Source organism: Myxococcales bacterium, from assembly GCA_016706225.1.
GTDB lineage: Bacteria > Myxococcota_A > Polyangia > Polyangiales > Polyangiaceae > JADJKB01.
On record JADJKB010000008.1, the window covers coordinates 460,777 to 516,541 of the forward strand.

57 protein-coding genes, 1 tRNA gene and 1 pseudogene (2 of these 59 running past the window's edge) are annotated in these 55,765 nt (G+C 68.4%); 39 read left to right on the forward strand and 20 right to left on the reverse strand.

Translation table 11 applies throughout. The annotated features are described in order from the left end of the window. The 4 genes from IPI67_16040 to IPI67_16055 form a co-directional block, all read left to right on the forward strand. On the forward strand, positions 1-396 hold the end of the coding sequence (locus IPI67_16040; protein ID MBK7581706.1) for an alpha-ketoacid dehydrogenase subunit beta. The gene continues 582 nt to the left of window position 1, outside the view; only the last 396 of its 978 coding nucleotides appear in the window; its start codon lies off the left edge, out of view; its stop codon occupies positions 394-396. A 17-nt stretch (positions 397-413) separates the two neighbouring features. After that, entirely contained in the window at positions 414-1,811 is a 1,398-nt protein-coding gene (locus tag IPI67_16045; protein MBK7581707.1) for a 2-oxo acid dehydrogenase subunit E2, read from the forward strand. 223 nt (positions 1,812-2,034) lie between these two features. Continuing rightward, on the forward strand, positions 2,035-3,033 hold the full coding sequence (locus tag IPI67_16050; protein MBK7581708.1) for a hypothetical protein: 999 nt from the start codon (positions 2,035-2,037) through the stop codon (positions 3,031-3,033). 2 nt (positions 3,034-3,035) lie between these two features. Then, positions 3,036-4,517, forward strand: a complete 1,482-nt coding sequence (locus tag IPI67_16055) for a protein kinase (protein MBK7581709.1) — start codon at positions 3,036-3,038, stop codon at positions 4,515-4,517. Positions 4,518-4,536: 19 nt separating this feature from the next. Here IPI67_16055 and IPI67_16060 read toward each other — a convergent pair whose 3' ends face one another. Continuing rightward, on the reverse strand, positions 4,537-4,740 hold the full coding sequence (locus IPI67_16060) for a hypothetical protein (GenBank protein ID MBK7581710.1): 204 nt from the start codon (positions 4,738-4,740) through the stop codon (positions 4,537-4,539). A gap of 216 nt (positions 4,741-4,956) precedes the next feature. On the opposite strand from IPI67_16060, the gene IPI67_16065 reads away from it, so the two are divergent. The 8 genes from IPI67_16065 to IPI67_16100 all read left to right on the forward strand — a co-directional run bounded on the left by IPI67_16065 (position 4,957) and on the right by IPI67_16100 (position 11,441). Beyond that, on the forward strand, positions 4,957-5,904 hold the full coding sequence (locus IPI67_16065; GenBank protein ID MBK7581711.1) for a ribose-phosphate pyrophosphokinase: 948 nt from the start codon (positions 4,957-4,959) through the stop codon (positions 5,902-5,904). 26 nt (positions 5,905-5,930) lie between these two features. Further along, positions 5,931-6,614, forward strand: a complete 684-nt coding sequence (locus tag IPI67_16070; protein MBK7581712.1) for a 50S ribosomal protein L25 — start codon at positions 5,931-5,933, stop codon at positions 6,612-6,614. A 73-nt stretch (positions 6,615-6,687) separates the two neighbouring features. Continuing rightward, the gene (locus tag IPI67_16075) at positions 6,688-7,266 is read left to right on the forward strand and encodes an aminoacyl-tRNA hydrolase (GenBank protein MBK7581713.1); all 579 of its coding nucleotides are present in this window, start codon (positions 6,688-6,690) and stop codon (positions 7,264-7,266) included. A 51-nt stretch (positions 7,267-7,317) separates the two neighbouring features. Further along, positions 7,318-7,842: a 30S ribosomal protein S6 gene (rpsF, locus tag IPI67_16080; protein MBK7581714.1), complete on the forward strand. Its 525-nt coding sequence runs from the start codon at positions 7,318-7,320 to the stop codon at positions 7,840-7,842. Beyond that, positions 7,839-8,114 (forward strand): 30S ribosomal protein S18, encoded by a 276-nt coding sequence (locus IPI67_16085; protein MBK7581715.1) that lies wholly within the window; start codon positions 7,839-7,841, stop codon positions 8,112-8,114. Before rpsF ends, IPI67_16085 begins: the two co-directional genes overlap by 4 nt. 28 nt (positions 8,115-8,142) lie before the next feature. After that, positions 8,143-8,589 carry a 50S ribosomal protein L9 gene (locus tag IPI67_16090; GenBank protein MBK7581716.1) on the forward strand — a complete coding sequence of 149 codons (447 nt, stop codon included), beginning with the start codon at positions 8,143-8,145 and terminating at the stop codon, positions 8,587-8,589. Between the two features lie 211 nt (positions 8,590-8,800). Next, positions 8,801-10,309 (forward strand): replicative DNA helicase, encoded by a 1,509-nt coding sequence (gene dnaB / locus IPI67_16095; protein ID MBK7581717.1) that lies wholly within the window; start codon positions 8,801-8,803, stop codon positions 10,307-10,309. Between the two features lie 154 nt (positions 10,310-10,463). Further along, positions 10,464-11,441 (forward strand): hypothetical protein, encoded by a 978-nt coding sequence (locus tag IPI67_16100; protein MBK7581718.1) that lies wholly within the window; start codon positions 10,464-10,466, stop codon positions 11,439-11,441. An 8-nt stretch (positions 11,442-11,449) separates the two neighbouring features. On the opposite strand, the gene obgE is transcribed toward IPI67_16100, so the two are convergent. Next, entirely contained in the window at positions 11,450-12,463 is a 1,014-nt protein-coding gene (gene obgE, locus IPI67_16105; GenBank protein MBK7581719.1) for a GTPase ObgE, read from the reverse strand. Between the two features lie 39 nt (positions 12,464-12,502). After that, on the reverse strand, positions 12,503-13,183 hold the full coding sequence (locus IPI67_16110; GenBank protein MBK7581720.1) for a hypothetical protein: 681 nt from the start codon (positions 13,181-13,183) through the stop codon (positions 12,503-12,505). A gap of 252 nt (positions 13,184-13,435) precedes the next feature. Between IPI67_16110 and IPI67_16115 the strand changes: the two genes are divergently transcribed. The 4 genes and pseudogenes from IPI67_16115 (at position 13,436) to IPI67_16130 (ending at position 17,140) form a co-directional block, all read left to right on the forward strand. Then, positions 13,436-14,434: a hypothetical protein gene (locus tag IPI67_16115; protein ID MBK7581721.1), complete on the forward strand. Its 999-nt coding sequence runs from the start codon at positions 13,436-13,438 to the stop codon at positions 14,432-14,434. Between the two features lie 70 nt (positions 14,435-14,504). Next, a complete protein-coding gene (locus IPI67_16120; protein ID MBK7581722.1) occupies positions 14,505-14,936 on the forward strand; it encodes a hypothetical protein in 432 nt (143 codons plus the stop codon). A 14-nt stretch (positions 14,937-14,950) separates the two neighbouring features. Beyond that, positions 14,951-15,160: pseudogene (locus IPI67_16125) on the forward strand (MerR family transcriptional regulator). A gap of 1,248 nt (positions 15,161-16,408) precedes the next feature. Then, positions 16,409-17,140, forward strand: coding sequence for a J domain-containing protein (locus IPI67_16130; GenBank protein MBK7581723.1), 732 nt, complete (start codon positions 16,409-16,411; stop codon positions 17,138-17,140). A gap of 16 nt (positions 17,141-17,156) precedes the next feature. Here the strand turns inward: IPI67_16130 and IPI67_16135 are convergent, their stop codons facing one another. After that, entirely contained in the window at positions 17,157-17,816 is a 660-nt protein-coding gene (locus IPI67_16135; protein MBK7581724.1) for an HAD-IA family hydrolase, read from the reverse strand. Positions 17,817-17,840: 24 nt separating this feature from the next. Continuing rightward, complete coding sequence (locus IPI67_16140; GenBank protein MBK7581725.1) at positions 17,841-18,587, reverse strand: chlorite dismutase family protein; 747 nt, start codon at positions 18,585-18,587, stop codon at positions 17,841-17,843. 137 nt (positions 18,588-18,724) lie between these two features. On the opposite strand from IPI67_16140, the gene hisZ reads away from it, so the two are divergent. The 4 genes from hisZ to IPI67_16160 all read left to right on the forward strand — a co-directional run bounded on the left by hisZ (position 18,725) and on the right by IPI67_16160 (position 23,374). Next, complete coding sequence (gene hisZ / locus IPI67_16145) at positions 18,725-20,017, forward strand: ATP phosphoribosyltransferase regulatory subunit (GenBank protein ID MBK7581726.1); 1,293 nt, start codon at positions 18,725-18,727, stop codon at positions 20,015-20,017. Beyond that, positions 20,014-21,330, forward strand: a complete 1,317-nt coding sequence (locus IPI67_16150; protein ID MBK7581727.1) for an adenylosuccinate synthase — start codon at positions 20,014-20,016, stop codon at positions 21,328-21,330. The genes hisZ and IPI67_16150 overlap by 4 nt, the downstream gene beginning before the upstream one ends. Before the next feature lie 48 nt (positions 21,331-21,378). Beyond that, positions 21,379-22,383, forward strand: coding sequence for a hypothetical protein (locus tag IPI67_16155; GenBank protein MBK7581728.1), 1,005 nt, complete (start codon positions 21,379-21,381; stop codon positions 22,381-22,383). 283 nt (positions 22,384-22,666) lie between these two features. Next, positions 22,667-23,374: a tetratricopeptide repeat protein gene (locus IPI67_16160; protein MBK7581729.1), complete on the forward strand. Its 708-nt coding sequence runs from the start codon at positions 22,667-22,669 to the stop codon at positions 23,372-23,374. Here IPI67_16160 and IPI67_16165 read toward each other — a convergent pair. The 3 genes from IPI67_16165 to IPI67_16175 form a co-directional block, all read right to left on the reverse strand. Beyond that, positions 23,337-24,455, reverse strand: coding sequence for a hypothetical protein (locus IPI67_16165; protein ID MBK7581730.1), 1,119 nt, complete (start codon positions 24,453-24,455; stop codon positions 23,337-23,339). The two genes, IPI67_16160 and IPI67_16165, sit on opposite strands and share 38 nt — an antisense overlap. Positions 24,456-24,589: 134 nt before the next feature. After that, positions 24,590-25,669, reverse strand: a complete 1,080-nt coding sequence (locus tag IPI67_16170; protein ID MBK7581731.1) for a hypothetical protein — start codon at positions 25,667-25,669, stop codon at positions 24,590-24,592. After that, a complete protein-coding gene (locus tag IPI67_16175) occupies positions 25,669-26,253 on the reverse strand; it encodes a DUF4398 domain-containing protein (GenBank protein ID MBK7581732.1) in 585 nt (194 codons plus the stop codon). The genes IPI67_16170 and IPI67_16175 overlap by 1 nt, the downstream gene beginning before the upstream one ends. A gap of 121 nt (positions 26,254-26,374) precedes the next feature. Between IPI67_16175 and IPI67_16180 the strand changes: the two genes are divergently transcribed. Further along, entirely contained in the window at positions 26,375-26,812 is a 438-nt protein-coding gene (locus tag IPI67_16180; protein MBK7581733.1) for a dCMP deaminase family protein, read from the forward strand. Further along, a complete protein-coding gene (locus IPI67_16185) occupies positions 26,809-27,795 on the forward strand; it encodes a D-alanine--D-alanine ligase (GenBank protein MBK7581734.1) in 987 nt (328 codons plus the stop codon). The genes IPI67_16180 and IPI67_16185 overlap by 4 nt, the downstream gene beginning before the upstream one ends. Before the next feature lie 62 nt (positions 27,796-27,857). Here the strand turns inward: IPI67_16185 and IPI67_16190 are convergent, their stop codons facing one another. Further along, a complete protein-coding gene (locus IPI67_16190; protein ID MBK7581735.1) occupies positions 27,858-28,562 on the reverse strand; it encodes a hypothetical protein in 705 nt (234 codons plus the stop codon). Positions 28,563-28,669: 107 nt separating this feature from the next. Here IPI67_16190 and purD point away from each other — a divergent pair, with 107 nt between their 5' ends. From purD to serC, 4 genes are all read left to right on the forward strand, one after another. Next, on the forward strand, positions 28,670-29,980 hold the full coding sequence (gene purD, locus IPI67_16195) for a phosphoribosylamine--glycine ligase (GenBank protein MBK7581736.1): 1,311 nt from the start codon (positions 28,670-28,672) through the stop codon (positions 29,978-29,980). Next, positions 29,977-30,603 carry a Sua5/YciO/YrdC/YwlC family protein gene (locus tag IPI67_16200; GenBank protein ID MBK7581737.1) on the forward strand — a complete coding sequence of 209 codons (627 nt, stop codon included), beginning with the start codon at positions 29,977-29,979 and terminating at the stop codon, positions 30,601-30,603. Before purD ends, IPI67_16200 begins: the two co-directional genes overlap by 4 nt. 13 nt (positions 30,604-30,616) lie before the next feature. Further along, on the forward strand, positions 30,617-31,921 hold the full coding sequence (locus tag IPI67_16205) for a DUF1015 domain-containing protein (GenBank protein MBK7581738.1): 1,305 nt from the start codon (positions 30,617-30,619) through the stop codon (positions 31,919-31,921). Between the two features lie 104 nt (positions 31,922-32,025). Next, the gene (gene serC / locus IPI67_16210) at positions 32,026-33,108 is read left to right on the forward strand and encodes a 3-phosphoserine/phosphohydroxythreonine transaminase (protein MBK7581739.1); all 1,083 of its coding nucleotides are present in this window, start codon (positions 32,026-32,028) and stop codon (positions 33,106-33,108) included. 6 nt (positions 33,109-33,114) lie between these two features. Here the strand turns inward: serC and IPI67_16215 are convergent, their stop codons facing one another. Beyond that, positions 33,115-33,843, reverse strand: coding sequence for a hypothetical protein (locus tag IPI67_16215; GenBank protein ID MBK7581740.1), 729 nt, complete (start codon positions 33,841-33,843; stop codon positions 33,115-33,117). Positions 33,844-33,923: 80 nt separating this feature from the next. On the opposite strand from IPI67_16215, the gene IPI67_16220 reads away from it, so the two are divergent. The 4 genes from IPI67_16220 (at position 33,924) to IPI67_16235 (ending at position 37,045) form a co-directional block, all read left to right on the forward strand. After that, the gene (locus IPI67_16220; protein MBK7581741.1) at positions 33,924-34,355 is read left to right on the forward strand and encodes a hypothetical protein; all 432 of its coding nucleotides are present in this window, start codon (positions 33,924-33,926) and stop codon (positions 34,353-34,355) included. 106 nt (positions 34,356-34,461) lie between these two features. After that, on the forward strand, positions 34,462-35,337 hold the full coding sequence (locus tag IPI67_16225) for an FHA domain-containing protein (GenBank protein MBK7581742.1): 876 nt from the start codon (positions 34,462-34,464) through the stop codon (positions 35,335-35,337). Continuing rightward, positions 35,337-36,083 (forward strand): FHA domain-containing protein, encoded by a 747-nt coding sequence (locus IPI67_16230; protein MBK7581743.1) that lies wholly within the window; start codon positions 35,337-35,339, stop codon positions 36,081-36,083. The genes IPI67_16225 and IPI67_16230 overlap by 1 nt, the downstream gene beginning before the upstream one ends. A gap of 89 nt (positions 36,084-36,172) precedes the next feature. Then, positions 36,173-37,045 carry an FHA domain-containing protein gene (locus IPI67_16235; GenBank protein ID MBK7581744.1) on the forward strand — a complete coding sequence of 291 codons (873 nt, stop codon included), beginning with the start codon at positions 36,173-36,175 and terminating at the stop codon, positions 37,043-37,045. Here the strand turns inward: IPI67_16235 and IPI67_16240 are convergent. Then, positions 36,930-37,541, reverse strand: a complete 612-nt coding sequence (locus IPI67_16240) for a DUF721 domain-containing protein (GenBank protein ID MBK7581745.1) — start codon at positions 37,539-37,541, stop codon at positions 36,930-36,932. The two genes, IPI67_16235 and IPI67_16240, sit on opposite strands and share 116 nt — an antisense overlap. 61 nt (positions 37,542-37,602) lie before the next feature. Between IPI67_16240 and IPI67_16245 the strand changes: the two genes are divergently transcribed. From IPI67_16245 to IPI67_16260, 4 genes are all read left to right on the forward strand, one after another. Continuing rightward, positions 37,603-37,968, forward strand: a complete 366-nt coding sequence (locus IPI67_16245) for a hypothetical protein (GenBank protein ID MBK7581746.1) — start codon at positions 37,603-37,605, stop codon at positions 37,966-37,968. A 48-nt stretch (positions 37,969-38,016) separates the two neighbouring features. Beyond that, positions 38,017-38,610, forward strand: a complete 594-nt coding sequence (locus IPI67_16250) for a TetR/AcrR family transcriptional regulator (protein MBK7581747.1) — start codon at positions 38,017-38,019, stop codon at positions 38,608-38,610. Positions 38,611-38,711: 101 nt separating this feature from the next. Next, positions 38,712-39,626 (forward strand): SDR family oxidoreductase, encoded by a 915-nt coding sequence (locus IPI67_16255; protein ID MBK7581748.1) that lies wholly within the window; start codon positions 38,712-38,714, stop codon positions 39,624-39,626. A 135-nt stretch (positions 39,627-39,761) separates the two neighbouring features. Further along, entirely contained in the window at positions 39,762-41,216 is a 1,455-nt protein-coding gene (locus tag IPI67_16260) for a hypothetical protein (GenBank protein MBK7581749.1), read from the forward strand. 32 nt (positions 41,217-41,248) lie between these two features. Here IPI67_16260 and ada read toward each other — a convergent pair whose 3' ends face one another. Further along, on the reverse strand, positions 41,249-42,325 hold the full coding sequence (gene ada, locus IPI67_16265; protein ID MBK7581750.1) for a bifunctional DNA-binding transcriptional regulator/O6-methylguanine-DNA methyltransferase Ada: 1,077 nt from the start codon (positions 42,323-42,325) through the stop codon (positions 41,249-41,251). A gap of 269 nt (positions 42,326-42,594) precedes the next feature. Between ada and IPI67_16270 the strand changes: the two genes are divergently transcribed. Continuing rightward, positions 42,595-42,678, forward strand: a tRNA-Leu gene (locus IPI67_16270). Here IPI67_16270 and IPI67_16275 read toward each other — a convergent pair. Then, positions 42,660-44,537, reverse strand: coding sequence for a hypothetical protein (locus tag IPI67_16275; GenBank protein ID MBK7581751.1), 1,878 nt, complete (start codon positions 44,535-44,537; stop codon positions 42,660-42,662). The two genes, IPI67_16270 and IPI67_16275, sit on opposite strands and share 19 nt — an antisense overlap. Positions 44,538-44,584: 47 nt before the next feature. Between IPI67_16275 and IPI67_16280 the strand changes: the two genes are divergently transcribed. After that, positions 44,585-45,376, forward strand: coding sequence for a hypothetical protein (locus IPI67_16280; protein MBK7581752.1), 792 nt, complete (start codon positions 44,585-44,587; stop codon positions 45,374-45,376). A 27-nt stretch (positions 45,377-45,403) separates the two neighbouring features. Here IPI67_16280 and IPI67_16285 read toward each other — a convergent pair whose 3' ends face one another. The 3 genes from IPI67_16285 to IPI67_16295 form a co-directional block, all read right to left on the reverse strand. Further along, positions 45,404-46,921, reverse strand: a complete 1,518-nt coding sequence (locus IPI67_16285; protein ID MBK7581753.1) for a hypothetical protein — start codon at positions 46,919-46,921, stop codon at positions 45,404-45,406. A gap of 79 nt (positions 46,922-47,000) precedes the next feature. Then, positions 47,001-48,041: a DUF2891 domain-containing protein gene (locus tag IPI67_16290; protein MBK7581754.1), complete on the reverse strand. Its 1,041-nt coding sequence runs from the start codon at positions 48,039-48,041 to the stop codon at positions 47,001-47,003. Positions 48,042-48,056: 15 nt separating this feature from the next. After that, positions 48,057-48,902, reverse strand: a complete 846-nt coding sequence (locus IPI67_16295; GenBank protein ID MBK7581755.1) for a methyltransferase domain-containing protein — start codon at positions 48,900-48,902, stop codon at positions 48,057-48,059. Between IPI67_16295 and IPI67_16300 the strand changes: the two genes are divergently transcribed. Then, positions 48,901-49,464, forward strand: a complete 564-nt coding sequence (locus IPI67_16300; protein ID MBK7581756.1) for a hypothetical protein — start codon at positions 48,901-48,903, stop codon at positions 49,462-49,464. The genes IPI67_16295 and IPI67_16300 overlap by 2 nt on opposite strands. A 1-nt stretch (position 49,465) precedes the next feature. Here IPI67_16300 and IPI67_16305 read toward each other — a convergent pair whose 3' ends face one another. From IPI67_16305 to IPI67_16315, 3 genes are read right to left on the reverse strand one after another with little or no spacing between them, the layout of a single operon-like run. Further along, the gene (locus IPI67_16305) at positions 49,466-50,755 is read right to left on the reverse strand and encodes a DUF839 domain-containing protein (GenBank protein ID MBK7581757.1); all 1,290 of its coding nucleotides are present in this window, start codon (positions 50,753-50,755) and stop codon (positions 49,466-49,468) included. Continuing rightward, positions 50,752-52,284, reverse strand: coding sequence for a GMC family oxidoreductase (locus IPI67_16310; GenBank protein MBK7581758.1), 1,533 nt, complete (start codon positions 52,282-52,284; stop codon positions 50,752-50,754). Before IPI67_16310 ends, IPI67_16305 begins: the two co-directional genes overlap by 4 nt. After that, the gene (locus tag IPI67_16315) at positions 52,281-52,787 is read right to left on the reverse strand and encodes a hypothetical protein (protein ID MBK7581759.1); all 507 of its coding nucleotides are present in this window, start codon (positions 52,785-52,787) and stop codon (positions 52,281-52,283) included. The genes IPI67_16310 and IPI67_16315 overlap by 4 nt, the downstream gene beginning before the upstream one ends. Positions 52,788-53,044: 257 nt before the next feature. On the opposite strand from IPI67_16315, the gene IPI67_16320 reads away from it, so the two are divergent. After that, complete coding sequence (locus IPI67_16320; protein ID MBK7581760.1) at positions 53,045-53,632, forward strand: superoxide dismutase; 588 nt, start codon at positions 53,045-53,047, stop codon at positions 53,630-53,632. A gap of 36 nt (positions 53,633-53,668) precedes the next feature. Beyond that, positions 53,669-54,199, forward strand: a complete 531-nt coding sequence (locus IPI67_16325) for a gamma-glutamylcyclotransferase (protein MBK7581761.1) — start codon at positions 53,669-53,671, stop codon at positions 54,197-54,199. A gap of 163 nt (positions 54,200-54,362) precedes the next feature. Here IPI67_16325 and IPI67_16330 read toward each other — a convergent pair whose 3' ends face one another. Continuing rightward, positions 54,363-55,765, reverse strand: the 3' portion of a protein-coding gene (locus tag IPI67_16330; protein MBK7581762.1) for a hypothetical protein. The gene runs 40 nt beyond the window's last position; the window shows 1,403 of its 1,443 coding nt (coding positions 41-1,443); its start codon lies beyond the right edge, outside the window; it ends in the stop codon at positions 54,363-54,365.

Sequence of the window (55,765 nt, forward strand, 5' to 3'; positions counted from 1 at the left end):
AGCGCCGCCATCGTGCGCGAGGGCAGCCAGGTCACGGTCATCGCCTACGGCGCCATGCTGTACGAAGCGCTCGACGCGGCGCAGAAGGCCGCCGAACAGGGCGTCGACGCCGAGGTCTTGGATCTCCGCACGCTGTGGCCGGTCGACATCGAGACCATCATCACGAGCGTCAAGAAGACCGGCCGCCTGGTGATCGTTCACGAGGCGCCGCGCACCTGCGGCTTCGGTTCGGAGCTCTTGAGCTTGGTGATCGAAAAGGCGTTTTACCACCTGGAAGCGCCGCCCGCGCGCGTGACCGGCTACGACACTCCGTTCCCGTACACCCTCGAGATGGAGTACCTGCCGCTCTCCCACCGCATCCTGCCCGCCCTCTTGGAGACGGCACGCGCCGCCTGAAATCGGAGCTGAAGCGTATGAGTAACTTCGAGTTCAAGCTCCCCGACATCGGCGAAGGCGTCACCGAGGGAGAGATCGTCAACTGGCTCGTCAACGAGGGCGACGCGGTCCGCGAGGATCAAGAGATGGTCGAGGTGATGACCGACAAGGCCACGGTCACCATCGGTGCTCCCAAGGCCGGACGCATCCTCCGCCTCGGCGGCAAGGTCGGCGATATCGTGCCCGTCGGGCAGGTGCTGGTCGTGATCGAGATGGGCGCGGGTGCCGTCGCGAGCGCTGCCGCGCCGAGCGCGGTTGCTGCTGCGCCGGCGCCAGCGCAAAAGAAGGACGACGGTCCGGCGGCGACCGCGGTGGGTGACATCCGGGAGGACCTGCCCGGCATGAACCAGATGGCGCAACGCAAGCCCGCGGCGGCGGCGGTGAGCCCGAAGAACGGCGGTTACTTCAACGACAAACCGCTGGCCGCGCCGGCCACGCGCAAGCTCGCGCGGGAGATGGGCGTCGACCTCAAGCGAGTCCCGCCGAGCGGTCCCGTGGGGCGGGTGCTCCGGGAGGACGTCGAGCGCTTCGCGGTGAGCATCAAGGCGCCGACCCCGCTGATTCACATGCCCGCCGCCGAGGTATCGGTGCACCAGGCGGTGACACTGGTGCCTCGGGCCGAGCCCGCGCAACCGGTGAAGCGCCCCGAGATTGTGGGGCCCAGCCGCCAGGCCGGAGACCAGCGTGTCCCGATCCGCGGCATGCGCAAGCGCATCTACGACAACATGGCTCGCAGCAAACACACTGCGGCCCACTTCACCTACGTCGACGAGTGCGACGTGACGGGGTTGAAGGCGTTGCGGGAACGCACGCGGGCGTACGCCGAGCGGGACGGGGTGAAGCTGACGTTCTTGCCGTTCATCGTGAAGGCCGTGGTCGCAGCGCTGAAGCGGCACCCGGCTCTGAACTGCCTGGTCGACGACGTCGCCGGAGAGATGGTGCTGAAGGGCAGCTACGACATCGGGATCGCGGCGGCGACGGAGGCCGGGCTGATCGTTCCCGTCCTGCGCAACGCCGACCGGCTCAGCATCGTCGAGATCGGAAGCGAGCTCGAGCGGATGGGCGCGGACGCTCGCGCGGGCAAGATCCGCAAGGAAGATCTCGGCGGCTCGTCCTTCACCATCACCTCGCTCGGGAAGCTCGGAGGCCTGTTCGCCACGCCCATCGTCAACTACCCGGAGGTCGCCATCCTCGGTGTTCACGAGATGAAGCGCCGACCCGTGGTGAAGGACGATCAGATCGTGATCGGTGACGTCATGTTGCTCAGCTTGAGCTTCGATCACCGGATCGTCGACGGCCACGTCGGAGCGGCTTTTGCCCGGGAGATCGTCGATCTTCTGGAGCAGCCCGAGCGACTGCTGATCGCAATGAGCTGAACCGTCGGCGCGGGCAGCCTGGCACGTCTGGGAGCCGGTTTTCCCCTGACCACGCCGGGACGCGCGGGCGGTCATCAGGCTGGGTTGCCAGCGTTTGATGTGGTCCAGTGTGCGCACGGGGCAACATCCGGCCGGGCTTTGTCGCAGGGTTGCGGGTTTGGGTGTAGCCTTTCAACGTCGAGTGATGGGGCGCACGCCGAGAAAAACATGCAGCGCTTTCCTGGTGGCCGCTGGGCTGTGCCTGCTGGTCGCCCGCTCAGGTCACGCCGAGACCGGTCCCTCCGCCGAGGACATCAAGGTTGCAGGGACGGAGTACGACCTCGGCAGACAGTCCTACAAAAAGAAGAAGTGGGTCGAGGCGTCCGAACACTTCGAAATGGCGGACAGCCGTGCGCCGAGCGCGGTCACGCTCGAGCTCGCGCTCCGCTCGCGTGACAAGGCCAGTCAGCTCGATCGCGCCGCGATGCTCGCTGCCCTCGCGCTCCGGCGCCACCCCAAGGAAACAGCGCTCGTCAAGCTGGCTGAGTCGGTACTGAAGCGGGGGCGAGCTGAGCTCCATTCACTCACGGTCAAGTGCAGCCCCGCCTGCGATCTGGTCCTCGGCACCAAGCTGGTTCACGGCGTCGCTTCGACGGAGCGCACGGTGTTTCTGGCGCCGGGCACCACGCAGGTCAACGCAAGCTGGTCTGGCGGTCGCACCCGAAGCTCATCGCTCGAGGCAACCAAGGGCGGCAGTGGCGAGCTGTCGTTCGAGGCGCCGCCGGAGCCCAAACCCGAGGACGCCACGCCGGCTCAGGCGAAGCCCCGACCCGCTTCGGCGGTCGCACCAGGTCCGGCGCCGGCGCCGGCGGGTGATGCGGGCGCGGAGGCAAAAGGCGGGCTTCCCCCGCTGGTGTTCTTCGTCGGCGCCGGTCTCACGGCCGTGGCCGGTGGCTTGACGATCTGGAGCGGCATCGACACCCAGAACAACCCGGGCAAGGACAAGGTCCGAGAGCAATGCGCGGGGCAAGGCACGAGCTGCCCGGCGTATCAGGACGGTCTGGATCGACAGAATCGCACCAACCTGCTGCTCGGTGTCACTGCGGGCGTCGGGGTTGTCAGCGGCGTGATTGGAGCGTTTTTCACCGACTGGTCCGGCAAGGCCGACAAGAAGTCCGCTGGCATTTCGCCCTTCGTCGAGGTCGGTCGTGGCGCGTCCGTCGGCGCCCGAGGGAGCTTCTGAGCATGGCCGCCCGGTTGATCGACGTCGACAGCGAAGGCCGGCAGATCGTCGATCGTTACGAGCTGGTCGCCGAGATCGCCTCCGGCGGCATGGCCACGGTGTTCCTCGCGCGCCTCTCCGGGGTCGGAGGGTTCCAGCGACTGGTCGCCATCAAGCGGCTGCACCCGCATCTCGCATCCGAGAAAGAGTTCGTCGACATGTTCCTCGACGAGGCGAGGCTGGCGGCGGGTATCCACCACCCGAACGTGGTGCCCATCCTGGAGGTTGGCGCCAGTCCGCGCGGATACTACCTGGCAATGGAGTACATCGAGGGCGATACGCTGGCGCGGCTGTTGGCGCGAGCCGCGACCTCGGGTCAGCGCATTCCCGCCCCGATCGTCGTGCGCGTCGTGCTCGACATGCTGGCTGGGCTGCACGCGGCGCACGAGCTGAAGGACGAGATGGGGCAACCGACCGAGCTCGTGCACCGGGACGTGTCACCGCAGAACGTGCTCGTTGGGGGCGATGGGGTCTGCCGCATCACCGACTTCGGCGTGGCGCGGGCGGCGACGCGTCTCTCGGGCACGCGGGTCGGTCAGCTCAAGGGCAAAATCGCGTACATGGCGCCGGAGCAGGCGCTCGGGCAGGCCGACATCGATCGCCGCGCTGATGTTTTTGCGTCGGGCATCGTGCTCTGGGAGGTGCTGGCCGGACGCCGCCTGTTCAAGGCGGACAACGAGGCGGCGACGTTGTCGCGGGTACTCAACGATCCGATCTCGAACTTGCAAGCCGTGTGCCCCGACGTGGACCCCGAGCTGTCGGAGGTCGTGATGAAGGCGCTCGAGCGCGATCGCGAGAAGCGTTTTGCCACGGCGGCGCAGTTTGCCGACGCCATCGAACGCGTCGCGAGCCGAGCCGGCGTGCTGGCCTCGCCCAAAGAGCTCGCTGCCTACGTGGCCAGCGTGATCGGTGACGAGATTGCCCAGCAGCGGGATGCCGTACGAGCCTGGCTGGCTCGCAGTGAGCCGAGTCAGATCTCGGGTCTCGGATACGGACCCATCTCGTCCAGTGTGTCGAGCGCCGCCATGTTCGTGCCGGGGGGGGACATGACGCTTGCCGAACCCCGCTCCCTGAGTCACGTCACTCTCGTTGCTCCCCCGCCGCGCCCGGGGCGTACTGCGCTCTTCGTGGGCATCGGCGTGGCGGTCGCGCTCGTGCTCGGCGTCGGAGTGTTCTTCCTCGGCCGCTCGAGCCACGTCGAGGTGACCCAAGGTGCCGCTCCGCAGCCGACCGTAACGAGCCCCGTGGCCCCTCCCGAGCCGTCGGCCGCGGGCACGGCCGCGCCACCGGCGAGCGCGGAGCTGGCGCCGTCGGCAACCCCGTTGCCGAGCGCTTCTCAGGCGCCCGTGTCCAAGAAGCCAACGCCCGCCGTGAGCCAGAAGCCGGCCAACCCCTCGCACGCGCCGGGCCCTGGCGAAGAGCTCCCGAGCAACCCGTACCGCTGACCCTCGGCGTGGACAGGTCTCAGACGGGGTGGCTCTTGGCCCAGGAGTATGCGGTGTACGCCGCGGCGATGTGGCAGAGCCAACCGAAGAAGCCGCCGCTGCCGATCCATAGGCCGGGTGTGACGATGAGCCAGAACAGACCCCGGAGGAACTTGCCGTTGTAGAACTGGCCGACGCCCGGGATCACGAAGGACAGCACCGCTGCGGTGCCAGGCTTGCTCATGCCCGGCAAGATTGGAGCGGCTGCGCGGGTGTCAACCACTCGGCGCTTGCCCGGCAGGCGTCCGGCCCTGTGTGAGCGCCCGGGTCAGGCTGCCAAATGGGCCAGAAATCCCGCTCCGTTGACAGGGGATGGCTTGGCTGCTAGTTCTCGCCACCCCTTATTTCCCGGCGCAGGGTTTGTTCGTCCTTTCGCGGGGTTAGCGGGCGGGTGCGAGCCGTGGCCGTCAAGCGAATTTGCATCTTCACCGGGAACGCGAATCCCGAACTGGCGCACGAGATCGCACAGGTCTTGGGTTCGCCGCTGGGCGAAGCCCGTGTTTCGCGCTTCAGCGACGGGGAGACGTTCTGCGAGGTGCGCGAGAACGTCCGCGGGCTCGACACCTACGTGGTGCAGCCGACGAGCTCACCGGTGAACGACAACGTGATGGAGCTGTTGATCCTGTGCGACGCGCTCCGCCGGGCATCAGCGGCCTCGATCACCGCCGTGATCCCCTATTACGGATACGCTCGTCAGGACCGCAAGGTCGCTCCGCGCACCCCCATCACCAGCAAGCTGGTGGCGGACGTGCTGGTGACCGCCGGTGTGAACCGGGTGGTCTGCGCCGATCTGCACGCCGGCCAGATCCAGGGGTTCTTCAACATCCCCTTCGACCACCTGTATGCGCTCCCGGTCTTTCTCGAGGACTACTTCAAACATCGGTTCGACGAGAACGCCGTGGTCGTCTCGCCCGACGCCGGCGGAGTCGAGCGTGCGCGGGCCTACAGCAAGCGCCTCGGCGCGTCCCTGGCCATCGTGGACAAACGTCGCGAGCGCGCCAACGTCAGTGAGGTGATGAACATCATCGGCGACGTCAAGGACCTCGACTGCATCATCATCGACGACATCATCGATACTGCGGGCACGCTGTGCAACGCCGCCCAGGCGCTCATGGACCACGGCGCCAAGAGTGTGGTGGCGTGTGCAACCCACGGAGTCTTCAGCGGTCCGGCCATTCAGCGAATTTCAGAGTCCGCTCTCACCGAGGTGGTCGTCACCAACTCCATCGCGCCCTCGGACGAGGCCCGCGCGTGCAAGAAGATCAGGGTGCTCAGCATCGGGCGCCTGCTCGGCGAAGCCATTCGCCGCATCCACAACAGTGACTCCGTCAGCTCACTCTTCGTGTGAGCACACGGTCCGAAGGAATAGTCGTCATGCAGCTCGCCAAAATCCCCGCAGTCCACCGCACCTCGTCCGGCAAGAACGAATCGCGCCGTATGCGCAACGCCGGCTCCATCCCCGCCATCGCCTATGGCAAGGGTGAGCCCGCGGTCCATATCGCGCTGTCGCCCAAGGATCTGGTGGGAGTGCTCGCGCAGCCCCTGGGCAGGAACTCGCCCATCGAGCTCGACGTCGAGGGCAAGGGCAAGATCACCGTGCTCTTGACCGAGTATCAGTACCACCCGGTCTCACGCGCGCTGCTGCACGCCGACTTCCTCAAGATCGCACTGGACGCGACCGTGGACGTCGAGGTGCCCCTCGAGCTGACCGGCAAGTCCAAGGGTGTGGTCGAGGGCGGCGAGCTCCGGCAGGTCTTCCGCCGCGTGCCGGTCCGCTGTCTCCCCAAGGACATCCCCGTCAAGCTGGTGCACGACATCACCGAGCTCGGACTCGACGAGTCGCTGCCCGTCAGCGCCCTCGCGCTGCCGGCGGGCGTTGCCGTTCGGCTGCCGGCAGAGCAGACCGTCGCCGCGGTCGCCACCATGAAGAAGGTGGTCGAAGAGGAGACCGCGGCCACGGCGGCAGCAGTCGCTGGCGCAGCCCCGGCTGCTGGCGCAGCAGCGCCGGCCGCTGGCGCCGCGGCGGCCAAGCCCGAAGGCAAAGCCGACAAGAAGTGAACCGTTTGCGTGTGCGGAGGCCTGAACCAGGGCCTCCGCGCTCGGGCGGCTGAAGGCGGTCATGAGCGCCGAGTTGATGCTCGTGGTGGGGCTGGGCAACCCGGGTCCGCGCTACGCCGAGACGCGACACAACGTCGGCTTCCGGGTCGTCGAGCGCTGGGTCGACGCCCAGCGGGGTGGCCCCTGGCGCGAGAAGTTCTTCGGGCGCCTTGCTCCGCTGTCGCTGGCAGGGCGAAGCGCGGTGGCGCTCCTGCCGCAGACCTTCATGAACGAGTCGGGCCGCAGTGTGCAACCCGCCGCCGCCTTCTACAAAGTGGCGCCCGCCGACGTGCTGGTCGTGCACGACGAGCTCGATCTGCCCTTCGGTGAGCTGCGGCTCAAACAGGGTGGGGGAGATGCTGGACACCGGGGCCTCAGGTCGGTGACCCGGGACCTCGGCAGCCCGGATTATCTGCGGCTTCGCCTGGGGATTGGCCGCCCACCCCCCGATTTTCGCGGTGACGTAGCGGATTTCGTGTTACAGGCGTTCGCCCCTCACGAACAGGCGGCCCTCGAAGAGGTGCTCGCGCGGTCCGTCGAGGCGATTTCGCTCCTCTCGAACCGGGATGTTCCGGCCGCGATGAACGCGATCAATCAGCGCACACCGCGCTGAGGGTTCCTTGCTCCCGACCCGATCGGGGGCCGTAGTCCAGAAGGAGAGCTGATGACCGAGACAACGACCGCGGGCGCAAGAGCCCGCGAATACGAGACCATCTACATCATGCGACCGGCGGTGGCGAAAGAGGCCGCCGAGAAGATCGCAGGGCGCGTCGAAGAAGTGGTCGGCCGTGAGGGTGGCAAGCTGACTCAGGTCGAGACCTGGGGACGGCGAGCGCTCGCGTACCCCGTCGCCAAACAACGGCGCGGCGTGTACGTGTACGTCAAGTACATGGGCGGCGGCGCGCTCGTCAGCGAGCTCGAGCGGAACCTCCGCATGCTCGACGACGTGATCAAGTACCAGACCGTGCAGACCGGTGGTGACACCGAGCTGGCGGGCGTATCGGTGGATCCCGAGGCCGTGAAGTTCGAGGCCATCGAGGCGCCGGGCGACGACGAACAAGAGTACTCACTCGAGCGCGAGCTCGGGCTGGTCGACAGCCCCGACGCTCCCTCTCTGCGTGACGACAGCTACGACGAAGAGGCAGAAGCGCTCGCAGCAGTGGGCGGAGACGACGAGGAGGACAAATGAAAGACAAGGACAGGGGCTCCGTCCCGCCGCCTCCCGGAGGCGAAGCCGCCGGCGCGTTCCGCCGTGCTCGCCGTCGTGGTTGCACCTACTGCTCCGACGAGGCGCTGAAGATCGACTACAAAGATCCGCAGGCGCTCCGCTATTTCGTGACCGAGCGTGGCAAGATCGTCCCGCGTCGGATCTCGGGTGCTTGTGCCAAGCATCAGCGCGAGATCCAGGTCGCGGTCAAACGCGCGCGCAACATCGCGCTCTTGCCGTTCACCTCCAACTGAAAGGGAGACCTCACTCATGGCCAACCCAATCAAAGTCGTGCTCAGCCAAGAGGTGGAGAACCTCGGCGTGAGCGGTGACGTCGTGCGTGTCCGGCCGGGTTACGCGCGCAACTTCTTGATCCCTCGCGGGCTCGCGATCCCGGCGACGCCGTCGAACCTGGCCCGCGTGGACGACCTCAAGCGGGCCGCCGCATCGCGTGCCGCAAAAGAGCTGACCGCGGCTCGAGAGATCGCCAAGAAGATCGGCAACGTCAGCGTGAAGATCTCCCGCGCCGTCGGTGACGAGAACAAGATGTTCGGGTCCGTCACGACCCGCGACATCGAAGAAGCGTTCGCCAAGGTGGGCGTGGAGATCGATCGCAAGAAGCTGGTCTTGCCCGAGCCGCTCAAGTTGCTCGGACTGCACGACGTCATGCTCAAGCTTCACTCCGACGTGTCGGTGGCGCTGAAGGTGGAGGTCGTGAAAGAGAGCTGATTTTCTTTCGCAACTTTCAAGCTTGAATCTGAGCGCGCGTTTTGAGACAAGCGCGTCTCGACACCCCGGCTGCCCCGTGCACGCCGGGGTGTCGTGCATTTGAGGTCCTGGGGACAACCGGTGGAGCACGTATGGGCAAGCTGGGAACGAGCGTGACCTTTCCTGACCGAGCGCTGGCCCAGGAATGCGCTACAGCCCGAGCAGGCGAGTGATGCAGCACGATCGACAGCGAAATCGGGATCTGGCTCAGGAGCTGAAGCCGATGGGGGGCCGGGTACCGCCCCACGACCTCGATGCCGAGGCCGCCGTGCTGTCCGCCGTGCTCTTGGCGGCCGAGGCCTTCGATCGGGTGCAGGAGGTGCTGCTCCCCGAGCATTTCTACGCGGATGCGCACCGTCGCATCTTCGAGGGGGTGCTCGACCTGCACAGCGCCAACAAACCCGTGGACCTGGTCACGGTGGCCGGGTGGCTCCGGGACCGCGACCGCATCGGTCAGGTCGGCGGCATGGAGTACCTGGCGCAGCTGTCCGACGCCACGCCCGCGGTCGCCCACGTCGAGACCCACGCCAAGCTCATCCGCGAGAAGTGGCGCATGCGCCAGCTGATCGCGACCTGCCAGCGCTTCTCCGCCGAGGGCTACTCTTCTTCGGAGGAAGTTCAGTCCTTCATCGATCAGGCCGAGCAGGCGGTGTTCGACATCGCCCGCATCCAAGAGGGCTCGTCCATCGTCCCGGTGAAAGACGCCATTCACCAGGCGTTTCAGATCATCGCCGAGGCCGCACGCCGGGGCGGGGGCATCACGGGCACACCGACCGGGTTCAAGCAGCTCGACCGCAAGATCGCGGGTCTGCACCCCGGCGACCTCTACATCGTCGCGGGGCGCCCCGGCATGGGCAAGACCTCGCTCGTGCTCAACATGGCGGTGAACGTCGCGATGCCGCGTCGCCGCGTGGTCGACGAGAGCTCCGACGCCTACACCGAGGGAGAGATCGAGGAGCCGGGGGACGGCGTTGCGTTCTTCTCGCTGGAAATGCCCCGCGAGCAGCTGGCCTCGCGTTTGCTCGCCGTCGAGGCACGGGTGGACGTGTCGCGCATCCGCAGCGGTGAGATGCGGCGGGAAGACTGGAACAAGCTCACGGACGCAGCGGCTCGGCTCGGGCGCCTGCCAATCTGGCTGGACGACACGCCGGGCCTCACGCTGCTCGATCTGCGCGCCAAGATCCGCCGGCTTCAGGCCGACGTAAAGCGTGGTGAGGCGCCGGGCGGGGCCAAGAAGATCGGGCTCGTCTGCATCGACTACCTGCAGCTCATGCAGGGTCGGCGAGATGCCGCCAGTCGCGAGCAGGAGATCAGCGAGCTGTCGCGTGGGCTCAAACAACTGGCAAAAGAGATGAGTGTCCCCGTGATGGCGCTTTCGCAGCTCAATCGCTCGGTGGAGACCCGGACCAGCAAGGACAAACGACCGCAGCTCAGTGATCTGCGCGAGTCGGGCGCCATCGAGCAGGACGCCGACACCATCTGTTTCATCTACCGCGACGAGTATTACTTCAAGGACAGCCCGGATCGGGGGATCGCAGAGCTCATCATCGCCAAACAGCGAAACGGTCCAACGGGGTCCGTGAAGGTGAAGTTCACCTCCGAGTTCACACGCTTCGACGACCTCGCGCCGGACGAGTACGAGTTCGACGAGGCGGATGGTTTCGACGTCGGGGCGGCCTGAAGGGGGCCGCCGCGCGAGGGGCCGTCGGGGGTCGCCCGGCGACGCGACGTCCTGGCGAGTGGGCGGTTTCCGCGCGGTTTTGCTGCGGCAGGCGACGGCTGCACCCGGGGGCGATCCGGCGACGCTGGCGGCGGCGTGCTACGATCCGCCCGCCATGCGCGGACGAGTCCTTTTCACGACTTCGATCTTGTTGTCCTTGCCGTTCGTAGCCTGCGGGCGGTCGGAGCCGGAGGACGAGTTCGGACTGCCGGGGGTCGGCGGCGCGTCGTTCGGTGGAACGGGGACGGTCGATGGAGGGGGCAGCGGCGGCACCGGCGCGACGGGCGCGTTTGGCGGCTTCGCGGGTGAAGGGGCGTTTGGCGGCGCTGCGGGCAGCGGAGCGTTTGGTGGTCTTGCTGGCCAGGGCGGCGCTGCGGGCAGTGGAGCGTTTGGTGGCGTGGCCGGCAGCGGTGCGTTCGGCGGAGTGGCGGGCAGTGGAGCGTTCGGTGGTGTGGCGGGCAGCGGAGCGTTCGGTGGTGCGGCGGGCAGCGGAGCAAGCGGCGGCATCGGAGCAACTGGCGGCACCGGCGCAACCGGCGGCACGGGTGCGACCGGCGGCACGGGTGCGACCGGCGGCACGGGTGGCATCAAGGACGGCGGAAACTTCTTCGATGCGTTCCCGTTCCCTGACACCGGACCGATCGCGGACTGCGTGAGCTGCGCGGAGCAGAGCTGCAAGAACCAGGTGAACGCTTGTTACAACGACAAGGCCTGCGCAAACGGTGTGGTGTGTGCCATCACCAGCTGCGGCGGATTCAACCTGCAGTGTGTGCTCAGCTGCTTCCAGGGAAAGTTTCAGGCTGCCATCAAGGCGTTCCAGGCGTTCACGTGCCTCGCCCAGAACTGCGGGCAAGACTGCATCGGGTTGGCTGGCGGCGGCGGGGGCGGTCCTCCTGGTGGCGGGGGCCCTCCGGGCGGTGGCGGGCCACCGACGCCCGGGGGCGGTTTGCCGGCGAATCAGTCGCTGCCGCGAGCCGGCGGTTTCCAGGGTTACGTGACCGACGAGATGTCCGCCGCGAGCGGCTTGCCCAAGGGCCCGGTTTACTTCCCGTCGCTCGAGGTGTTCGAAGCGGTCGGGCGTTCGGGGCAGTGAGCGGCAGCTCAGAGCATCAGGTGCTCGGCTAGCTCTCGCATCAAATCGGTCGTGCCTTCGTGGGTCGGTGCGCTCACCATGCGAAGCGCAATGCCGAGCTTCTCGAACTCGGCCTTGAGCTCCGGGTAGGCTTCCCGCACGTCGGGTAGATCCGACTTGGTCAGCGCCACGACCTCGGGCCGCGTGAGCATCTCGGGATTGAACGCGCCGAGCTCCTTGCGCAGCACGTGGTAGTCCGCGATGGGGGAGCGATCCGGCTCGTCCGAGAGGGTGACGAGATGCAAGAGCACGCGCGTGCGTTCGACGTGCTTCAAGAAGCGAATGCCGAGACCCGCGCCCTGGCTCGCGCCGGGGATCAGTCCGGGGATGTCCGCCACCACGAAGTTCTTGCCGAGCCCGCCGCGGTGATCACCGATGCTCACGACACCGAGGTGGGGCACCAGCGTGGTGAAGGGGTAGTCGGCAATCTTGGGGTGGGCACGGCTGACGGCGCTGATCAGAGTGCTCTTGCCCACGTTCGGGTAGCCGAGCAGCCCGACGTCCGCCATGACCTTGAGCTCGAGACGTAGATTCTTCTGCTCACCGGGTTCGCCCGGCTCGGCGCGGCGGGGCGCGCGCTCGACGCTGCTGGCGAAATGTTTGTTGCCGCGACCGCCCTTGCCCCCGCGCGCCACCACGAAGCGCTCGTCCGGTCGGGTGAGCTCACACAGTTTTTCGCTGCGGTCGACGTCGAGCACGATGGTGCCGAGCGGAACCCGAAGCTCGGAGTCCGGACCGGAGCGGCCGAACATGTCCTTGCCACCGCCGGGCTCGCCGCGGCTCGCGCGGATCACCCGGATGTGGGCCAGATCGTAGAGTGTGCCGAGGCCCGAGTCGGCGACGAAGACCACGTCTCCCCCGCGACCGCCATCGCCGCCCGCCGGTCCCCCGAGCGGCAAGAACTTCTCGCGGCGGAAGGCCACGGCCCCGCGTCCGCCGTCGCCGGCCTCCACGCGCAGCGAGCATTCGTCCAAGAATCGCATCAGGAACCCACGCCGCGGCGTTCGTGTTTCAGCGCCCGCTCACTTGCGGCCGGTCGGAGGCCTGAGCGGCAGCGGGCTCTGCTGTTGCGCGCGAGTTGCGGGTTGGCGTTGTCCGGTGATCACCGCGTCGATTGCCTCGACCGCCGCGAGCACGGCCTCGACGCCGAGCTCCCGCGCCGGCGCCTCGTGGAACAGCCGCGGCACCCGCTCGAGACGCAGCGTAGTTGCCTTGCTGAGATCCACTTCGCGCTCCACGAAAGCCTCGAACGAGTTGAACCCCTTGGCTTCGTACAGGCGTCCGTCTCGGATCATGCCGAGCACCTGACCCAGCTCGTAGAACTTCTCGTTCGGGTGTTTGCGCAACGTGCGGATCTTCATCATCGCGTTGTGCAGCTCGGCCACGCGAGTCTTGATGAGATCTGCGCGCTCGGGGACCCTCAGGGTTGCGCGGGCGCTGCCTGGCGGGGGAGGCGAGGCATTGCGTGCGCGGGCCTCGGCCGCGTGTTTTGCCGCGTGGCGTGCAGCCCACGGCGCCGCGCCGCGCAGTCCGCTGCGTCGAGCGTCCGCGGCTTCGTCGGCCTTGGCCGCGGCGCCTTTTTTCGCCGCAGCCTTTCCGCCCTTGGCGCCGCCGCCCTTGGCGCCGCCGCCCGACTTCGCCGACGACTTCGCGGCCTTGCCGCCGCCGGTCGACTTCGCCTTGGTTTTTTCTTTCTTCCCCATCGGAGCATCCCCCCCGCCCGCGTAGGGGGTCGGGGTGCTGGGATCCGTTTTCGACGCGACCCCTGAAGTAGTTCAGGCAAAGCCTAGTCCATGCCAGACCGATGCGCCAAATTCCCTTACAGATCAGGGGTCTCGCGGCCAGGGCGGCCGTCCCGGGGACCCCCGTGATACACCGCGCCGGTGACCGAGAGCCCGCCGGCCTCGCCCGACAAAAAGCCGAGCCTACCGCCGGCCCGGGAGCGCATTGCCGTCGTGGTCAACGGCAACGCCAAGAGTGTCACGGCAGAGGTGATCTCGACGCTGGACCAGATCCTCCTCGGCGGGGATCTGTTCGTCTCCCGGCGGCTGGAGGACGCGTCCGAGATCGCTCGCACGCTGGTCAACCGTGGCTACGGCACGGTGCTGACCGGTGGGGGCGACGGCACGTTCACCGTCATGGTTACCGAAGTCGTTCGCGAAGCGAAGCTGCAAGGCAAACCGTTTCCGCGCTTTGGTCCGTTGAAGCTCGGGACAGGCAACGCACTGGCTTGGGTCGCGGGCGCGAGCCGGGTCAAGGGCCGCGGGTTGAGCGCCGACATCCAGCGTCTGCGGGAAGACGCTGGGAGTCGCCCGCTCAGCCTGGTGGACGTCGAAGGATTCTTGGCGCCGTTCGCGGGGTTCGGCGTCGATGCTGTCGTGCTTCAGGACTACGCCGACGTCAAAGCGATGCTCTCCAAGACCCCGCTCAAGCGCTACGCGGCGGGCGGGCTCAGCTACGCGCTGGCCTCGGTCACGCGCTCCATTCCCAGCTACCTCGTGCGCGCGGTGCCGCACGTCCGGATCCAGAACGAGGGTGCGGAGGCGTATCGCATTGGTGAAAAGGGTGGCCTTTTGGGGCGACCGATTCCGAAGGGTGAGACCATTTACGAGGGGCCGGCGCGGATCGTAGGCCTCGCCACGATCCAGTACTACGGCTTCGGGTTTCGTATGTTTCCCTTCGCAGATGAACGAACGGACCGCATGCAGCTCAGGGTCTCCACCATAGGCTCGCTGGCATTCGTCCGGAATTTCCCGGCAATTTGGCAGGGTGAATACCACGACCCCAACTTCGTGTTCGACTACCTGGTCGACGCCGTGAGCATCGAGATCGATCCGCCGACCATGCTGCAAATCGGTGGAGACCCACGAGGTGAGCGCTCTCGGGTCCACGCCCAGGTGTCCCGAGAACCCATCCGCCTGGTCGATTTCTACTCGCCGCCCAGCGCCACTTGAGCCAACGAAATTCACCGGGACTTTCCAGCGTGTCCGCGGCATCATTCATGGCACCTCTCGAACCGCTGCCATGAAGCTCCCTGTCTTCGTCGTTGCTGCGAGCCTCGCGCTCCCGTGGTCGCTCGCGCGGGCCGAGTCGGCAACCGAGGCGCGGCTGTCGTGTCGGCGCGAGGCGGTGCCGGGCCGAGTGCTGTGTGAGGTCGAGGTGGAGGTTCCGCGAGGGCGGCTGGCCTGGGCGGACGTCCTGGTGACCCGCACACCCGACTTCGCCCGAACGCTGAAGGCACGCATTGGTCCTCGAAGTGCCAGCGGGGGTACTCCCCGGCGACTGCGCCTGCCGCTTGCCCTCGCTGCAACCCGCACGGGAAGTGGCGAGGTCGTGGCGACCGCCCGCTGGGTCATGTGCGTCCCGCGTACGTTCGGCGGTGAGCTCTGTTCGCCGCAGACCCGCAGCATCACGACTCGGGTCGAGGTGGGAGCGACGGAGTCAGCGAGGCCCTGATGGCTCGCCGTTCGATGCGGATGGCCGAGCTCGAGCGCCTGTCCGGAGTGCCGAGGGAGACCATTCATTACTACCTGCGGGAGGGCCTGCTGCCGACCCCGAGTCGCCCCGGTAAGACCCAAGCGCTGTACGACGAATCACACCTCGAACGGCTCCGGTTGATTCGACGCCTGCGCGAAGAAAAGTACTTACCTGTCGCGGTGATCCGCAGCATCCTTCAGGCAGGTCTCGAACGTCCGCCCAGCCCAGATCTCGACACCCTCGCCGACGTGCTGCGCATCGCGCCGCACCTCGAACCCGGCCGCCCGGCGCCGACCGTGGCGGACGCCGAGGTCCAGCGCGTGGCGGAGGAGCTGGGTCTGATCGGCCCCGGCGAGCGCCCTGACGATCCCAGCGTCGCGCGGGTCCTCGCCACCGTGGCCGAGGCCGTTGGGTTGGAGGGTGCAGCCCGTGAGCTGACCCTCGACGATCTGCGGGTCAGCGCGCCGATGGTGGGGCGGCTGGTCGAGGCGGAGGCAGCGGTGTTCTTCGATCTGGTGATGCGCCGCGGCGACATGGCGGAGGCGGTTCGCGCGCTGCGCGGGGGGCGCTCGGCGGTCGCTCGTTTCCTGACGTCGTACCGTGATCTCATGCTGCGTCGCATCGTGGAGGCGCTGCTCTCGGCGGTGAAGGGCGCTTCGGCCGCCGTGGAGCAGGCGACGCCCCTGGGGCTCAGCGCGGGGCTCTTGCGTCGGGTGGGTGCTGCGGGTCACGCCGAGGAGTTGTCGAGCCGCGCGCGGGGAGGCGATCCGGCTGCGGCGAACGATCTGGTCTGGTTTTGGTTCGCGCTCGGTGCCAATCGCGAGCTCGGCCGGCTGAGCCACGACGTGACTCGGTTGCTGCGGCCCCGAGCGCAGGTCCTCGTGGCTTGCGCGAACCCAACACCCGCAGGCGCGCTCGCGGCGAGGCTCGATGGCCTCATGGCGCGGGCTGGCAGCTTTCCGCTTGGAGAGGTGCTGGCCGCCGAGCACGCGCTCCGGGACGCGCTCGGCGTGCCAGATGCCGGCGAGGGCGTCCTCGAGAGGGCCGTACCTGCGCTTCATCGGCTGTATTTGGCGGATCCGAGCGCTGACGCCGATCCGCTGGCTTCGGCCTTGGCCTACCTGCAGAGAGGCCTGGTTGGCTTCGCGCTGCCGCCTGCGCTCGGTCGTGCCCGGCAAGCCGTTCAGGACCTGGAAGGTGCGCTCGGCGTGGTGATGAGCACTCCCGGTCGGCTGCACTCGGCAGTCGTGGCGCGCATCGAGGGCAACGCGCGGCTCACGCTCGGGCGGCAGTGGGTGCTGGGCGGGCGCGAGCCCGACGGGCTTGCCCAGCTGACTCGGGCCGGGGCCATCGATCCCGCCGGCCCTCTCGCGCGGGCAGCCGAGAGCGCCGTCGTCCGTCCAGGGCCGGAGATCTTGGCCGAAGCGCAGCGCTCGCGGTAATTCGCGTGCATGCGGCTGCCTGGGCGCCTCTCGGCAACGACTCTGGGGGATCTCCTCGGTGTGATGCATCGCGAGCGGCTGTCCGGGATCCTGGAGCTGATCGAGATCGAGGGTGCACAAGCAGGTCGCGCGCATCGAGTGCACCTCGACGCGGGGCTCGTTGCGCAAGTGGATAGCGCGCTCGGTGTGCCGCGGGTTGGTGAGATCCTGAAGCAGCAGGGGTTCGTCGGCGACGAGGCGCTACGTCGCCTCACCCGCGAGCTCACGCGCGCTCCCGGCCGCCGTGCCGGGGAGGTCCTGCTCGAGGGCGGCCAGCTCTCACCCCAGGCGCTCGGTGCGGCCTTGCGACGCCAGCTGCGCCAGCGACTGGACGCATTGTTCACACTGCCGGACGCCGAGCTGAGGTTTCACGTTCGGCGCGCCACGACCGAGCGCCCTATCCCGCTCTCACCCCGGGAATTTCTGCATCAGCGGCCCCGCAAGCGCGATCGCGACGGCTCGCGGCGCCCGCCTGTGGGCACGGCGCCGCCCACCCCGGGCCGAGACCGAGCGCGCTCACAAGCCTTCGCGGTCCTCGGGCTCGCAGCCGACGCTCCACGCGACTCGGTGCAGCGCGCGTTCCGCAAGCTCGCCCGCGCTGCGCATCCCGATCGTCACCCCGCTGCCTCTAGCGAAGAGCGGGCCGAGCTGCTCAAACAATTCGCTGCGCTCAGCGCGGCGTACCACTTGCTCGTGGCCTGAGCGCGCCCGCTTCGAGTCAACCCATCTGCGCGCGCCACTTGCGCAGCAACCTCGGCAACGCCCGAAGATCATCGAGCACGGCGTCGGGACGCTCGCGCTCCAGAGTGGCGACGGGTGTGTTGCCGAAGGTGAGCGCCACACATCGGGCACCTGCGCTTCTGCCACACTGGATGTCCTGCGGGCCGTCCCCTACCATCACGGTCAGCTCCGGTCGTGCGTTCAAACGACGCATCAGCCCGAGCAGCGGCGCGGGATCCGGCTTCTTCTGGGGCAGATCATCGCCCGCAGCGACCGCCCGGAAGAAACCGCCGAGGCGTAGGCCTGCGAGCACGCGTCCGGTCGTCACGCGCGGTTTGTTCGTGCACAGCGCCAGCGGCAGCTCCTCGCCGAGCAGCTCGAGCACCGAGAGCGCGTGGGGCATGGGCCGTGTGTTGTCGGTGGCGTGCGCCGTGTAGAACTCCAGAAAATCCGCCAGCAGCGCCTCGAGCTCCGGAGCGTGCTCGTCGAGCCCGGCTGCGCGACTGAGTAGCGGCCGTGCGCCATCGCCGACAAAACGGCTGATGACCTCCACGGGCAGGGCCGACTTGCCGTGGCGGATCAGCGCATGGTTGGTGGCGTGTGCAATGTCCAGACGTGAGTCGACCAGCGTGCCGTCGAGATCAAAGACCACCCACATCGCGCGCGGTTACTCGCCGAAGGGTCATTCCGCGGCGTTGCGCCACACGGCCCGCCCCACGAAGAACGGCCCCATCTGTTGCATGAACTCGGAGGTCTGCCGCGTGCGTCGCATCGCCTGAATCACGTGCGACAGCGGGTGCAGCTCCTTGCCCACGAGGCCGATCACGAACTCGTTGTCGTTCTCGTCGAGCCCGTGGCACGCGAGGCGAACGTCGTGCGCGAGATCTGCCTCGCCGTAGGCCCTGCCGATGCCGCCGTGCTCGCGCAAGATGCCGCCCCGATCCTTGGCGTCGAGCCGCTCGAACTCACCCTTGCGGCGCAAGGGATACCAGATGGCCCACGGCCAGTCCGGGTTGAGGACCGTCTTTCTGGGGCGCTCGAGCAGCCAGAACGGCAGGTCCGCTTCGTAGCCGGTGGAGTAGGTGCGACCGATCATGGTCAAGCTCGGGCGCAGCTTGAGGCCGACCAGCTCTTCGTTCCAGGTGGCCCGACGCAGCTTGGTCACGAAGTCACCCGGGTCCTCCGAGAAGCCGAGCACCGCGAGCCCTTGAGGATGATTGACGTCCTCGTAGATCACCGACGGCATGCGGGCGGCTGCCAGGCTTTCACCGAGCTTTGCCACCGCCGCATCGGGCATCAAGGTCGGACCGCAGTCGAAGCACAAGAGCTGCATGAACAGCCGCCGGTCGAGGAACTGCGGGACACCGTCGCGCGGAGCGCCGCGTTCGCGTACGTCGACAGCGGGAGCGTCAGGGGCCGGGTGGCTCATTGGGCGTTCGTAGCTCAAAAAACCTGCGCATGGCAGCCCCAATGGCCACGAGCGCACACGGCCCGCGCAGAGCGCCGAGATTCGCGAGCGCGGGCCTGGATTGCATGTAGACTCGGGCGCCCTTTTTTGGCCCCGCCATGCAATCGCCCGACGAGCACCTTGGCAGCGCCCTCGCGCACCCCCTCCCGGCGGGAATGCGCGATCTGCTGCCCAGCGAGAGCCGCGCCCTCGGTGAGCTCGGCCGCGGTCTGGCCGAGACCTTCGAGCTGTACGGCTACCAGCGCGTAACGGTGCCGGTGTTCGAGTACGCGGCGGTGCTCGAGCGCGGTCTGGGCGCGCTCGACCCGCGCGAAGTGCTCCGCTTCGTCGAGCCGGAGTCAGGCGAGGTCGTGGCGCTCCGGCCCGACATGACCCCGCAGATCGCGCGGCTGGTGGCGACGCGACTCGGGCAGACGCCGTCCCCGGCCCGCCTGGCCTACGAAGGGTCGATCGTGCGCATGCGGCGCGAGCGCGCGCGGCGCCACCGACAGATCCCCCAGAGTGGCATCGAGTTGATCGGCAGCCCGGCTCCGGAAGGAGATTTCGAGGTCGTCCGGGTGGCCTGCGCTGCGCTTCGCCGGGTCGGGCTGGCTCATTTCGTCCTCGATCTCGGGCACGCACGCATCGCCGGCGCGCTGCTCGACGCACTGAGCGCGTCGCTCTCGCGCGAGCTCGTGGAGGCTCTCGGTCAGAAGGACCCGCGCGAGCTCGAACGGCGCGCGGTCGCCGGTGGACTGGACGCGAGCCTGACTCGAGCGTTGGTCGGTCTCACCGAATTGCACGGCGGTCCCGAGATCTGGCCCATTGCCAAGCGACTGCTCGCCGGCACACCCGCGCAGCCGGGCCTCGAAGAGATCCAGCGCTTCTGGGAGTTCGCAACGGCTGAGGGACTAGCACCGGAGCTCAGTGTCGATCTCGGCGAGGTCCGAGACCTCGGCTACTACACGGGGATCACCTTTCAGATCCTGGCGGAAGGCCCCGGCGCGCCCGTCGGCTCGGGGGGCCGCTACGACCGCTTGCTCGAGCAGTTCGGCGCGCCGCGACCCGCCGCGGGTTTCGCCGTTGCGCTCGACCACCTGACCTGGGCCCTCGGCTCCAGCTCGCAGCCGGGTCGCACGCGAGTGCTCGTCGCCGGTAAGCGTACGGAGCCGGTGCTCGCGGCGCTCCGCGAGCGTGGGGTGGCCTGCGCCAAGGGCGACGTCGACCTGTGGGCGCACGCCCGAGCGTGGCAGTTCACTCACGTGCTCGAGCTCGCCGATCGCGCAGGCAAGCTCACTTGTTTGACGGACGGACGGGTCAGCGAGCTGTCCGCCCTCGAGCCAGAGGCGGTGGCGCGTCAGATCAGCGGCAGCGACCCGCCAGAGAGCGGGCAAAAGGACGAGCGACAATGACGGCAGTGGTGATCGTAGGCGCCCAGTGGGGGGACGAGGGCAAGGGAAAGATCGTCGATTTCTACACGGAATCTGCGGAAATGGTGGTGCGTTACGCCGGCGGTCCCAACGCTGGACACACCCTGGTGGTGGGCGAAGAAAAACTGGTCGTGCGGCTCTTGCCGAGCGGCATCCTCCGGCCACAGACCCGCTGTGTACTGGGTCAAGGAATGGTCATCGATCTCGAGGTGCTCTTGGGTGAGATCGACCAGCTGACCGCGCGGGGTTACGCGGATGTGCGTGAGCGTTTGGTGGTCAGCGATCGCGCTCATTTGATCTTGCCGTATCACCTGCTCGTCGACGGACTTCGGGAGGCGGCGCTCGGTGCTGAACGCGCCATCGGCACCACCAAAAAGGGCATCGGTCCGGCGTACGAGGACAAAGCGCGGCGCACGGGCCTGCGGGTCGGCGATCTGCGCGACCTCGAGCGCTTCCGTGCTGGCATTGCGGCCGCCATCGAAGCGTGGAGTCCGACGCTGGCTGCGCTCGGCGGTGAGATCCCGAAAGCCGACGCCGTCGTCGGCGCCCTCGGGCCGCTACGCGAGCGCGTTCTGCCGCTCATCGGCGATGCGTCGCGGGTAGTGGACGACGCGATTCGCGCGGGAAAACGCGTGATGTTCGAGGGAGCGCAGGGCACGCTGCTGGACGTCGATCACGGCACCTATCCGTTCGTGACCTCGAGCTCCGCAGTCTCGGGCGGAGCAACCACCGGAGTCGGCGTGGGTCCGAGCCGCATCGACAGCGTGGTGGGGATCACCAAGGCGTACACCACTCGCGTGGGTTCGGGGCCGTTCCCCACGGAGCTGTTCGACGCGGCTGGTCAGCATCTCCGCGATCAAGGCGCGGAGTTTGGATCGGTGACCGGACGCCCGCGGCGCTGTGGGTGGCTCGATCTGCCGGCGCTTCGCTACGCCGCCCGCGTCAACGGGCTCGATGCCCTGGCGGTCACCAAGCTGGACGTGCTCACAGGGCTCGACGAGCTGCGTGTCTGCGTCGCCTACGACACGCCGAGCGGGCGCACGGAGGACTTCCCGATCGACCTGCTCGACCCCAAGGGCCGAGTCGAACCCGTGTATGAAACGCTACCGGGCTGGAAAGAGTCGCTGACCGGGGTGCAGAGCCTCGACGGGCTGCCTGCGGCGGCGCTCCGCTACGTGCGTTTTCTGGAAGCGGGGGTGCGCACGCCGCTATTTCTGGTCAGCGTGGGGCCGCGCCGCGCCCAGACCATCGTGCTCGATCATCCCTTCGAGCCGCGAGCGGGTGCTCCCGGCTGACGCCCGCTCCCCCCGGAGCGTCGCTCGGTGTACGCTTCGAGAATCGGTATGACGTTCAGGCGGAGCGCACGTTGGAGCCGAGGCCTGGGCCTCGGCGTAGCCCTCTGGGTCTGGGTGGGCAGTGCAGCGGGGCAGGCCGCCGCGCCTGGGGGTACAGAGCCCGGCTCGGCGGATCTCAGCGCGGCCAGCGCGGCGAGTCCGCGTCCTCGGGAGTGCGGGCCGGATCGCGGGCCCGGCGCAAAGACCGAGTGGGACCGGGCGCGACGCCCGAAGGAGCAAGCGTTCTGCGACACACTCGCCCGGGGCTACTCCGAGCTGAACCTGGCTCCGGGGCGCGCCATCGTCGCCGCACGCAAGGCCGCGGCCCTGCGTCCCACGAGCGCCGCTCCGCTGGTACTCGAAGCGCGCGCGCTCGTGAGTGATGGCCGAGCGAAGGAAGCCTGGCCGGTGTTCCGTCGCGCGCGGTCCATCGACAAACGCAGCGTGGAAGAGCCGTCGGCGTTGCACGATCTGGCACTTTCGGCCCGCGCCAGTGGTGAGCACGACGAAGCCGTCGCGGCTTACCGGGCGCTGGTGCCCCGCGCCGGCATGTTGTCGGAACCGCGCCGTCGCCAACGCGTCTACCTCGAAGCGGCCATGACGGTCATGCGTGCGGACGCCCGCGGCATCGACGAAGCGCTTGGCTACCTGGGAGAGGCCCGGCGCCTGCGTGGCATGCCGGGGCTCGCGGATATCGTGGTGGGTGCGACCGCGCTCGCGCTCGATCGGCAGGGGCGTTCGGACGAGGCCCGGGGCGTGGCCGCCGAGGCTCGGGGGCCAGAGGGTGTGCTGCGTTTGGCGGCGCTCCCGAGCCGCAACGAGGTCGTCTCGCTGGAGGAAGGAGAGCTGGCAGCCGTGGCGGCGATCCTGGCGGAGCGTTCCCAGCCGGAGCTGGCGAAGAAAAACTGGCGTGCGTTCCTGGATAGCCCGGCCGGGCGTGCACCGGCGTGGCAGGCGCACGCCAAACACAAGCTCGAATCCCTCGGCGTCGTTCGCAGGCGCAAGCTGCGATGAAGCCGCGGTTCGCGCGCGCCGCCGCGCTGCTCGCGCTCAGCGTGGCATCGAGCATTTCTGGTCGCGCCGCCGCGCAACCTTCGATCTGGGACGTCGCGAAGAATCCGCGCGCTCAGCGGGACTATCAGACCCTCGTCGCGGTGGAGCGCATGATCGCGCGCGACGAAGGGACGCTCTTCGACCCCGCGTTGCCGGGGCGCTTCATGCGCGCCGCCCTTGCCATCGTGGAGCTCGCCGGCGGTAGCGAGAGCGCCGACCCGCGGCTGTTGTTCGTGGCGGGGACTTGCTCTCGGACGTCACGGTGGGGCGCGACGAAGACGCACGAACGCTGCTCGAACGTGCGCTCGCGCTGGCGCCGAACTCGCCGCTTGCCGGTCGAGCTTGGTTCAACCTGGCCATTGCGTCGGCCCGCCTGGGCAAGCCCGAGCGCGAGCGAAGTGCGTACACCAAGGCCCTCGAGAGCGTCTGGGAACCCGGCTTTCGCGCCAATATCTACGCGAACCGCGGCGAATCGAGCATGGTTCTGGGGCGTTTGGACGACGCGATCGCGGACTATAAAAAGGCCATCGTGGTCGCCGATCGACCCGATCTAACGGCGCTTGCTCAGTACGGACTCGGGGTTGCGCTCGAGCGCAACGGAGACCTGCCCCGAGCGCTCGACGCGATGCAGTCCGCCCGCTCGATCAAGATCCCAGGAGTGGGCTCTGCGCTCGACCTGCCGAGTGTGTTCTTCGTGCCGGCGTACGACGCTCACTACTACAAGGCGCTCGAAGCGATGTCCGCCGCACGCTCAGCGAAGAAGCCGGAGCTCGTTGCGGCACACCTGCTCGACGCGGGGGACGAGTGGCAGAAGTACCTCGAGCTGGCAGTGCCCGACAAACACCGGTGGGTACCCAACGCGCGGCGACACTCCGAGCAAGTCCTCACTCGCTTGCGCGGCCTGGCGAAAGACCTCAAGCGGCGCGCGGCAGCGGTTCGTCGGGGGCGCTGAGCGCTCGACTCAGACCCTCGACGTCTTCGACGCGCTCGAGCACCGGGCAGAGCCCCGGCATGGCCTCGTCGTCCCGGAACGCGCCACTCGCCGCCAGCGCTCGGGCCTGCGGGCCATCGAGGACCAGGAACACGTCGCGCAGGCCGTCGCGCCCTGGCGCGTCGATCACGTCGACGATCTTCTGTTTGTCCAGGTGCAGCTCTTCGTTGCCGCGCTGGATCAACACCCGGCGGTTGGTCACGAGGTAACGGGTGCTTCCTGCCAGGCGTCCGGGCCGAATCACCGCCACGTAGAAGAGCACACACGAGCTCGCGAGCACCGTGAGCGTCGCCAGACCCAAGCCCGTCACCAGCGCCTCGAACGCCAGGACTTCGGTGGACATGCCGGCCGCGACCAGCTTCCGTAAGGTCGGGACACTCGTCAGCGCCATGCGCACGCCGACGGCAAGCAGCGTGACGGAAAGCGCCACGTTGGCCCAGCCGCGCACCCGCTGCGGCAAGTACGACCGCCACGTCGGTTTGGGGTTGGCGGCCCAGAGCACCCGCTCACCGAGCTGCAAGCGCTGCGCAAGCAGCCGATCGTCGCGACCTGGGAGCACCACGTCCTCGTGTCCGGCGATGATCGCGGCCACTCGGTCCGGAGCTTTGAGCCCGTAGAGCCGCAGCATGAGGCGGCGGCGCAGGGCTCCGGTCGGAACCGCGCGCACGAGCTCCACGTCCCCGATGCCAGGGGCGAGCCAGTGGATGCGGGCGAAGCTGACGGCGCTGCGTTCGATGCTGCGGCGAAACGGCCCACGCTTGAAAACGACGTAGTGCTCCGTCACTTCGTAGCTCACGCGCGCGAGCCAGATGCGGGGACCGTGCAGGAGCCCGAGCCCCAGCGTGACGGCCCAGGCGCCGAACACGAGCATCGGGGTGGGGCTGGTGCCGAGCGATTGCGACAGCACGAAGGCGAAGCACACGGAGATGACCGCGGTCGCGAACATCACGGCGGCGGCGGCGCGGAGAAACGCTGGCGTGTCGAGGCGCTCCGGACGCCCCGTCCAGACAATCTGTTCTCCGTAGCGTGAGTCGCGTGCCAAGGGCCTCGAGGTATGGACGACCAAGCCTCAGAGAAAGTCTGAGGTCCGGCGCCCTCGCCGTCGAGCCGGTCCGCCAAATCGGCCGGAGCCCGCGGCTATCTCAGCGTGACTCCAGGGAGTCTCGGCGCTGCTGGTCAGGAGGCGGGAGCCACGAATACGACCTCGATGCGGTCGTTACGCGGACCCGCGCCGGTCCGGCTGGGGTCGACCACGGGCTGGGCCGTGCCCGCGCTCACGCTCTCGACGCGCGGGGCTCCCGCGGCGGCGAGGGCGTCGGTGACGGTCTTCCTCCTGGCATCGTCTCCCGACTTGCCGTGCAGGACGACCAGCACGGGAAACGCGGTGTGTGCCTTGGCGACCCTGCCGAGCGCCTGGAGCGCGGTCAGTCCGTCCTTGGTCAAGCCGCCCTTTGCATCGAACAGCCCGCGCAACGTGACCACGACTCCGCGATCATCGCGGAAGGCGTGGAACGAACCGCTGCGGCTCAGCTCGTCGAGCAGTGCATCCGCGAGGCCTGCGCCTGGCGCGTCGTGCGTGGCGGCGCGTCGCGCGTCCGTCAAGTGCCGCAGACAACTCGAACGCAGCGCCACCGCGGTATCGATCGGAGTTGCCTTGGGCGTGCCGGCGAGCGCGCGGTCGAGCTCCGCGACCTTGTCGAGCTCCGCGCCGAGGCCGTCCCGCTTGGGTTGCAAGAGTCGAGCGGCTACACACAAGAGCTGCGCCTGGGACGCGAGTGCGCGGGCGGCCTCGAGTCGGGCTTTCTCCCGCGCGGGTCCTGCTGGCGCGTTCGGCGCGAGCGGAATGGCGTCCTCGGCGACACGGATCCGAAGCTCCAGATCGTCCGCTTCGGCAGCGACGCGCCGGTGTTTTTCGTCGATGTCGCCGAGCGCCGTCTTGGCCGCGCTGAGCTCCCGCGTGGCCTGCGCGAGATCGGTCTCCGCCCGGGCCAGCCGCGCCAGCACAAAAGCATGGCCGTAGGCGGCGATGGCGTGTTCGCTGAGGATCTGGGCGGACGCCGGATCACCGTCCTGGTGCGCGGCCTCGGCTCGTTTCGCCAAGAGCTCGGCGCGAGCGTGCGCCTGCGGCGCGAGGGTCTTGGACTCGCGCGCTTGCGCGCCCTGAGCCAGCGCTTCCACGTCGAACAGCACGCGCGGTTTCGGCGCCGAAGCACACGATACTGCGAGGCCGAGGCACAAGAGCAGAGCCGCGCGCATCACGGTTGCCCTCCTTTGCCGGGCGCGGGTTTGGGCAAGGGTGCCGGTTTCTTCGCCGGGGTCACGAGGGGAGGCTTGCCCGTCGGCTTGGACACTGACGGTTTGCCGGCGTTCGGACCGACACCCGCGTCCGGTGTCGCGCGGCCCACTTCGAGACCCTCCAGCTTGGCTTGCGCCCGCCCGCGTCGCGCGAGTGTCTCTTCGAGCAGCGCTTTGGCCCGCGACAGCTGGGTCTCGGCGTCCGAGAGCTGCTTCTGGGCGTCGCCGCGTTTCTTCTCCGCTTCCGCCGCCCGCACCAGATCACTCGCGGTCTCGGCGTGCTCGCGCGCGAGCGCTTCGAGCTCGGGCGCGTGTTTCATGTCTCCGCTCGCGCGCGCCTCGTCGGCGCGGGTGAGCGCGCGTTTGGCGGAGGTGATGGGTTCGTGGGCCAAGCGGGCGTGCGCTGGATTGCCTTCCAGCGTTCCGAGCGCCGCGAGCGCCTGTTCGCGATCGCCGCCCGCGCGGCTGGCTAGGGCGATGCCGCCCAGGCTCGCGACGAGAGCAAAAACGGCGAGCGCCGAGGAGCGTCCAGGCGAGGTTTTCACGCGCGAAACAAGCCACGAGCCCCGGGCCGGGTCAAGTCGCGCGAGCCTGACCGGCGAAGGAATCGCGGCGCTCGTTTCGCCGGGGCAGCCGGGCTATAGGCCCACGCCCGGAGACAGGACCATGCGAAACAGGGCGAGCTGGGACGAGTACTTCATGGCGATCGCGCGCGAGGTGGCGACGCGCTCCACCTGCGAGCGAAAGCACGTCGGAGCGGTGATTGTGCGGGAGAAGATGATCCTCGCGACGGGCTACAACGGTTCGATTCGGGGACTCCCGCACTGCGACGACGAAGGGCACCTGATGGAGGACGGCCATTGCGTGCGCACGGTGCACGCCGAGGCCAACGCCATCGTGCAAGCGGCGCGCAACGGCATGCGGGTGGAGGACTCCGGCATCTACGTGACCGCCTCGCCGTGTTTCGGCTGTTTCAAACTGGTGGCCAACTCGGGCATCCGTCGCATCGTGTTCGGCGAGTTCTACCGCGATCATTGCATCTTCGAGTTCAGCAAGCTGCTGGGGATCGAGCTCGTTCACCTCGAGCCCGAGGCGGTGGCGTGACGGTGCTCTCCGTCGCGGTGATCGCCGGCGGTCCGTCGGCGGAGGCCAACGTGAGCCGTACGTCGGCTCGGGCGGTGAGTGCGGCGCTCGAAGCGGCGGGCCACCGCGCGACGATCATCGAGCTCGACGCGGAGCTGCCCGCCGCGCTGAAGCGTGGGCAGTTCGCGGTTGTGTTCCCGGTCACGCACGGACCGGTTGGAGAGGACGGCTGCCTGCAAGGCCTCTTGGAGGTCTTGAACGTGCGCTACGTGGGCTCCGGCGTGCTGGCCAGCGCGCTGGCGGCGTCGAAGCCCCACGCCAAGGCGCTATTTCGCTTGGCGGGCCTGCCGGTGGCTGACGAGGTCCTGCTCGTCGATACGGACGATGCGTCCGCGGTTGCCCGCGTGCATGCGACGCTCGGGCGTTCGGTGGTGGTCAAGCCAGCCTCCGGAGGCTCGGCCATCGGCACGACGCGGGTGGGCGACGCGGAGCCTGACGCTGCGCTCGCCGAGGCGATTGCGGCGGCCCGCGCCGTCGATCCGCGTGTGTTGGTCGAGCGTTTCATCGTTGGCAACGAAGTGACGTGCGGAGTGCTCGAGGACCAGCGCGGAGTCAGGGCGTTGCCCCCGACGCTGATCTTGGCGAAGGCCGCCGACTGGTACGACTTCGAGTCGCGATACAAGGCCGGTGGCAGCGAGCACCAGTGCCCCGCGCCCCTCGCGGACGCGGTGACGCGTCGCATTCAAGAGGTTGCGCTCGGGGCCTACGAGGCGCTCGGCTGCCGCGATCTGGGGCGCGTCGATTTCGTCGTCGGTGACGCAGAGGACGGCAGTGAAGTGACGTTGCTCGAGGTCAACACGTTGCCGGGCATGACCGCGACCAGCCTGTACCCGGAGGCTGCTCGAGCGGAGGGTCTCGGGTTTCCGGAGCTGTGTTCGCTGCTGGCGCGGCGGGCCGCAGAGCGGCCGCTGCGCTCGGCGCCCACCGAGCTGGCGATGCCGTGAGCGGGAACGTCTCGGTAGCGTGACTGGTCGGGAGGCGCGGTGGCCGCTCGGGCTCGCCGCGCCTATCCGCCGGCGCGCGCCTTGGCTCGTTCACGCAACCGCGCGAGCAGCTCGTCGCGGTTCGGTGGCGCGGAGACGGAGCGGGGGCCGGGGCCGCTTGCTGGAGTGGAGCGCGCGACTCCGCGTTCGGAGTGCTCCGCACTGACCGCAGTATCCACCGCGGCCTCGCTCACGTTCGGCATGGTCGCTTCAGCGTCTTGATCGCTGGCGCTCCGCGTCGCGCTTGCGGCCGGTGCCGATTCCGGTGCCGGCTGTGACGCGAGGGGTTGTGAGACCACCTCCGGCCCACTCTGCGCTGGTGCGCGCTCGGAGGCTGCGGCATCGCTCGGACTGCTCGGCTCGGGATCGAGCACCAGGGGCTCGAGCTCGGCCGGGGGTGGGCGGCGCGAGCGCCGCTCCCTGCGCCGCTCGGCCATCACGCTGTCGATGAAACGCTTGGTCGCCGCATCGAAGCGACGGAAACGGACCCGCAAGCCCGCGGGATGGTCGCCGTCGGCCGGCACGGATTTGTGCACCTTGCCTTCGGCGCGGATGGGCTTCGAGCCATCGTCGAGCACGATCTCGAAGCGCACCACCGTGTCTTTTGCGAGCGGCGGCTGGTCGATCAAGAGCACCGCCTTGTCGTCGATGCTCCACCACTCCGCCGCGATGTACGCGGCCTCGTCGGCGTAGGGGCGGTGGACTCGCAGGACGACGGGATCCGACACGGCAACCTCGAGCCATTTCTACCGGGGCTGGGGCCGCGACGCAATCGCCGTGCAGGCTGCCGCGTCTCGCGCCGATCGCGCGCTTGCTTCGCTCCTGTTAGGCTCGCATGGAGACAATGTCGGGTCGGAAGGTCCTCGTATTGGGTTCGGGCGGAAGGGAGCACGCACTCGCTGATGCGCTGCTCGCGTCGCCGTCGGTGGCAGAGGTCGTGGTGGCGCCGGGCAACGCCGGCACCAGCGCGCGACCGGCCTGGGTTTCCGGGGGCAAGAGCCTGCGCTGCGCGACGGGTGAGGGGCTCGAGCTCGCCCGACGCGAGCGGCCAGATCTGGTCGTCGTGGGTCCCGAGGTCCCGCTGACGGCCGGGGTGATCGACGAGCTCACCCGCGAGGGTTTTCTCGCGTACGGTCCATCGCAACGCGCCGCCGCGCTCGAAGGCTCGAAGGCGTTCATGAAGGACTTCGCCGCGCGCCACCGGCTCCGAACCGCCCACTACGCGGTCGTCACGGAGGTCGAACAGGTCGAGTCTCGGGTGCGCGAATTCGAGCAGCCACCGGTGGTGAAGGCCGACGGACTGTGCGCCGGCAAAGGCGTGGTGGTGGCCGAGTCACACGCCGAGGCGATCACCGCCGCGCGCGAGATGCTCGGCGGACATCGCTTCGGAGCCGCGGGCCGGCGCGTCGTGCTCGAAGAGCGCTTGCTCGGCGCGGAGGCCAGTGTGCACGCGGTGTGTGATGGGGAGCGCGCCTTCGTGCTGCCGGCAGCGCAGGATCACAAACGCATCGGCGACGGCGACACCGGTCCGAACACCGGCGGCATGGGCACCTACGCACCGGCTCCGCTGATCACCGCCGAGCTCGCGGAGCGGATCCGCGTGGAGGTGATCGAGCGCGCGCTCGCGGGCATGGCCGCCGACGGCAACCCATTTCGCGGCACGCTGTTCGCCGGTTTGATGATCAGCCCGGCCGGTGAGCCCCACTTGCTCGAATTCAACGTGCGCTTCGGCGATCCGGAGACTCAGGTGCTCATGAACGTGATCGACGGTGACTTCGCCGAGCTGCTCGCCAGCGCTGCTCGCGGCAAGCTGGCTCCGGACGCGATTCAGGTCGCTCCGCGGCACGCGCTGTGTGTGGTGCTCGCGGCACCGGGATATCCTGCGACGCCGGTGCTGGGGGCGCCGATTCGCGGCCTCGAGCGTGCGCTCGAGCTGGACGGCGTGCGGGTCTATCACGCTGGGACACGCAGCGACGGGGCTCACACCGTGACGGCAGGAGGTCGCGTGCTCGGCGTGACCGCTCGTGGCGCCACGCTGGCGGAGGCGCACGCGCTTGCCTATCGCGCTGCCGCTCTGATCGAGTTCGACGGGAAACAGCTGCGACACGACATCGGCGCGCGGGCGCTCGGTCCCGAGGTCCGGTGAGCGAGCGGTTCGCGCTGGCTCTCGCCCACCTGGAGCAGGGCGGCGTGGTGGCGGCGGCCACTGAATCGCTCTTCGGTCTGCTCGCCGATGCTACGCGGTCGGATGCCGTGGCCCGTCTGGTCGCGCTCAAGCCGCGCGTCGACAAAGGTGTCCCGCTGATCTTGCCGAACCGCGAGAGTTGGTCGAGTGTGGCCGAGCCCATTCCAGCTCTCGCTTGCGCTCTGGCGGACGCGTTCTGGCCCGGCCCGCTCACGCTCGCGGTGCGCGCGCGCGCGGCGCTCGACCCGTGCTTGGTGCAGGACGCCAACGTCGCCGTTCGCCTGCCGCCGCCGTCCCCGGCGGCGCGGCTCGCCGCGGCGCTCGGTCGCCCGCTCACCGCAACCAGTGCCAATCGAACCGGCGAGGCGCCGACGGCAGACGCCAGCGCCGTGCGGTCGTCCTTCGCTCCGGAGGTCGCGAATGGGAGCCTGTTCGTGCTCGATGACACGGCTCCGGGCGGGCCACCGTCGACGGTGGTGGTGGTCGATCAGGAGGGATTTCGCGTTGTGCGCGAGGGTGCGGTGTCCGCCGCCGCGATTGCGGCGTGCGTGAGCTCCGCGCGCGGCGGCGAACAAATGGGCTAACATCGCCCCCGTCATGGTCGATGTCGCCCCGCTCGCCCCGCTCGTTTATTCCCCGGAGCTTTTGCCGGCGGTGGTGGCGCCTCCCTACGACGTGATCGATGCCGAGCTGCGCGAGACCTTGGCCGTGCGCCACCCGGAGAACGTCGTCCACCTCGACCTGCCCAGCGGTGAGGGCGCAGCCAAGTACGCCGAAGCACGCCGCCTGCTCGCTGACTGGCAATCGCGCGGCGTGCTCCAGCGCGACCGCCAACCCGCGTTCTGGCGCTACGCGCAGACCTTCGAGCCTCCGGGGGGCGGCGCGCGCCTGACCCGCAGTGGATTCTTCGCGCTCGTCCGGGTCCAGTCCTACGCCGACCGCGTGATCTTGCCCCACGAGCGCACCCTTACCGGTCCAAAGCTCGACCGGCTCGAGCTGGGCCGCGCGACGCGCGCCGCGATTTCGCCGGGGTTCATGCTGTACTCCGATCCCGAACGCACCCTCGATGGGTACCTCGACGACGGCGACCCCTTCGCTGATTTCACCACCGACGACGGAGTGCGCCACCAGCTGTCGCGGGTCAGCAAGGCCACGTCGGTCGTGCGTATCGCCAGCGCCCTCGCCGACGCGCGCTTGCTGATCGCGGATGGGCACCACCGCTACGAGACGGCACTCACACTTTCGTCCGAGATTGACGCCGAGGCTCGGGCGGCCGGAGGGCGGATCCCCGAGCGCGCCGAGCACCACTACTTCCCGGTCCTGCTCGCCAACGGCGACGATCCGAGCCTGGTGGTGTTTCCGACCCACCGATTGCTGCACAGCCTGGCCAGCGCGGACTTCGGCACGCTGCTCGTGCGCGCGGAGCAGCTCTTTGCCATCACTCCCGCCAGCGGCGGCGTCGACGATCTCGCGGCTGCCCTCGAGCACGCCCCCGAGGCCAGCCTGTGTGTGGTGGCGCCGGACGGGCGAGCTGCTCTGCTCGTCGCCCGCGCGGGTGTGGATCTCGAATCCCACCCGGTGCTGGGCAAGCGGCCGGCGGTCCTGCGCGAGACCGCCGTGACGCTGCTCCACGATGGGCTGCTCGAGCACGTGCTCGGGATCTCGCCCGAAGCCCAGGCGCAAAAGACCAACATCCGCTACGTCCAGAGCGCGCGCGACGGTATCGCCGGCCTCAACCAAGGCGGCCAGCTGTTGTTCTTGATGAAACCAACGCCCGTCCGCGTGGTGCGCAGCGTCGCCGAGGCCGGCGAGGTCATGCCCCAGAAATCGACCTTCTTTTACCCGAAGGTCCCCACCGGGCTCTTCTTCCACACGCTCGATCCCGAGCGCGACGTCAGCTGAAGTCACGACCTTGACGCGCCGCGGCACAGGCGCTACTTCCCACGCGCGCGAGCGTCGCGCTCCCGAGTCGTTGGGGACCCGAACGCCCGCGCCCGGAGCTGATCATGCGAGCGATGAATTTCAACGCTGGACCCGCGGCGCTTCCCCTTACCGCCCTGGAGCGCGCTGCGCGCGAGCTCTTGGACGTCGAGGGCACCGGCATGAGCATCATGGAGCACAGCCATCGGGGCAAGGCCTACGAGGCGGTGCACAACCAAGCCATCAGCCTGGTGCGCGAGCTGCTCGCCGTCCCCGAGAGCTACGACGTGCTGCTGTTGCAGGGCGGTGCAAGCCAACAGTTCGCCGTCGTTCCGATGAACCTGCTCGCGGAGGGTCAGAGCGCGGACTACGTGCTCACCGGCGCGTGGTCACAGAAGGCGATCAAAGAAGCGAAGGTCCTGGGCAAGGCGCGCGTCGCGGCTTCGACCGAGGTGGACAAGAAGTTCACCCGCGTGCCGAAGCCGAGCGAGCTGGAGCTCGATCCGGCGGCGGCCTACGTGCACATCACGAGCAACAACACCATCTTCGGGACGCAGTTCGCCGCGTTCCCCGACACCGGCAAGGTCCCGCTGGTCGCAGACATGTCCAGCGACATCATGTGGAAGCCCATCGACGTCAGCAAGTTCGGCCTGATCTATGCCGGCGCGCAGAAGAACTTGGGCCCGTCCGGCGTCACTCTCGTGATCATCGACAAAGCGCTGACAGCTGTGGGCCGCAAGGACATCCCCAGCATCTTCCAGTACCGCACGCACGCCGACAACAACTCGCTCTACAACACACCTCCGACCTTCGGAGTCTACATCCTGCGCAACGTGCTCGAGTCGGTGAAACAGGCCGGCGGCCTGGCGGCGATGGAGAAACACAACCGCGAAAAAGGCGGGCTCTTGTACGCGGCCATCGACGCCCGGCCGGATTTCTACCGCTGCCCGGTCGAACGCGAGAGCCGCTCGCTCATGAACGTGGTGTTCAACCTGCCGACGGAGGCGCTCGAAGCGGAGTTCCTGGCTGAGGCCAGCAAACGCAAGATGGTCGGCCTCAAGGGTCACCGCTCGGTCGGCGGTATTCGCGCCAGCATCTACAACGCGAGCAGCAAAGAGTGGGTCCAGGGTCTCGTGGACCTCATGAACGAGTTCCAGAAGGGTCGCTGACCCCGCTCAGAAGGACGGTGGGGCAAAGCCGGACGCGATGACTTTGCCCTTGCCGTCCTTGACGCGTGTGCTGCCGCTGCTGAGAAACGGCAGCGCACCGACGACCATCACCGCGGCGACGCCCATGGTGATCAGGCCCGCGGTCTTCAGGCCGGCCTTGTCTTCCAGCTTGCCGTAGCCCCAGAGCGCCATGCCCCCGAGCGCGAGCGGGATGCCAGCGCCGAGCCCGACGGTCCCGATGGTTCGCGAGCGTGCGCTGCCGCCGACGACCTTGAGGTTTGCCGTCCCGCGTCCGGGTTCGATTCGAAAGACGTTCGACGGCGACATTCCGTCGGCACGCACACGCGCCTCGTTGCCTTCGACGCGCAGCAGGCGATCACACGGCGCCGGGCAGGCAGCGCTCCAGTCCGAATCGTCGATGTAACTCCGGAGCTCGAGCACCGCTCCGGGATAGTCGGCGTGAACGTGCACGAACGCCGAGTGCAACGTCGCGGGCTCCGCGAACGGGCCCTTCGGCGCGCTCGGCTTGTCTGGCTTTGCGGCCGCTGAGCTCGACGGGGCAGAGCTCGGCCCGGGCGGCGGGGCGACAGGCGGCGGGGCGCTCGCGTCCGGCGTTTCGTCCGGCGCTGCCGCGGCGGCGTCCGATGCAGCGTCCGGCATTGGGTCCGCGGCAGAAGCTGCGCCCGCGAGTGCCAGCGTCGCCGCGCTCGCCAAGACCCACCGGTGTCGTGTCATCGCATCGGGATGGAAGCCCAACGCTCCGCTCTACCGCAAGTCCTTGACGCGCCGGCGCTCCGAGCGGTACCCGGGAGGGCGTGGAACCCGTCGTCGACCTGGCCCCCGGCGCCGACCACGATCCGCTCGCCTGCCAGATCGCCGAGCGCGTCCGTGCCGCCATCGCCCGCGCCCCGCTTCGGAGAGACTTCGACCGCATGCGGGGTGCCATCGGCATCGTCGCCGATGATGCCGATACTTCGCTGACACTGCGGTTCGACTTCGGGCGGCTGACGATTCACGAAGGGCTCGTGGGTGTGCCCACCGTCACCATCCGCGGCCCGACGGGCGGGCTCGAGGCGCTCTCGGAGCTGCCCCGCATGCCGGAGCGGGGTGTGGTCGCCTCGGGTCGGTCCCTGGCCGAGGTCGCGGGGGCGCTCCGGTCGGGAAAGTTGAAGATCTATGGACTCGCCGCGCACCCGCGCCTGGTCGTGCGTTTCCTTCGGCTGCTGGCTGCGGACTCCGAGAAGTGAAGGTGTCCCGCGGTTTTTGCCCGGGTGATGCCCCGGGCGAAACGCGCGGGCTTTGACGTTTGGGCGGCGCGCCGCTAACGTAAGCTGAAGCTAGGCGGAATTTCTCGTGAGCCGCTACAGACTCCGGTTCTTGTTGCAGGAAATCGATTTGCCCCAGGGTGACACCGTGGTGGGGCGAAGTGCTTCCTGTCATGTGACCATCGAAGACCCGCTCGTCTCCCGCCAGCACGCTCGCTTCCGCATCGAGGGCAATCGGGCGACGGTCGAGGACCTCAGCTCCCGCAACGGGCTGGTGATCAACGGACGGCCCTGCCACGGCCAGATCGACCTGTCTGACGGTGATCGTGTGCGGATTGGCACGCAGGAGCTCGTCTTCTGCGCGGTTCGCGCGCCGTCGAAGACGGGGGCTACCGCCGGGACCCGTCCGACGGGTTTCATGTGCCACTGCGCCGCCTGTGGTCTGCCGTACCCGATGGAGTCGCCCCAATGTCCGAGCTGCGGTTCCCGCGAGCGCATGGACGAAGACACGGTGAGCGGCGTCGTCGGTGAGGTGAGTCGCAACTGGACGCTGGAGTTGTTGGTCGAGGTGCTGCACCGAGCTGCGTCCCTGTACCGTTGGGACGACGTCGACCGGATGCTGCGCCGCTCGCAGGCCAACATCGAGGAGCGAGTGCGCGGCGGGCAGCCTGTCCAGTCGGAGCATCTGGACCAGCTCGCGGAAGCGGCGGCCCGGCTGGCGGAGGTGCGACAGTCCGCAGAGTGGGGCAACTGGCTCTTGGATGTGTACGCGACGCTCGGCATGGTGCCCCACGCGAGCATCACCGAACGCCTCTCGACCTTGCCGCCGGAGGCCCGGAAGTCCCTCGCGCCGGCGGCCAATCGTGTGCTCGAGAGCGTGGCGCTGCGCGGCGGCCCCAGTGAAGCGGACCGTGCTGCGTACTCCGGCGTCGAGTCGCTGTCGGTTCCGCCGGCCGACAGCTGATGGGTTACGCGCTCCGCTATCGCCAGCACGAGATCGAGCTCGTCCCCGGGCGGTTCGTGATCGGTCGGGCAGGTACCTGCCAGCTCGCGCTCGACGATCCTCTGGCGTCTCGGGAGCACGCTGCAATCAGCGTCGGCGACACCGAGGTGAGCGTCGAAGACCTGGACAGCCGCAATGGCGTGAGCGTCAACGAGACACGGATCGCGGGTCGCCGTGCCCTGGTGCCGGGCGACCGGGTGAGAATTGGCTCGCAAGAGCTGGTGCTGGTGTCCACGACAGCTTCCCCTCGGCGTGCCGCGCGTGCCGCGCCGACCGCGCGCTTTGCCGTCTTCGGCGTCGTCGGTGGTTTGGCGGACAAGGCCTTCGCCCTGGGTCATGTGGACGAGGCGGAGCGGCTGTTGGCAGGCCCGCTCGAGGAAATCGCGAGCCGTGCGGAGTCGGGCGCATTGGCCGACGCTGACACCGCAGAAAAGGTGGCCGCCTACGCCACCCGCCTGGCGCTGGCGACGGGGAAGGGGGCCTGGGTGGACTACGTCGTGCGGCTCTATCACGCCTTGGGGCGCCCGCTGCCGACGGCGGTGGTCGACGTTTTGCACGAAGTATTACGCAAGGTCGCTGGGGTCGATCGCGGGAAGTTCCGTAGCTACATCGAGGCGCTGCAGGCGAAGGCCGGTGAGCTGGGTCCCGCGGACCGCTTCATGGTCAGCCGCATCGAAGGACTCGAACGCGTGGTTCAGGCGCGCTGAGCCCGAAGAACTACGGGAGCCCTGGCGTCGCCGCGGGCCGCTCGCAGTGGAATCGCCGCTCGGGTGGGGTATGGTTCAGGCTGACAACCGTGAGTGACGCGCGACGCACCGACCCGGTGGGGATACAGATCGGCCCGCCTGAACGGTCAGTGAGGTTCTCGATCCTCTACCGTGGTCATCGATTCGAGCTCAAACCCGGCACGCTGGTGGTCGGGCGTGGCACCGGGTGTCAGTTGGTCTTGGACGATGCGCTGGTGTCGCGCAAACACGCCGAGATCGAGGTGACCGCGTCGTCCGCGACGTTGGTGGACCTGGGCAGTGTCAACGGTGTGTTCGTCAACGGAACGCGCGCGGGTGGACGGCAGGTGCTCGCCGATGGCGACAAGCTCGTGATCGGGCAGCAGGAGTTGACGCTGTTTGCCGCGGCCAATCCAACGCTGCTGCCGGAGTCGCCGACCGCACGCCTGAGCGCGGAGACCCTGGTCGGGCTCGAGTCGCCTCTCGCGCGGACCGCTGACGAGTCGGAGGCGACACATCAAGGGGACGCGCTGAGCTTGCTTGGTGGGGTCGTGGACAAGGTCCTGGCGCTGGGCCGCGGGGACGAGGCCGAGCGCATCCTCGGCAACTACCTGCGCAACTATCTGGCGATGGCCCAACGTTCCCAGGCCGTTACCCCGGACGGCGCAGAACGGGCCGTCGCGTACGCGGTGAAGCTGGCGAGTGCGACGGGGAAAGCGGAGTGGGTCGACTATGGGTTCGCGCTCTACTCCGTGCTGAAACGCCCGCTTCCCAACGTGATCGTCGAGCAGCTTTACACGGTGCTCCGGCAGACCAAGGGCGTGGATCTCACTCTTCTTCGGAGCTACGTCGAGATCCTGCGCTCCGTTTCGGCGCGCTTGGGGCCGACCGAGCGGTTTCTGGCCCAGCGGATCGAGGGCCTCGAGCGCCTGGCTTCGGCGTGAGCCGCTCCGCGTTCGCCAGGGACTGACCCATCGCCTCGGCGATGACCGCCCGAAGCTCGGGGTCGTCCACCTTGGCGAGACGCTCCTGGGCGTCGGCGGACAGGGCCACGGGTCTTGGCAGTCGGCGCGCTGGAGGTGGCTTGCTCCGCTCGGGTACCACCCCCGTACGAAAGCGAATCGAACGCACGGAGAGACCTCGGGCTACCAAACGCCCAACGATCTCTTCGGACAGGAATGACAACTCTTGAGCCCAAACCGGCGAGCTCACGACGACCGTGAGCACTCCGTTTTCGATGCCTCCGGGGGCCGTGCGCAGCGCAACGCGGTCGCCCGCGACTTCGCGCCAGGTCTCGTGGTCGAGTCCAACTCCGGCGCGGCGCGCGGCGGTGTCGCGCGCCTGGCCGAGCAAATCAGCCAGCGGCTCCGGGCCCGGACGCGCGCGCTTTTCCGCGAATGTGCGCGGTTGTCGCTTGTCGGTTGTCGGCCGCTTGACCATGGGTTAGCCAAGTTAGCACGGCGCCCGACAGCCCAGGGCCGTCCGCTCGAGCCGAGAAGCGATGCTCACGTTGCGACACGATCCATTTCCCTTCGAGGCGGTCCGCGACTTGATCGGGATCTTGCGAGCGCTCTACGCGGCGGAGCAACGCGGAGGTAGAGGCAGTCGTCGCGTGCGCGAGATCACCGGGATCGGAATCGAGCTTCGCCGCGCGGTCGATCTGGCGCTCGAGCACGAGCCGGGAACGCTGGGTCACGCCGCGGCGTGGGACCGCGCCGAACGGGCGACCTCCGCGCTGACCGCTCTCGTGGATTCGACCACACCGATTTCGCCCACCCTCGAGGCCGCGGCGCGTCGGGTGCGGGAGGAGCCCGCGAGGCAGGCGGCCCGGGAGCAGGCCCGGGCGCGGCGCCGCGCTCGGGGGTGAGCGGGGGTTCGGGTCTTTTGCGGGTCGCTCTTGACTTCTAGAAACGGAATGAATATTCACTCCGGCGTGGCGCTGACCCAGGACACCGGCAAACACGACGCCATCCTCGATGCGGCGGTCGAGCTGTTCGCCGAGCGGGGTTTTCACGGCACGGCGGTCCCGCTGGTCGCCGAGCGCGCCCATGTGGGGGCGGGCACCGTGTACCGCTATTTCGAGAGCAAAGAAGCTCTGGTCAATGCCCTGTTTCGCCGGGAAAAACAGCAATTTCTGGCGGCGCTGATGGGGGACTTTCCCGTCAATGCGGCGCCGCGGGAGCAGTTCCGTGAGCTCTGGCGCCGGATGCGCCGGTTTGCCGAGGAGCGCCCGGCATCCGCGATGTTCCTGGAGCTTCACCACCACGCCCCGTACCTGGACGAGCAGAGCCGCCAGCTGGAAAATAGCGGAATGGAGCTGTTTTATAGCTTCATTCGCGGTGCGCAGGAGCGGCAGGCCCTCAAGCCCATCGCCCCCGAGATCCTGGCGGCCGTCGTTCACGGCGCTTTCACGGGCGTCGCGAAGGCCGCCATGACCGGCCAGCTCGCTGCCGTCACCGAGCCGATGGACCTGGCCGAAGCATGCCTCTGGGAAGCGGTCCGGCTCTAGAGCCGTGAGCCGGCCAAGGATGACGGGCGAAGCTACGTGAGTCTTGGGAATGAACATTCATTCCGACTCGAGCTCGAAGAGAGAAAAGGGAGCAACCGACAATGGCAAAATCACAAATCGTTCTGGTGACTGGGGCAACGGCGGGGATCGGGCGCGAGGTCGCGCTGCACCTCGCGCGGCGTGGCATGCAGGTGTTTGCGACGGGGCGGCGCCAGCACGCCCTCGACGAGCTGAAACAGGAGGCCCGCGAGCTCGACCTGCACACGCTGCGCTTGGACGTGACCGACGCCGAGTCGATCCAGGCGGCGCGGGCGGAGATCGAGCGCATCACCGACGGCCACGGCGTCGACGTGCTGGTCAACAACGCGGGGTTCGGCATCGCAGCGCCGCTGGTCGAGGCATCGGACGCCGATGTTCGGGCGCAGTACGAGACCAACGTGTTCGGGCTGCTGGCGATGACGCGCGCCTTCACTCCGGCGATGCTCGCGCGGCGGTCGGGTCGTGTCATCAACGTGAGCAGCATCGGCGGTCGAGTGACCTTGCCGTTTTTTGGCGCCTACAACTCGACGAAGTTTGCCGTTGAGTCCTTGTCCGATGCGATGCGGCGTGAGCTTCAGCCGCTCGGCATCCGCGTGTCCATCATCGAGCCGGGAGTGATTCGCAGTGAGTTTGCCGAGAAATCCATGACCTTCGTAGACAGCCGTTCGTCCGCGGATCAGTCGCCGTTTGCCGATGTGTACGCGGGTGCCCAGGCGATTCGTGCAAGCTTCGAGGCCACCGCCGTCGGTCCGGAGGTCATCGCGCGCGCTGTGGAGCGAGCCATCACCGCGCGCCGCCCCAAGGCCCGCTACGTCGCCCCGGCGGCGGCCCGCTCGTTCTTGGTCCTGGCGGCGGTGCTCCCGACGGCGTGGTTGGACGCGCTCATGATCTGGGGACTCGCTCGACTGGGGCGCATGCAGCGACCCGCAAAGACGCCGGCCCTCGACGCTGGGGCGCCGAGCGTGTCGTCGGGCTGAGCGGGGTGGCCCGAGAAGCCAGTAAATTGGCCGGCCCGGTCAACGACATCGTCAACCCCGCGGTGCCACAGTCCCGTTGCCGCCGGGTCCCGCGCGAGAAGCGGGGGTCCCCAGGCGAGCGGGAGTGATGCTCGGATGACGAAACTCGGATTGTCGGGGGCGCTCGCGGTGTTGTTCGTTGGGTTGGGGGCCTGCGGTGGAGAGCCGGACGCCGGGACTTCGTTCGAGCGTCTGACGCCAGCGCCCAAGTTCGACGGCGATCCGGCCAACCAGGCGGTGTTCGCGGTCGACGTTTCGTTCTGGGAGACCCCGCTCTCTCAGAGCGAAATGGACTGTTACTGGGACTCCGGCGTGCGCCACGTCGTCGTTGGCACGCAGGTGGATTACATCACGCGCGAGCAGCTGGAGATGGCGGTCTCGCGGGGCATGACCGTCGATGCTTATGTCTACCTGTACTGGGACATGGACATCACGGCCCAGGTCAAGCAGGCGTTCGCGCGGGTCTCCGGCTTCCCGATCGGGCGCATGTGGCTCGACGTCGAGCAGGATCCGGGCGGGCGGGGGGCCAACACCCTGATCGCCGCCGTCCAACAAGCGGTGGCGGTGTGTCAGGCCCAGGGCACGGCGGAATGTGGGATCTATACGGGTCCTGGTTACTGGCGGACGCACATGAACGACACCACGGCGTTCAGCGATCTGATGCTCTGGTGGGCGCACTACGACAACAAGACCTCGCTCTCCACCTGGGCCGCAGATCAGTTCGGCGGCTGGAAGAAGCCCGTTGCCAAGCAGTTTGCGACCAAGCCCTTGTGCGGTGTGGGCGGTACCGACTGGAACACCATGCAAGTCACGGCGACCCCCAGCGTGGTCGTGGATCGCACGCCCGCGCCCGACACCGGACAAGCGCCGGTTGCGCCAGCCGGGCTCTGGCCGCCGAACGGTGCGGTGTTGCCGGTCGAATACGCGAAGCTGATGTCCGCCCTCGTGCCCGGCGCGAAGAACTACGAGATCGGGGTGGAGCGTTGGACCGGGGCGGCGTGGATCCCCTATTTTGCCTGGAAGAACGCCAACGCCTTCATCAAGATGCACCCATCGATCCCGAACAACTTCTATCGCTTCCGCGTGCGCGCCCAGAACACTCAGGGCTGGGGCGGGTGGTCCGAGTGGTCCGCGTTCGAGTACGGAAAGTACCTGGGAACCCCGCCGAGCGCGGGCACACCGGTCGCGCCGGGCGCGGACGCGGGCCCACCGCCGACGTCGGACGGCGGGCCACCCCCGGTCGCGGATGCAGGCGCGCCGCCGCCGGCGACCAATGGTCCAACCAACCTCACTCCAGAATCCGGTGTGCTGATCAGCACGTCGAGCGTCACGCTCGCCTGTGCGCCTGTGATCGGCGCGACTGCTTACGAGTTTGCGATCGAGCCGCAGGCTCAGAGCGCGTGGGCGCCCTACTTCACCTACTCGAACACGCTTCCGTCGCGCACGTTCTACCCCAAGACCCACGGCGCGGGTTATCGCTGGCGGGTGCGCGCAAAACAGGCCGGCGGCTTCGGAGAGTGGTCCGCGTACTCCACCTTCCAATTCAAATGAACGGCGCCTGGCGGCCCAGGCAGTCGTGAACTTCAACCGCGCTCGCGCGCCTGAAGCGCACGTTTGCGCTCGATGCCCCAACGATAGCCTGACGAACTGCCGTCCAAGCGCACGACACGGTGGCAGGGGATGGCGACCGCCAGGGGGTTTTCGGCGCACGCGTGCGCCACGGCCCGGACCGCTCGTGGCGCGCCGACGAGCTTCGCGAGCTCGGTGTAGCTGAGCGTCGTGCCGACCGGCACTGCGGACAGTGCGCTCCACACCCGTTCCTGAAACGCCGTGCCGCGGATATCGAGGGGCAGCCGAGTGCCGAGCTTGGGATCGTCGACGAGCCCGACCACCAGCCCGACTAGGCGCTCGAACTCGGCGTCCGCGCCGAGCAGCCGCGCGTGAGGGAAACGAGCTTCCAGCTCGCGAACCAACGGCGCCGGCTCGTTGCCCAGCGAAATGGCGCAGATCCCCCGGACGGTGGCGGCGACCAGGATGGCTCCGAGGGAGCACTGGCCCACGGCGAACCGGATCTCGTCGCCTGCGCCGCCGCCGCGGAACTGGCTCGGGGTCATGCCGAGACGTGCGGTGGACTCGGCGTAGAAGCGCCCAGACGAGCCGTAGCCGGCATCGTAGAGGGCGTCGGTCACCGTGCGCTGCCGCGTGAGCTCGCCTCGAGCGCGACTCGCGCGATGGGCCGCAGCATAGGCTCTGGGCGTCACGCCGGTGACGGATTTGAACATGCGCTGCACGTGACCAGGGCTCGTCCCGGTGTGTGCGGCGAGCACGTCGAGGGTCAGTAGTTCGGCGCTGTCCTCGATCAGGCGACACAGCGCGGCGACCTCGGCTGCGCGCCGTTCGGCGGGCGGCGGCTCATCGGGACGGCAGCGCTTGCATGGGCGAAACCCAGCGCGCGCTGCTGCCTCCGCCGACTCGTGGAACCGAACGTGCTCGGATCTTGCTCGGCGCGCGCCGCACGACGGACGGCAGTACACCCCCGTCGTCGCGACCGAGTAGAAGAATGTGTCATCGGCGTTCGCATCGCGGGTGTGGATGGCGCGAAAGCGGGCGTCCGCTTGGAGCGCGGCCGACGTTCGATCCGAGTCTCGGGCCTGGGGCATGACCCGAAGCTAGCTGCGAGACGCCCTTCGGGCACTCCGATTCTGGTTCTCGAATCCAGCGGAACGCGGGAGTTCTCAGTCTTCGCTGTCCCAGTCGAGATCGAGCTCCGATGGATCCTCGCGCCGCGTCGGTGTCCGGGAGTCTCTCCACGGACCCGGCAGGGTCAGGGCGCCGGCCACCGTCGGCGGCCGGTCGCGGACGCGGCCTCGGTTTTTTTCGAACGGGTACCGCTGGGCACCCGGATCGGCTATAGAGCGCCGGTCTCGAAGCCGAAGTGGCGGAATTGGCAGACGCGGCGGATTCAAAATCCGCTTCTCGCAAGGGAGTGTGGGTTCAAGTCCCTCCTTCGGCACCGGCTTCGCCGCGCACGTACCGCGTGCGCGGCGAAGCGTTGGTTTTCAGTGCCAGCTGCGGCCGCCGTCGTCGCTCGTGAGCATCTCGAGCAGCGCGCGCATGTGGGTGTCGCGGCGCCAGACCACGTAGAACCGCCCGTCGAGGGCCGCCACCCGCACGTCGACGGGCGAGCCGATCTCGTTCGGCGCCGCCACCAGCACCGGACGCTCGGCCTGCCACCTGCCGATGCGAGTCACCTGCGTCAGCACACGGCCTTCTGTGACGTGTGCCACCAGCACGACCTCGCCGTCGCAGGTGCCAACGCTGCGCTTGACGCTGTGGCGCCCGGTCACGACGAGCGGGGCAGCAAAGGGCAACGCGGCCAGCGTGTTGCCGACCGGAAACAGCAAACGCAGGGTGTCGTCGCTGGCCGAGAGCAGCGACGCCGGACAGTTGCCACAGACCGGCGACAACTCCGCGTCGGCGCCGCGCTCGAGCCCGAAGGCATGCAGCCGCTGCTCGCCGAGCGCAATCAACGACTCGCCGCGCGCGGCGAGCGACGAAAGGGAACACCGTTTCACCGTGCACGCCGCAGGCCGCTTCGCGCATGGGCTCCGCCACCACCGCGCCGGTGGGTAGCGGCAGGCGCAGCGGCGAGCCCCACTTCCAGCCCGATTCCGGAATGTCGTAGAGCGCCAGCTGTGCGCTGTCGTCCGGTGCCCGCTCCACCACGATCAGGCGGGGTTTTGGCCGCGTCAGAAGCGCGATCAGCGTTCCGGGCGGCGTCGACAGCAGCTCGACCTTGCCATCGCCCCCGAGCCGCAGCGCGGCGCCGCCCTGGCGACTGGGATCGCGCGGCCCGATGAAGATCAGCGGTGCGGCTCCCGCCTTTGCATCGTCGACCAGCCACAGGGGTGTGCCCGCCACCAGCGGCTCGAGCCCTTCAGGGAGCGCCGGCAGCTCGATGGCCGAGCCGAGCCTTGCTGCACCCGCTTCGATCCGAGCGACCCATGCGCTCGAGTACACCCTGTTTTCGTCGCGTAACGTCGTGAGCACCAGGCTGGGCGCACCGTGCCGGTAGAGCACGACCGGCACGTCCGGTCGCCCCTCGGCGCGACCGCCGCTGCCTGTGACAAACTTGAAACTCACACCGCGATCGTGCGAACGCCCGAGCTGGACGCTGACCGCATCCTGGTCCCGCTCCCGCGATGCCAGGCTGAGCCTGAGCTCCCCGTCTGCGGCGTCGAGCGCGAGGGCCGTGCGCTGGATGAACTCCGCGGGTGCGTCCAGGACGACGTGGGCGGTCGGAAGCGGCGTCGGCTCGGTCGTGGGCGAGGGTGGAGGACAAGCGCCGAAGTCGAGGCTGCCCTCCCCGATCGCAATGCGGCACGCGCCCTTGAGCAGTGCGCTCACGCCGGTCTCGAGGCTCTCGACCTCACCGGCGGCAAGCTCGTCAGCGCGCGCCCGAAAGCGGCCCTCTTGCAGGGTGTCCTCGACCGCGATGAGCTCCCTCACGCCGTCCGGATCGCGCTTGAAGCGGATTTTTGCGAGGGCCTGGGTCTGGGAGCGCACCCGCTGCGCCAGTGCGGCGCAGCCGACGAGCGGAGTCGAGTCGGGAGGGGAGAGCTCGAGCTCGTCCCGGAGCGCGCTCGAGCCCCGTTTGGCCGTGTCGACACACGCCGAGAGATCGACCGCGCTCGTGTACAGCTCCTTCGAGATGCGCTTGCCGTCCTGCCGCCCGCTGAACCAGATCGCCCCGAGGGTCACCAGCCCCGCGATCAGAGCGAGGGCGCCCGCGGCGTTGAGCGGCCGAAATCCGGGCTCGGGTGCAGCGGCTGGCTGGGATTTTCGTTCTCGGGTCGGAGCGTCGCCGGTCAAGCGGCCATGCTATCGTCTTCGCTCTCCAGGTGAGAGTCGAATCCACGATGAGTCCGGCGGTCCCGTTCTGGTTCGGAGTCATGGCGCTGGCGCTCGCTGCGTGCTCTGCGGAATCGGGATCCGACGGCGGAACGACCGGCTCCGGGGGCGCGCCGTCAGGTGGAGGCACCAGCAGCTCGGGGGGCGGCAGCACGGGCACCGGCGGCGCGCCGAGCGGCGGCGGGGTGAGCAGCGGCGGACTCGGCGGCGGCGGACTCGGCGGCGGCGGGGCGGCGGGAGCCGCCGGCAGCACGAGCGGCGGCACCGGCGGCAGCACGAGCGGCGGCACGGGCGGTGTTGGTGGCAGCGCGGGCACCGGAGGAGGTTGCGTCGATCCCGGGCCGGAGCCCAACGACAGCATCGTGCTCGCGACGCCTGCGTGTGGTGTGCCCACGTGTGAGGTCACGGACTGCGACAACACGGGCTCGACGAGCTTCGGCGGCCCGAAGCCGAGCATCAAGGGTGTAACGGGGCCCGGCGATCCCGATCACTTCCGCTTCGACGGTAAGGACGGCTTCGGGCTGTGCAGCGTGAACGCCGAGGCGCAAACGAAGGACGTCGGATTTCGTTTGTGCTTGTTCGTCGGGTGCAAGGTGGGCGCGACGAAGGTCACTGCTTGCCCCGGAGGACTTGCTGCCGACACCCAAGGGGCCCCGGGCTGCTGCGTGCAAGCCCCGGGCATCGCGAAGATCACCTATGACTGCACGGGCAGCCCTTCGGACGACGACTCCGCGCGCATCACGGTGCGCGTCGACGAAGCTAGCGTTTGTACGCCCTACGTCGTCGACTACCACTTCTGATGCCGCGCCGCGCCAGAGGCGCCGAGCTCAGGGTTTGCCCGTCCCGGGAGCGTGGCTCTTGCACCAATCGATGCCTGCCTGGCTGGGGGTCGCACTCGGCGCGCCAGTCGGCGGCGTCGCCAGCGCAGGGTTGTCGAAGTCGAACAGGTCGAGCAGCGGCCAAGCGTTGGCGTCGCGCGCGGTCATCGCCGGCAGATCGAAGCGGTTCTGGATGAAGCGCGTGACGCTGGTGATGTCCGTGTCCGTGTGGCTCACGTAGCCGGGTTTGCTCCAGGGTGAAGCAATCACGAACGGCGTGCGTATGCCGAGGCGGTCGAACTTGTAGGTGGGCGGGAGCTCCCCGTCGGGCTCACACGCTTCTGGGGGGGCGACATGGTCGTAGAACCCACCGTGTTCGTCGTAGAGCAGGATGAACACGGTCTTCTTCCAGACCGCGGGAGAGGCCATGAGTTTGTTCAGCACGCGTGCGGTGAGGGCTTGGCCGAGCTGCATGTTCGCCGGCGGATGTTCGTCGTTCTGGCTGCCTCCAGTGAAGCTCGGGTCGATGATGGAGAGCGCGGGCAGCTTGTCGGCGTCCACATCCTTGTCGAACTGACTCAGCGCCACGCCGAGATACTTGACGCCGAACAGCACCGCGAACGACGTGATGCCGTCCCGGTAGATCTTCCAGCTGCGCCCGGCCTTATCCATCAGGTCGAGGAGTTTGTCCGAGTTCTGATAGACGTTGTTCGCGAGGAAGCTGAAATCGCTGGTCTTGACGTTGCCCCAGGAAGTTCCCGCGTAGAAGTAGAAGCGGTTGGACCAGGTCGGGCCGAGCAGCGAGCAGAAGTGGCGGTCGCTCATCGAGAAGCTCTTCGCCATCCAGTAGTAATAAGGCAGGTCGGCTTCGGTGTAATAACCCATCGCCCGGGCGCCGCCGGGGTTGTTGGTCGCGACGAAGCCGTCCATCTTTCCGTCGTCGAACTGCTGGTGGACCTCCTCCCAGTCGTGGGCGACGTCCTTCAGGCAGTAGCGGCTCTCGTGATACCGCTGCACCGACCCGGGCGGATTCGCGTCGGGGTCGGGGTTGGATGCGTTCGCCGCTGGCACGTCCACGTCCTTGACTCCATACGCGGCCAGGTTCGAAAAATAGTGATCGAAGCTGCGGTTCTCCTGCATCAAGACCACGATGTGCTCGAACGGCATCGAGTCGCCGTGGGGGACCGTCGGCCCCACGGACTCCGTGGTCTTGGAGCCGGAGGTGAACTTGCACGCCTTGCGATCCTGCGCGTGCAGATCGAAGTAGTTGCCCGTGCCGCCAGCCCCGGCCGCCCCGCCGGAAGCTCCGGCGGCGCCACCACTGCCCGCCGCGCCGCCGCTGCCCGACGTACCACCGCCGCCGCTGCCACCTCCGCCACTGCCTGACGCACCACCGAAGCCCACCGAGCCGTCGCTCGACGTACCGCCGGAGCTCTGGGTCTCAGCGCCGCCGTCATCTCCACACGCCGTCAGCCCCAGACAAAGGGCCGCACCCGCCGCCGCAACCAGCCCAACCCGCGTGCGCATCTGGTCTCGAGAATAGCCCAGTTCCGTCCGACAGGCTCAGCGGATTCTCTCGCGCAGAACTTCTGTCAGGGTCGCAAAGTCAGCGCGCCGCGCGAGCCGCGCCGCGGCGAGTGGCCTGGTAGGCGGCAAACGAGCCAAGCCAGTGGCTGCCCGCATAGTGCTCCCCGGTCACGGCTGCGAGCCCCCGCTCGGCGTGCGCCGCGGCCGCGGCCAGCAGCGGCCCGCGACGCGAGTCCGATGTCGCCAGTCCGTGGGCGATCCCCTCCAGCATCCAGGCGCGGCTCGAGTTGAGCCCGTCGAGGTGAGCGAGCTTGCCGTCGCTCGGATCGGGGCACAGCGCCGGGGCGAGCCACTGCGCGTCGAGCGTCACGGGGATCTGCGGCAAGAAGCGGCCGAGAAAATCCGAGAACTCCTCCGCGCCAAGCACCCGGCGCATGAGGTCGGCCTCGGCCAGACAGGGGGAGAGAAAATCGTAGCCCGAAGGCTCGAGGTGAAGGGCGCCGTTCTCATCGGAGGCGTAGAGCTCCCGCAGCCTGGTTCGAGCGCGTTCACCCATCGCGGTGGCCCCGCAGCCTTGCGCCCAATCGAGAAACAACGCCGCGCCGAACGCGGTCTGGGCGTGCTCACCTGTGCGCACCGGATGGGGCAAGCGCTCGAGGTAACCGAGCAAGCGCGCCGCCGCGAGCTCCGCCAGGGGAGCCAGGGTCGTGTGCCAGCTACGCGCGTCCGCGTCGTCCCACTCGTGGAGCTCGAGCGCCAACGTGAGCAGCCAGCCCATGCCGTACGGCACCTCGAAGCTGCGGCGTCCCGGGTGGTCGAGGTGGGCGAGTTCGGCGGCGACCTTTTCTGGCGTCAGCCCGTGGGCGAGGGCGGCCCGCGCCGAGGCGACAGCGGAAGCGTCGGGGAAGAGCCGGCACAAACGCACGAGGGTCCAGTGGCCATGCACCGCCGAGTGCCAGTCGTAACAACCGAAGAAGATCGGCGTCAGACTGCGCGGTGGCGCCACGTCGGCGTCGCTCTCGAGCGCGTGCAAGATCTTGTTGGGGTACTCCCGGTGAATGCCCGCCAGCACCAGGCCGATCAGGTGCTCTGCGCTCCGAGACGAGAACTGGGCTTGCACGCTCCCGCCAAACTATCACACGTCGGCCGCGCTCCGACTGGAACGGCAGACCAGCACTACGTCATCGAGCACATACAGCGGGGCGCTCGGATCACCGCCGGACAGATAGGGTGCGCGGCTGAACCGCACGAGCTCGAGCCCGACCGGTGGCAGCACACGGAGCGCGAGCTCGGTGACGGCGTGCTCCCACACAGCCGAGCGCAGCGGGAGTCTTTCATCCGGCGCGCGGCTGCTTCCGCCTGCGTAGACGAAGGGCGCGTAGGGTAGGGGCGTGGCGAGCACCAGCTGTCCGTCCGGCTCGAGGGCGGCCGCGAGGCGCCCGAGCAGGCTGGCGGGACGCGACGCCCGATCGATCACGTTGAGGCAGGTGATCAAATCGAAACGCCCCGGCACGTCTTCGACGGCCGCATCGAGGCGATGGCAGACGAATCCTGCCGCCCGCAGTCGGCGCGCCATCATGCGGGAGGTCTCGGTGGTCTCGACCTGCGACACCAACGGCGCAAGGCGTCGGGTGACGCCGCCGTTCCCTGCACCGACGTCGAGCAGCGCTCGGCGCCGCCCGTCGCCGAGCAGTGCCCGCCATTGCGCGGTGCCGAGGAGAAATAGCGGGTAGGTGCCGAGTAGGCCGTTGACGTCGAAGTCACTCATCAGGTGGCGCAGCGCCGAGTGGGCGAGCGACAGCCCCCGGCCGTGTCGCCCGGTCACCGCGGCATCGATGAACTCCCGGGTGGCGTCGTCCAGACCGAGCGGCAGGAAGAGGGGCCGAAGCTCTTCCGGTAGGCGTCCGAGGTCGCAGCCATACCGGAGGCTGACTCCGGCGTGGCTCGTGTCCCCGGTCGGCGTGGTATCAATGGGCGCCATGCAGCGTCCTTCCCTCGCGTCGTGGCTGGGCGATCACGCGGCGCATCACGACATGATCACGTGGGCCGGCGCCTACGATGATGACTGGGTGCGCGCGTGGCGCGAGTGCCCGCGCGGAGATTGGCTGCTCGGGCTCGCCGCACGCTTGGGAGTCGAGCGTCCGAAGTTGGTGCTGGCTGCGACCGCGGCGGCGCGCACCGCGCTCGAGCCGGTGCCGCCGGGCGCGGAGCTGATCGAGCGCGCGCTCGCGCTCGCGGAGGCCTGGGCTCGCGGCCACGCCTCGCTCGAGGAATGTCGTGCTCGGAGCGCAGAGCTCGACCGTTTCGCCCCACCGGATCCGGTGCTGGCCACCGCCGCCGCCGCGGGCCTGTGCGCCCTGCTCAGCGTAGAAGATGCCGATGCTGCCGCGGGCGCCGCGGCCAACGCCGCACAAGCGGCGCTGTTCGGCGCGGCAGACTGCGCGCTCTTGCCCTTGCTGGGCTACGCCCAGCGCGAGACCGCCGAACGCGTGCGTGAGCACCTCCCGGTCGAGCTCATTCTGTCTCATCTCGATTCGCAGTGAATCACCCGGAGCTAGCCGGCGCTGCGCGTCCGAGGGAGTTGAACGGTCCGGTGACGGCGAGTGTCTTGCCCTCGAGGAACATGTTCACGAACAACGTGTTTGCGTCCGGGGCGAAACAGATCCCCGACATTTCGCCGGGCCCTGCCGCGTTGTACGCGATGTCGTAGACGTAGCCCTCTTTGCTGAGCCCGCGGATGAAGTTTCCGTCGCTGCCGTCCTCGGCCATGAGTACGTCGCCCCAGGGGGCCACGGTGACGTTGTCCGGGCAGTCGAGCGCTTCGGGGCCGCGGGATTCGGCCAGACACGCGAGCTGATCCGAGCGGCCCGCACGCCCTATGGCCAGCTTGAAGATCTGGCCGCGGTCCTTGCGCCCTCCGAGGGTGGTCACGAAGTAGAGCGCGCCCTCGTGGAAAAAGGCGCCCTCGCCGCGGCGAAATCTTGTCGCGCCCCGGGCGTGGGCTTGTGTGCGCACGCTGTCTTCCTTCGGATCCGGCTCGTCCACGTCCACCCACTCGACCTCGAGCTGATCGTCGGGCGCCATCGACAGCGCCGCCTCCAGGCCAGGGCGGCCCTTCACCGCCAAGGCCTGCAGCTTGCCGACGAACGGGGCGGTCGGGTTCGTCGGCACGAAGCGGTACAGACAGCCGTCGTTGCGATCTTCAGTCATGTACGCAATGGCGGTCTCGGGATCCAGTCCCACGGCTTCGTGCGCGAAGCGACCGTAACCGACGATGCGCTCGGGCGGCTGGACCTTGTCCGCGTTGGTTCGGCACAAAAAGACGTAGCCGTGGCGGTCGTCGGTGATTTCTTCGCACGCGAGCCACCCCCACGGGCTCCGGCCCCCCGCGCAGGTCTTCAAGGTCCCGGTGAGCACCAAGTTGCTCGAGACGCGCTCGAGCGTGTGGGCGTCGAGCACGAGGCGCGTGACGCCACCGTAGCAGTCCTTGTCGTAAGCCTCGGGCGGCGCCGAGCCCGTGCCGTAGGCGCCGAACCCGAGATAGTGCGTGACCTCGTGATTGCGCATGAGCACCAGTTTGTCGCCCTCGACACTGAAACAGCCCATGCCGTCGGGCAGGTTCGGGACTCGATAACCGTCACTCATTGCGCTGCCGGCCTGGTCCAGAAGGCGATAGGTGAAACCTTGCGGCAGATCGATCAGCTTCGCCGGGTCGCGGATCAAACCGCCGGTGTGCGGGCGGCGCGACTTGAAGAGCAAGGGCAGCGCTGCGACCGAGACGGCCGCGCCACCGAGCACGAGCAGCTTGCGACGGGTCAACTGCATGCGCTTCAGCTCGGCAGAGGTTTGTCGCGCAAGTGCCAGGCGATCCTGAGGGCCATGCTCATGATCGAGAGCTGAGGATTCACGCCGAGGCTGGTCGGCACGACGCTGCCGTCGGCCACGTAGAGCTCCGACAGATCCCAGGCTTGTCCGTTGGGGTCGACCACCGAGCCGTGCGGTGAGATCCCCATGCGGCAGGTGCCGAGCGGGTGTTGTGACGCGCTCTCGAGAGAGCGCGCTGGGACGTGCTCGAGATCGAGGTGTTTCATCCGGTCTCGGTCGACGCCGCCGAGGCCGAGCACGGGCAGGAACACCTCCTCTGCGCCGCCGGCAAAAAAGACCTCCGCCATGCGCCGCATCAACACCGGGATCGCCGCGCGGTCCTGGGGCGCCATCCGATAGGTCATGAGCGGGAGGCCGAAGAGCTTGCTGATCCGCCCACCGCCCTCGTCGTGGATCATGCCGCCGAAGATCGCGAGGTTCGGGATGCTGCCGGCGCTCTTCTCGTGCAACACACCGACCCCCGGCAGGGTGCCGGCGAGCGCTCCGGGCGGAATGAAGAGCCCAGTCAGGGTGATGCGCTCGTGTTCGAAAGCATCGGAGTACGCGCTCTGCAGCGCTCCCTCCCAGCCGCGGACCGGATCCTTGAAGCGAGCCATGACCCGAAACGCGGGATGCACAGTCAAGTTTCGTCCCACCTGGCCCGAGCCGCGACCGATGCCGCTGTTCATCAACAAGAGCGGGGAGGCGTAGGCGCCGGCCGCGACCACCACGCGGCGCGCGCGCACCGAGAGCTGACCGCGGGCCTTGCGCCCCGGGCCTCCGAGCAGGCGCCCGACGACCCCGCGGGCGCGCCCGCTTCGGCTGACGACGCGCTCGACGCGGCAGTCGCTGAGCAGCTGTGCGCCCGCCGCAAAGGCACGCGGCAGGTAGGTGACGTCCACGCTCAGCTTGGCGCCGTGGGGGCAGCCGAAATTGCAGCGACCGCAGCCGTTGCAGCCCTTGGTGTTGCGGCGGATGGGCGCCCAGGGATGGCCAAGGGCGTCCAGGCCATTCAGGAAATGGGTGGTCGAGCGCGAGCGCATGTCGGCCGGCACTTCTTCGACGTGGATGCGCTGCTCGACCTCGCGAAACACCGGCTCCATCTTCTCTTCGGTGAGGTCAACGAGCCCGTGCTCAGTGGACCACTCGCGCAGCACCCGTCCGGGGATGCGAAAACACACGCCGCCGGTCAGCACCGAAGAACCGCCGACACACTGCCCCATCATCACGTTGATGACCGGCGTATCGCCGAGACCGATGGCGAAGGTCAGGCCGCCGTCGCGCCACATGTGGCGCATGTTCTGGCTGGGCCGCATGCGTGAATAACGCTCCGGCGGCACGTGGGCTCCCTCCTCCAAGATCACGACGCGCTGGCCAGCCTCGGCGAGCTCGGCCGCAACGACCGCGCCGCCCGCGCCGGAGCCGACGATGACGACGTCGGCGTCCAGCGCGAGATCACCCTCGACGTTTCTGCCTTCGACGATCGAATCGCGGGTCATGATTCGACTCGTAGGTGAACGCGGTCCGCGTCGAGCATGCAGCTGCTGTCGAAGCCCACACCGCGCGCGGCGTCGGGGTGTTCATAATACAGCACACAGAGCATGGCTTTCACCGCGAGCACCGGTGCGCCGAAGGTGTCTTCGAGTCGCTGAAGCGCATGCGCGCGCTCCGGCACCGACATGCGTCGGAGGGAGGTGAAGCGGAACACCAGGAGCGGCGCGAGCATCCAGACCGCGAACAACGCCAGCCCAACGACCAGCCGGGTGCGCCAGCCCGAGCGAGCCAGGAAATCTTCGGTCTCGGACGCGAGCCAGTCCAGGCGCGCGGCCGGCGGCGGACCTTCGCGGGTCGAGAACAGCGCTTCGGCGATGATCCGCGCCCGAATCACGAGCCGGGGCGAGACGATCGGCGCGCCGCTGGGCTTGCGCAGCGGAACCACGAGCGCCGGGTCCGAGTGCGGCCCTTCGGGCGAGGGCTCGGCTTCGCGACGGGCTCGGGTCACGCGGGCGAGCCTGCCCGCTCCGGCGAGCGCAGACAAGCGTCGATCCGGCGGGCTCACCGCCATCCGGAGACCGGGAAACCGGCCGAACCGCGCACGTCCGTCCGGAGCCCGGCGGCGATTTTCCAGCCTTGCCGATCGCGATCCAATCGTGAGAAGACTGCCCGACCCGATCGCGGGGGCGCCCCATTCACGCCGGCCCCCTTGCGGCGCCGGGCTTTCGGCGCAACGCATCGGTCCCCCAACAAGGAGCAATAAAGATGGAATTCGAGATCGCCCCGCTTCCCTACGCCAAGGACGCGCTCGAGCCGGTCATGAAACAGGAGACCCTCGAGTTTCACTACGACAAACACCACAAGGGGTACATGACGAACCTCAAGGGGTTGCTCGAGGGTAAGCCCGAGGCGCAAAAGTCCCTGATCGAGGTGATCAAGACCAGCTCCGGCGGTGTCTTCAACAACGCCGCGCAGGTCTACAACCACACCTTCTTCTGGGAGGGCATGAAACCAAAAGGCGGCGGCGCCCCGACCGGAGCCGTGCTCGAGCTCTTGACGCGCGACTTCGGTGGCTTGGATCAGTTCCGGGAGGCGTTCGTGAAGGGTGGCCTCGGTCGCTTCGGCTCGGGATACGTCTGGCTCGTGCTGGACGAGGGCAAGGCGAAGATCTTGGACACGCCGAACGCCGAGACGCCACTGACCACCAGTGCGACGCCGCTGCTCACCGCCGACGTATGGGAGCACGCTTACTACCTGGATCACCGCAACAACCGTAAGGGTTTCCTCGAAGCCTTCTGCGACAAGTTGGTGAACTGGGAGTTCGTCGCCAAGAACCTGGCGGCGGCCAAGTAGCCATCGCTCGGGCCCGAGCGGTCCTGGAGTACCCTGGTGACCGAGTGGTACTTCGCCTTCGGGGCCAACGTGAATCCGGAGACGCTTCGGCGTCGGGGGGTCGAGGCGCGGGAGAGCTCTCCCGCGCGGCTCGACGGTTTCCGCCTGGTGTTCGACACGCCGGGGATCCCGGGGCTCGAGCCAGCCTTTGCCAGCTTGGTCGAGGCGGACGAGCACGTCTGGGGGGTGCTGTATCAGCTCGATGCAGGAGCCCTCGCGCGCTTGCGCTCGTTCGAGGGGGAGGCCTACTCGGAGATCGAGGTCGAGGTCTGCGCGGGTGACACGCGGATCGCTGCCCGGACCTTCGTCACCGCCGGAGCGCGCCGCCCGCGGCGGCCGTCACGCCGGTACGTCCGGGTCATCGCCGCGGGGGCGAGGCTGCACGGTCTCCCCGCCGCCTGGATCAAGAAACTCGAGACCCACCCGCAGCTCTACCTGCCCGTGGTGCACGAGCTCTGGGGGGTCGTATTCGTGTTGCTGGACCGCGTCCGGCGTGTGCTGGTGCCGCCCGCCAAACCGCGGGGATAGAAGAGGGGCGAGGGATTTACAGGAAGGCGACGTTGACGGTGGGTGACCTTGACCTTGACGTGGACGGCGACGGCGACGTGGACATGGACCCCGCACGTTGACGCTCAGAGCATCTTGGTCAACATGGCGACGACCTGTCGCTTCAAAGGAATTCGGCGACTAGCTAGATCGGGCCGCCGCTCTTGCAGAGTGCGAGGATCTCGATGTTCGCCGCGTCGTCGCCTTGCACCTTGTTGCAGGCGTCGGGGCACAGCACCAGGCGGTCGGCCACGCCGCCGTCGGCGCCGCCGTCCGTGCCCAGCTGGATGTAGAACGCGCCCGGTTTGCAGGCGCTCGCGTCCGCGACCTGCGTGAACTTCTCGGTCGACCCCCCCTTCGAGGGTGTGTACTCGATCTGCACGGTCTTCGGGTCGAGCTCCTTGCCAGCCGGCGGCGCCGGCATGGGGAAATCACACTGGATCTTGGCGCCTTTGATCACACCCTCGGCGATCTTCTTGAACACCACGTCGAAGCCGAGGCCCTCGCAGACCGGGTAACGCAGGCCACCGGTGAGGATGCTCAGGGCCTGGCTGCCGGTGCCTGCGTTGACCGCCGTCGAGCACTTCGAAGCGTACGGCACGATCGGGTCCGTCGGCTGGTACTCGCCGGTGGTGCTAGCGGAGTTCTTCACCACGCCGGTCAGGCTGTGCCAGACGTAGTTGCGGTTCTGGGGCGTGCCGAACTGCACCGGATCGATGCCCAGGATGTCGGCGTCGAAGCCCTGCGCCGCCAGCGGCGCCAGCGTCGAGTAGGTGCTCGACGAGCCGTCGGTGTAACACTTGGCGCCGTTGGTCGAACACGACGAGTAATACGTGCTGGTCGGCGGCCACGTGCAGTTCATCGCGTCGTCGGTGACGAGCACGAAGGTCTTGAGTGCCTCCTTGCGTAGCCACTCTGACCAGCCGCCCGGCGCCAGGTTGTAGCGATCGGGCTCCTTGTACCAGTTGAGCATCTTGCACCAGGCGTCCGTGCTCTCCACGTCGTCGTGGTCGTAGTGGTAGAAGACCGGGGGGTTGTTGGCCGGCGCGGTGTTCTGCTGCACACTGGTGCACGGGGCGCCGCCCAGGGGCGGACCAATGCAAATCGAAGACTCGTAGCTGGTGGGTTGGTTGTAGGAGCCGTGTTCGCCGATCATGATCACGCGGTAGTCGATGCCGCTGGACGCGATGATCTGGGCAAAGTTCGTGTTGATGTTGTCCTGGATGCCCTTCATCTCCTCGGCCATCGAGCACGAGTTGTCGACGACGAAGATGACGTCCACCGGTGCTTTGGTGACCGTCGCTTTGTAGGTCTGCAGGTCACACGCCGCGTCGGCGTTGATCTTGCCGTCGTTGAGGCTGCCGTCCAGATTGATGCCGCCGCCGGTTCCGCCGCCGTCGGCTCCACCCGTGCCGGCCGCGCCGCCCACGCCGCCGCCCACGCCGCCGCCGGCGCCTCCGCTCGCACCGACCCCGCCGACTGCGCCGCCGCCGCCACCGTTGTCGCTGGCACTACACGAGGTCGAAAAGGCTGCGCCGATCAACAATC

Coding starts and splice junctions, on each gene's coding strand:
- IPI67_16310 (MBK7581758.1), bottom strand. CDS start 52,284: ATGACCCGCGATTCGATCGTCGAAGGCAGAAACGTCGAGGGTGATCTC.
- IPI67_16135 (MBK7581724.1), bottom strand. CDS start 17,816: ATGTGGGTGGTCTTTGATCTCGACGGCACGCTGGTCGACTCACGTCTG.
- IPI67_16295 (MBK7581755.1), bottom strand. CDS start 48,902: ATGGCGCCCATTGATACCACGCCGACCGGGGACACGAGCCACGCCGGA.
- IPI67_16255 (MBK7581748.1), top strand. CDS start 38,712: ATGGCAAAATCACAAATCGTTCTGGTGACTGGGGCAACGGCGGGGATC.
- IPI67_16280 (MBK7581752.1), top strand. CDS start 44,585: ATGAGTCCGGCGGTCCCGTTCTGGTTCGGAGTCATGGCGCTGGCGCTC.
- IPI67_16130 (MBK7581723.1), top strand. CDS start 16,409: ATGCGGCTGCCTGGGCGCCTCTCGGCAACGACTCTGGGGGATCTCCTC.
- IPI67_16120 (MBK7581722.1), top strand. CDS start 14,505: ATGAAGCTCCCTGTCTTCGTCGTTGCTGCGAGCCTCGCGCTCCCGTGG.
- hisZ (MBK7581726.1), top strand. CDS start 18,725: ATGCAATCGCCCGACGAGCACCTTGGCAGCGCCCTCGCGCACCCCCTC.
- IPI67_16260 (MBK7581749.1), top strand. CDS start 39,762: ATGACGAAACTCGGATTGTCGGGGGCGCTCGCGGTGTTGTTCGTTGGG.
- IPI67_16085 (MBK7581715.1), top strand. CDS start 7,839: ATGAAAGACAAGGACAGGGGCTCCGTCCCGCCGCCTCCCGGAGGCGAA.
- purD (MBK7581736.1), top strand. CDS start 28,670: ATGGAGACAATGTCGGGTCGGAAGGTCCTCGTATTGGGTTCGGGCGGA.
- obgE (MBK7581719.1), bottom strand. CDS start 12,463: ATGCGATTCTTGGACGAATGCTCGCTGCGCGTGGAGGCCGGCGACGGC.
- IPI67_16155 (MBK7581728.1), top strand. CDS start 21,379: ATGACGTTCAGGCGGAGCGCACGTTGGAGCCGAGGCCTGGGCCTCGGC.
- IPI67_16205 (MBK7581738.1), top strand. CDS start 30,617: ATGGTCGATGTCGCCCCGCTCGCCCCGCTCGTTTATTCCCCGGAGCTT.
- IPI67_16170 (MBK7581731.1), bottom strand. CDS start 25,669: ATGCGCGCGGCTCTGCTCTTGTGCCTCGGCCTCGCAGTATCGTGTGCT.
- IPI67_16230 (MBK7581743.1), top strand. CDS start 35,337: ATGGGTTACGCGCTCCGCTATCGCCAGCACGAGATCGAGCTCGTCCCC.
- dnaB (MBK7581717.1), top strand. CDS start 8,801: ATGCAGCACGATCGACAGCGAAATCGGGATCTGGCTCAGGAGCTGAAG.
- rpsF (MBK7581714.1), top strand. CDS start 7,318: ATGACCGAGACAACGACCGCGGGCGCAAGAGCCCGCGAATACGAGACC.
- IPI67_16250 (MBK7581747.1), top strand. CDS start 38,017: ATGAATATTCACTCCGGCGTGGCGCTGACCCAGGACACCGGCAAACAC.
- IPI67_16110 (MBK7581720.1), bottom strand. CDS start 13,183: ATGGGGAAGAAAGAAAAAACCAAGGCGAAGTCGACCGGCGGCGGCAAG.
- IPI67_16320 (MBK7581760.1), top strand. CDS start 53,045: ATGGAATTCGAGATCGCCCCGCTTCCCTACGCCAAGGACGCGCTCGAG.
- IPI67_16055 (MBK7581709.1), top strand. CDS start 3,036: ATGGCCGCCCGGTTGATCGACGTCGACAGCGAAGGCCGGCAGATCGTC.
- IPI67_16180 (MBK7581733.1), top strand. CDS start 26,375: ATGCGAAACAGGGCGAGCTGGGACGAGTACTTCATGGCGATCGCGCGC.
- IPI67_16150 (MBK7581727.1), top strand. CDS start 20,014: ATGACGGCAGTGGTGATCGTAGGCGCCCAGTGGGGGGACGAGGGCAAG.
- IPI67_16140 (MBK7581725.1), bottom strand. CDS start 18,587: ATGAGCCACCCGGCCCCTGACGCTCCCGCTGTCGACGTACGCGAACGC.
- IPI67_16240 (MBK7581745.1), bottom strand. CDS start 37,541: ATGGTCAAGCGGCCGACAACCGACAAGCGACAACCGCGCACATTCGCG.
- IPI67_16285 (MBK7581753.1), bottom strand. CDS start 46,921: ATGCGCACGCGGGTTGGGCTGGTTGCGGCGGCGGGTGCGGCCCTTTGT.
- IPI67_16245 (MBK7581746.1), top strand. CDS start 37,603: ATGCTCACGTTGCGACACGATCCATTTCCCTTCGAGGCGGTCCGCGAC.
- ada (MBK7581750.1), bottom strand. CDS start 42,325: ATGCCCCAGGCCCGAGACTCGGATCGAACGTCGGCCGCGCTCCAAGCG.
- IPI67_16060 (MBK7581710.1), bottom strand. CDS start 4,740: ATGAGCAAGCCTGGCACCGCAGCGGTGCTGTCCTTCGTGATCCCGGGC.
- IPI67_16045 (MBK7581707.1), top strand. CDS start 414: ATGAGTAACTTCGAGTTCAAGCTCCCCGACATCGGCGAAGGCGTCACC.
- serC (MBK7581739.1), top strand. CDS start 32,026: ATGCGAGCGATGAATTTCAACGCTGGACCCGCGGCGCTTCCCCTTACC.
- IPI67_16070 (MBK7581712.1), top strand. CDS start 5,931: ATGCAGCTCGCCAAAATCCCCGCAGTCCACCGCACCTCGTCCGGCAAG.
- IPI67_16300 (MBK7581756.1), top strand. CDS start 48,901: ATGCAGCGTCCTTCCCTCGCGTCGTGGCTGGGCGATCACGCGGCGCAT.
- IPI67_16100 (MBK7581718.1), top strand. CDS start 10,464: ATGCGCGGACGAGTCCTTTTCACGACTTCGATCTTGTTGTCCTTGCCG.
- IPI67_16215 (MBK7581740.1), bottom strand. CDS start 33,843: ATGACACGACACCGGTGGGTCTTGGCGAGCGCGGCGACGCTGGCACTC.